At 36.7% G+C, this 44,868-nt stretch carries 48 protein-coding genes; 10 read left to right on the top strand and 38 right to left on the bottom strand.

All coding sequences use genetic code 11. From position 1 onward, the window contains the following. Positions 1 to 396: 396 nt before the first annotated feature. From A2U94_RS12425 to A2U94_RS12380, 10 genes are all read right to left on the bottom strand, one after another. Positions 397 to 711, bottom strand: coding sequence for a hypothetical protein (locus A2U94_RS12425; RefSeq protein ID WP_062687258.1), 315 nt, complete (start codon positions 709 to 711; stop codon positions 397 to 399). Positions 712 to 726: 15 nt separating this feature from the next. Next, entirely contained in the window at positions 727 to 999 is a 273-nt protein-coding gene (locus A2U94_RS12420; protein ID WP_062687259.1) for a colicin E3/pyocin S6 family cytotoxin, read from the bottom strand. A 103-nt stretch (positions 1,000 to 1,102) separates the two neighbouring features. Next, complete coding sequence (locus A2U94_RS12415; protein WP_062687260.1) at positions 1,103 to 2,332, bottom strand: IS110 family RNA-guided transposase; 1,230 nt, start codon at positions 2,330 to 2,332, stop codon at positions 1,103 to 1,105. Between the two features lie 157 nt (positions 2,333 to 2,489). Then, positions 2,490 to 3,266: a recombinase family protein gene (locus A2U94_RS12410; protein ID WP_062687261.1), complete on the bottom strand. Its 777-nt coding sequence runs from the start codon at positions 3,264 to 3,266 to the stop codon at positions 2,490 to 2,492. A 689-nt stretch (positions 3,267 to 3,955) separates the two neighbouring features. Continuing rightward, positions 3,956 to 4,420 (bottom strand): hypothetical protein, encoded by a 465-nt coding sequence (locus A2U94_RS12405; protein ID WP_062687262.1) that lies wholly within the window; start codon positions 4,418 to 4,420, stop codon positions 3,956 to 3,958. Positions 4,421 to 4,422: 2 nt separating this feature from the next. Next, entirely contained in the window at positions 4,423 to 5,334 is a 912-nt protein-coding gene (locus A2U94_RS21830) for a hypothetical protein (protein WP_231882760.1), read from the bottom strand. A 327-nt stretch (positions 5,335 to 5,661) separates the two neighbouring features. After that, positions 5,662 to 6,393, bottom strand: coding sequence for a PoNi-like cognate immunity protein (locus tag A2U94_RS12395; RefSeq protein WP_025910112.1), 732 nt, complete (start codon positions 6,391 to 6,393; stop codon positions 5,662 to 5,664). 17 nt (positions 6,394 to 6,410) lie between these two features. Then, positions 6,411 to 8,588 carry a T7SS effector LXG polymorphic toxin gene (locus A2U94_RS20695; protein ID WP_082823069.1) on the bottom strand — a complete coding sequence of 726 codons (2,178 nt, stop codon included), beginning with the start codon at positions 8,586 to 8,588 and terminating at the stop codon, positions 6,411 to 6,413. 55 nt (positions 8,589 to 8,643) lie between these two features. Beyond that, a complete protein-coding gene (locus A2U94_RS12385) occupies positions 8,644 to 8,907 on the bottom strand; it encodes a DUF5344 family protein (RefSeq protein ID WP_061784862.1) in 264 nt (87 codons plus the stop codon). Positions 8,908 to 8,909: 2 nt separating this feature from the next. Continuing rightward, positions 8,910 to 9,335: a hypothetical protein gene (locus A2U94_RS12380; protein WP_025909576.1), complete on the bottom strand. Its 426-nt coding sequence runs from the start codon at positions 9,333 to 9,335 to the stop codon at positions 8,910 to 8,912. Between the two features lie 218 nt (positions 9,336 to 9,553). Here A2U94_RS12380 and A2U94_RS12375 point away from each other — a divergent pair, with 218 nt between their 5' ends. The 7 genes from A2U94_RS12375 (at position 9,554) to A2U94_RS12345 (ending at position 13,825) form a co-directional block, all read left to right on the top strand. Further along, complete coding sequence (locus tag A2U94_RS12375) at positions 9,554 to 9,976, top strand: Rrf2 family transcriptional regulator (RefSeq protein ID WP_061784864.1); 423 nt, start codon at positions 9,554 to 9,556, stop codon at positions 9,974 to 9,976. Between the two features lie 96 nt (positions 9,977 to 10,072). After that, positions 10,073 to 10,927, top strand: a complete 855-nt coding sequence (locus A2U94_RS12370; protein WP_025909578.1) for an SDR family oxidoreductase — start codon at positions 10,073 to 10,075, stop codon at positions 10,925 to 10,927. Positions 10,928 to 11,510: 583 nt separating this feature from the next. Then, positions 11,511 to 11,756 (top strand): beta/alpha barrel domain-containing protein, encoded by a 246-nt coding sequence (locus A2U94_RS12365; RefSeq protein ID WP_062954576.1) that lies wholly within the window; start codon positions 11,511 to 11,513, stop codon positions 11,754 to 11,756. A 16-nt stretch (positions 11,757 to 11,772) separates the two neighbouring features. Next, the gene (locus A2U94_RS12360; RefSeq protein ID WP_025909580.1) at positions 11,773 to 12,141 is read left to right on the top strand and encodes a spore coat protein; all 369 of its coding nucleotides are present in this window, start codon (positions 11,773 to 11,775) and stop codon (positions 12,139 to 12,141) included. Between the two features lie 18 nt (positions 12,142 to 12,159). Beyond that, positions 12,160 to 13,296 (top strand): zinc-dependent alcohol dehydrogenase, encoded by a 1,137-nt coding sequence (locus A2U94_RS12355; RefSeq protein ID WP_025909581.1) that lies wholly within the window; start codon positions 12,160 to 12,162, stop codon positions 13,294 to 13,296. Between the two features lie 16 nt (positions 13,297 to 13,312). Further along, the gene (locus A2U94_RS12350) at positions 13,313 to 13,507 is read left to right on the top strand and encodes a hypothetical protein (RefSeq protein ID WP_025909582.1); all 195 of its coding nucleotides are present in this window, start codon (positions 13,313 to 13,315) and stop codon (positions 13,505 to 13,507) included. A gap of 18 nt (positions 13,508 to 13,525) precedes the next feature. Continuing rightward, positions 13,526 to 13,825, top strand: a complete 300-nt coding sequence (locus A2U94_RS12345) for a spore coat protein (RefSeq protein ID WP_025909583.1) — start codon at positions 13,526 to 13,528, stop codon at positions 13,823 to 13,825. Positions 13,826 to 14,214: 389 nt separating this feature from the next. On the opposite strand, the gene A2U94_RS12340 is transcribed toward A2U94_RS12345, so the two are convergent. The 7 genes from A2U94_RS12340 to A2U94_RS12310 all read right to left on the bottom strand — a co-directional run bounded on the left by A2U94_RS12340 (position 14,215) and on the right by A2U94_RS12310 (position 21,287). Then, positions 14,215 to 15,537, bottom strand: coding sequence for an O-antigen ligase family protein (locus tag A2U94_RS12340; protein ID WP_062954574.1), 1,323 nt, complete (start codon positions 15,535 to 15,537; stop codon positions 14,215 to 14,217). Positions 15,538 to 15,693: 156 nt separating this feature from the next. After that, complete coding sequence (locus A2U94_RS12335) at positions 15,694 to 16,461, bottom strand: tyrosine-protein phosphatase (RefSeq protein ID WP_062954573.1); 768 nt, start codon at positions 16,459 to 16,461, stop codon at positions 15,694 to 15,696. Between the two features lie 216 nt (positions 16,462 to 16,677). After that, on the bottom strand, positions 16,678 to 17,487 hold the full coding sequence (locus A2U94_RS12330) for an N-acetylmuramoyl-L-alanine amidase family protein (protein WP_062954572.1): 810 nt from the start codon (positions 17,485 to 17,487) through the stop codon (positions 16,678 to 16,680). Then, positions 17,487 to 18,545, bottom strand: a complete 1,059-nt coding sequence (locus A2U94_RS12325; RefSeq protein ID WP_197473398.1) for a YARHG domain-containing protein — start codon at positions 18,543 to 18,545, stop codon at positions 17,487 to 17,489. Before A2U94_RS12325 ends, A2U94_RS12330 begins: the two co-directional genes overlap by 1 nt. Positions 18,546 to 18,775: 230 nt before the next feature. Beyond that, positions 18,776 to 19,501 (bottom strand): CpsB/CapC family capsule biosynthesis tyrosine phosphatase, encoded by a 726-nt coding sequence (locus A2U94_RS12320; RefSeq protein WP_062954569.1) that lies wholly within the window; start codon positions 19,499 to 19,501, stop codon positions 18,776 to 18,778. 112 nt (positions 19,502 to 19,613) lie between these two features. After that, positions 19,614 to 20,381, bottom strand: a complete 768-nt coding sequence (locus A2U94_RS12315) for a tyrosine-protein phosphatase (protein ID WP_062954567.1) — start codon at positions 20,379 to 20,381, stop codon at positions 19,614 to 19,616. A gap of 126 nt (positions 20,382 to 20,507) precedes the next feature. Continuing rightward, complete coding sequence (locus A2U94_RS12310) at positions 20,508 to 21,287, bottom strand: SGNH/GDSL hydrolase family protein (protein ID WP_062954565.1); 780 nt, start codon at positions 21,285 to 21,287, stop codon at positions 20,508 to 20,510. A gap of 185 nt (positions 21,288 to 21,472) precedes the next feature. On the opposite strand from A2U94_RS12310, the gene tagU reads away from it, so the two are divergent. Then, positions 21,473 to 22,414: a polyisoprenyl-teichoic acid--peptidoglycan teichoic acid transferase TagU gene (gene tagU / locus A2U94_RS12305; RefSeq protein WP_062954564.1), complete on the top strand. Its 942-nt coding sequence runs from the start codon at positions 21,473 to 21,475 to the stop codon at positions 22,412 to 22,414. A 108-nt stretch (positions 22,415 to 22,522) separates the two neighbouring features. Here the strand turns inward: tagU and A2U94_RS12300 are convergent, their stop codons facing one another. The 16 genes from A2U94_RS12300 to A2U94_RS12225 all read right to left on the bottom strand — a co-directional run bounded on the left by A2U94_RS12300 (position 22,523) and on the right by A2U94_RS12225 (position 40,579). Beyond that, positions 22,523 to 23,236, bottom strand: coding sequence for a CpsD/CapB family tyrosine-protein kinase (locus tag A2U94_RS12300; RefSeq protein WP_062954562.1), 714 nt, complete (start codon positions 23,234 to 23,236; stop codon positions 22,523 to 22,525). Next, the gene (locus tag A2U94_RS12295; protein WP_062954561.1) at positions 23,226 to 23,978 is read right to left on the bottom strand and encodes a YveK family protein; all 753 of its coding nucleotides are present in this window, start codon (positions 23,976 to 23,978) and stop codon (positions 23,226 to 23,228) included. The genes A2U94_RS12300 and A2U94_RS12295 overlap by 11 nt, the downstream gene beginning before the upstream one ends. A 167-nt stretch (positions 23,979 to 24,145) precedes the next feature. Further along, the gene (locus A2U94_RS12290; protein WP_062954559.1) at positions 24,146 to 25,891 is read right to left on the bottom strand and encodes a phospho-sugar mutase; all 1,746 of its coding nucleotides are present in this window, start codon (positions 25,889 to 25,891) and stop codon (positions 24,146 to 24,148) included. Then, on the bottom strand, positions 25,854 to 26,861 hold the full coding sequence (manA, locus tag A2U94_RS12285; RefSeq protein WP_062954558.1) for a mannose-6-phosphate isomerase, class I: 1,008 nt from the start codon (positions 26,859 to 26,861) through the stop codon (positions 25,854 to 25,856). Before manA ends, A2U94_RS12290 begins: the two co-directional genes overlap by 38 nt. Before the next feature lie 16 nt (positions 26,862 to 26,877). Continuing rightward, positions 26,878 to 27,717 carry an aldose epimerase family protein gene (locus A2U94_RS12280; RefSeq protein ID WP_062954556.1) on the bottom strand — a complete coding sequence of 280 codons (840 nt, stop codon included), beginning with the start codon at positions 27,715 to 27,717 and terminating at the stop codon, positions 26,878 to 26,880. A 59-nt stretch (positions 27,718 to 27,776) separates the two neighbouring features. Then, on the bottom strand, positions 27,777 to 29,156 hold the full coding sequence (locus tag A2U94_RS12275) for a sugar phosphate nucleotidyltransferase (protein ID WP_062954555.1): 1,380 nt from the start codon (positions 29,154 to 29,156) through the stop codon (positions 27,777 to 27,779). A gap of 3 nt (positions 29,157 to 29,159) precedes the next feature. Continuing rightward, positions 29,160 to 30,305 carry a glycosyltransferase family 4 protein gene (locus A2U94_RS12270; protein WP_062954554.1) on the bottom strand — a complete coding sequence of 382 codons (1,146 nt, stop codon included), beginning with the start codon at positions 30,303 to 30,305 and terminating at the stop codon, positions 29,160 to 29,162. Positions 30,306 to 30,322: 17 nt separating this feature from the next. Further along, entirely contained in the window at positions 30,323 to 31,675 is a 1,353-nt protein-coding gene (locus A2U94_RS12265; RefSeq protein WP_062954552.1) for a UDP-glucose dehydrogenase family protein, read from the bottom strand. Positions 31,676 to 31,707: 32 nt separating this feature from the next. Further along, complete coding sequence (locus tag A2U94_RS12260) at positions 31,708 to 32,904, bottom strand: glycosyltransferase family 4 protein (RefSeq protein ID WP_062954551.1); 1,197 nt, start codon at positions 32,902 to 32,904, stop codon at positions 31,708 to 31,710. 45 nt (positions 32,905 to 32,949) lie between these two features. Then, complete coding sequence (locus A2U94_RS12255) at positions 32,950 to 34,425, bottom strand: lipopolysaccharide biosynthesis protein (RefSeq protein ID WP_231882759.1); 1,476 nt, start codon at positions 34,423 to 34,425, stop codon at positions 32,950 to 32,952. A 16-nt stretch (positions 34,426 to 34,441) separates the two neighbouring features. Then, on the bottom strand, positions 34,442 to 35,569 hold the full coding sequence (locus A2U94_RS12250) for a glycosyltransferase (protein WP_062954548.1): 1,128 nt from the start codon (positions 35,567 to 35,569) through the stop codon (positions 34,442 to 34,444). Between the two features lie 41 nt (positions 35,570 to 35,610). Beyond that, positions 35,611 to 36,681 (bottom strand): glycosyltransferase family 4 protein, encoded by a 1,071-nt coding sequence (locus A2U94_RS12245; RefSeq protein ID WP_062954546.1) that lies wholly within the window; start codon positions 36,679 to 36,681, stop codon positions 35,611 to 35,613. 50 nt (positions 36,682 to 36,731) lie between these two features. Further along, positions 36,732 to 37,874 (bottom strand): GumK N-terminal domain-containing glycosyltransferase, encoded by a 1,143-nt coding sequence (locus tag A2U94_RS12240; RefSeq protein ID WP_062954545.1) that lies wholly within the window; start codon positions 37,872 to 37,874, stop codon positions 36,732 to 36,734. Between the two features lie 53 nt (positions 37,875 to 37,927). Beyond that, the gene (locus A2U94_RS12235) at positions 37,928 to 38,614 is read right to left on the bottom strand and encodes a sugar transferase (RefSeq protein WP_061786107.1); all 687 of its coding nucleotides are present in this window, start codon (positions 38,612 to 38,614) and stop codon (positions 37,928 to 37,930) included. A 1-nt stretch (position 38,615) separates the two neighbouring features. Continuing rightward, the gene (gene galU, locus A2U94_RS12230) at positions 38,616 to 39,494 is read right to left on the bottom strand and encodes a UTP--glucose-1-phosphate uridylyltransferase GalU (protein WP_062954543.1); all 879 of its coding nucleotides are present in this window, start codon (positions 39,492 to 39,494) and stop codon (positions 38,616 to 38,618) included. A gap of 314 nt (positions 39,495 to 39,808) precedes the next feature. Beyond that, the gene (locus A2U94_RS12225; RefSeq protein ID WP_062954541.1) at positions 39,809 to 40,579 is read right to left on the bottom strand and encodes a tyrosine-protein phosphatase; all 771 of its coding nucleotides are present in this window, start codon (positions 40,577 to 40,579) and stop codon (positions 39,809 to 39,811) included. Positions 40,580 to 41,086: 507 nt separating this feature from the next. Here A2U94_RS12225 and A2U94_RS12220 point away from each other — a divergent pair. Beyond that, entirely contained in the window at positions 41,087 to 41,533 is a 447-nt protein-coding gene (locus tag A2U94_RS12220; protein ID WP_062954540.1) for a VanZ family protein, read from the top strand. 311 nt (positions 41,534 to 41,844) lie between these two features. Here the strand turns inward: A2U94_RS12220 and A2U94_RS12215 are convergent, their stop codons facing one another. The 5 genes from A2U94_RS12215 to A2U94_RS12195 all read right to left on the bottom strand — a co-directional run bounded on the left by A2U94_RS12215 (position 41,845) and on the right by A2U94_RS12195 (position 44,230). Beyond that, positions 41,845 to 42,306, bottom strand: a complete 462-nt coding sequence (locus A2U94_RS12215) for a competence protein ComK (RefSeq protein WP_062954538.1) — start codon at positions 42,304 to 42,306, stop codon at positions 41,845 to 41,847. Between the two features lie 132 nt (positions 42,307 to 42,438). Next, positions 42,439 to 42,930: a sigma-70 family RNA polymerase sigma factor gene (locus tag A2U94_RS12210; protein WP_062954536.1), complete on the bottom strand. Its 492-nt coding sequence runs from the start codon at positions 42,928 to 42,930 to the stop codon at positions 42,439 to 42,441. A gap of 232 nt (positions 42,931 to 43,162) precedes the next feature. Beyond that, positions 43,163 to 43,411 (bottom strand): hypothetical protein, encoded by a 249-nt coding sequence (locus tag A2U94_RS12205; RefSeq protein WP_062954534.1) that lies wholly within the window; start codon positions 43,409 to 43,411, stop codon positions 43,163 to 43,165. Next, the gene (locus A2U94_RS12200; protein WP_062954532.1) at positions 43,408 to 43,593 is read right to left on the bottom strand and encodes a hypothetical protein; all 186 of its coding nucleotides are present in this window, start codon (positions 43,591 to 43,593) and stop codon (positions 43,408 to 43,410) included. The genes A2U94_RS12205 and A2U94_RS12200 overlap by 4 nt, the downstream gene beginning before the upstream one ends. Before the next feature lie 13 nt (positions 43,594 to 43,606). Then, positions 43,607 to 44,230, bottom strand: a complete 624-nt coding sequence (locus tag A2U94_RS12195) for a hypothetical protein (RefSeq protein WP_062954530.1) — start codon at positions 44,228 to 44,230, stop codon at positions 43,607 to 43,609. A 141-nt stretch (positions 44,231 to 44,371) separates the two neighbouring features. On the opposite strand from A2U94_RS12195, the gene A2U94_RS21165 reads away from it, so the two are divergent. Then, a complete protein-coding gene (locus tag A2U94_RS21165) occupies positions 44,372 to 44,623 on the top strand; it encodes a hypothetical protein (RefSeq protein WP_156482243.1) in 252 nt (83 codons plus the stop codon). Positions 44,624 to 44,868 lie beyond the last annotated feature (245 nt).

Here is a 44,868-nt window from a genome sequence, read left to right as displayed (position 1 = left end):
TGGTTTGGATAATGCGCTCATCTACGCCATTGAAGAAGGAAATTTCAGCCACAGCGGTTTTAATTACACAACTTGGCTCAGCAGTGTATTGGAGAGAATGATTCGAAGAAATTTCAACTGGAATAGGATCGAGTTTGACGGGAACAATGGTTAATTTGTTTGTAGACATAATGGCACCTCCTTTGATTGATACATTTATCGTACCGGAGGTGCCTGATGTTTTATATGCGTTGTTTGATTACGGGCTTACCATTTGCCAATGAAAAACCTTGAAAGGCTAGCTTATCAGCCAATCAAGGTTTAATAATTTCCTTTGCCCTGCTTTAAAGGCTCTCTTTATTTTCTTTCAAACTGCTGATTCAGTTTTTATCACTATCACCAATGAATTAATGGATGTTACTTTACAATACACTCAGGAGTAAAATTTACAAACACAGAGTCTGTACCATCATCCATCATTCTTTTTAATTCTCTCCCTAGTGAATAATTGGAACTTGGTTCTGTTTGTAATACACAAATGATATTTCCACCTTCTCCTCGTGAAAGACAGGTTAATTGTAAGTAGTCAGTATTATCATATATAAATGACACTATATAATCATAGAACTCTTCTTCACAATTATTTATTCCAAAAACCCTAACTATAGTTCCACTCCAAATTTGAGTATCGTCTGAAATTTCCCTTACAGGTATCCAATCACTCTTAAGCATGCCACTACATCCTTTCTATTTAACCTTTAAATTATGACCACCAGAAGCATCGGCAGGTTTAGTAGGCATAAAATCAAAATCAACCTCCCCTTGATGTTTTCCTTTACTATTTGTTTTTTCAAACCTACCATGCTGTGTGTCTACCGAATATAAATCTCCTGTTTTAGGGTCCTTATATACATCTCTACCATTAATCTTACTTAATTTCGAATCTTTTACTAATCCAGCATTTTTAGCAACTTCCTGTGCTTTTGACCTAACAGTTGCAACACGCTCGGCTGGTGGCAACTTGACTATCGATTTTTCAAAATCTTTAGCAGTATTACCCGTACCCTATGTTGTAATCTTAAAAGCTAAAATAAAAAAGTCAGCCATTTACCATACTATTAAATTACTTCTTTTCTTGCTCTATCGGCAATTCGTAGGCTGTTTTATGTTTCATCATGCCATAAACAATGTTCACAAGCCTTCTCATAATGCACACCAATGCTTGTCCCTTTGTTTTGCCTTCTTTCAGCTTACGTTGGTAATAAGCGTGGAACACTGGATTTCGTGGCAATTTACTTCCCTTTGCTACTTGAACTTGCTGTACTGAGAGATTATAAAATAACGCATGCAGCGCCCGATTTCCCTGTTTGCTTTTTTGTTCCTTACCTTTCCCACCGGAGCCAAAGTAAACTGGCGCAATACCCGCAAATCGTGCTAATTTGTTGGCATTAGGAAAGCGTCTTACATCACCTATCTCTGCAATTAATGCCGAAGCTGTCACAAGGTCAATTCCTGGCATGGAGTTTAGTTGAAAGTCTAGTAAACTCATTAACTGTTTTAATTCGCCTTCTACATAGTTCATTTCCTTCTTTTTAAACGTAATGTCTCGAACGATGCTTCTTACTAGAAAGTCGCGTGTTTCTTGATGTTCTTTTGCAGTGCGTCCATCTTCTTTTACTAGCTTTAATATGTCATTAGCCTTTTTCACGGAACATGTATTGTTACTGGCTTCTAATAAAAAAGTGGTCAATTCTTGTAAGGTTATACTCTCTAAACAAGATGGTGACGGATATCGTTTCCAAAATGCCAATGCCGTTTTTCCATCTATTTCTGAGAAAAACTTCTTATAGCTTGGATAGTGGTGGCTCAATTGAATGTGCAGTTGGTTCTTTAAAGCACCTTGAGCTTTCACCAACGCATTTCTTCTAGTGACCAATTGTTGTATGGACCAATATAAATCATGTGGTTTAGCATCTGGTAATTGGTCTAGTTTGTTCACCAATATTCTAGCTACACATTCCGCATCCCAACTGTCACTTTTTTGTGTGGTCATATGGCTTTTTCGTTCAGAGTATGAAAGTGCTGGGTTTACTTCTTTTACAACCTGTCCATGGTCAGTTAAAAACTGTGCTAACGATCGCCCATAGCCTCCAACATCTTCTAAGTCAAATACAGGCGTCAATCCATCATCTATAAGTTTATCAATATCCAGTAAAAAAGTTGAGAAGGCAGATGGTTTATTTTCAAGCTTTATTTCATCCAACTTCTCCTGCCAACAATTAATAATCACTGCCACATGGTGTTGCTTATGCAAGTCTACACCCACATAAATATGTTTCTGCTTTTCATGCATCGTTCATCCTCCTATTCAGTTGTCAATGATTGAATGAAAATGCCGGCAACCTTAGTTCGAGCGTTCACCTATCGGTGCGCATTGGTACGAAAGCCTATCCATTTTCAACCTTACAGAAGAATTTATAAGAAAATGAGTCCCTTTTTTAAGTAACCTTTTAAATTATTGCTTCATGTTTCCCATTTGCTTGTATTTGTCCGTATGTATAGATCCCTTGATAAAAACTTTCTCGGTCTAAAATACGTTTCACTTGTACTTTCGTAAATGCTTTCCCTTGAGTTGTTCGATAACCTTCATCATTTAATGCTTCTGCCAACCTAGACAGTGACCATTTTCTATGTATCTGTTTAAGCTCAAACAACCGTTTCACTACTTCTGCATGATTGTTATGTATCTTTAGTTCCTTTTCACCTTTTTGTTTCATATAGCCAAATGTTACCCTTCCCCCTGCATATCCACCTTCCTTTGCCTTTTTATTTCTCCCTTTTGTTAGTTTTAGGGCTATTTCAAGTCGTTGGTATTGGTCTAATAACTCCATTAATCCATTGACCAAAAAGTCGTTTGGGTCTTTTTTGTGAATGCTGTAAAATGGTTGTTCAATACTCTTAATATCACAGCCATATTTCTTCAACTCTCGTTGTATTAGCACCTTTACAATATCTGACCGCCATAATCGGCTTGTATTGAGCACCACCACATTATCAATTTGGACAGACGAAAGGTGAGCCAACATTTCCTGTAAGCCCACCCTGTCAATTTCTAATGCTTCTTCATTTAGTTTTGCGCCACTAATTCCTTCGTCTCTAAAAATATGAATCAAGTTTAAGCCTTGTTCCTTACAATATGCTTTAATTTCCTCTTCTTGATATTTCAAGCTATATCCATCTCTCGCTTGCCCTTGAGTGGAGACTCGTATATACCCAACAACGTTCAACCTTTCACCCTCCCGTTACGAAAATTAAAATTTATGTAACGCTTTTTAAACGAATAGCGAGTATTATACGGCCCTCTCTAGTAAAAACACAACCCAAATTTTTTAATCCAAAGCAGTAATAGAACGCCCTTTCACGTTATCCATTGTTTATCGCCACGAGCTTTGTCATTCTCGTTAGTTTATTAGCCAATCCATGTCATAACTACCGCTGCCATGTAAAATGTCATCTCGCCTATGTATCGTACTTTTCTTACTATCCAAGTATTAAAACGATACTCCATGACGGTACAACCATCATGAGCTTTCGATTCTCAAACAAATCACATTCTTATTGTCCCACTCATAAATCTTCACTTTTTATTATTCACTATCTTTATGTATCCGTATCGTTACAACCTTTAGCATTACGAGCATTGTCATTGTCTTTAGTTTGTGGGTTTTGCAGTATCATAAGTCCCCACACCATGTAAAATGTCAAATCACCCAATTCTAGTACTTTTCTTATTATTCCTATATAAAATAAAACTCCATGATGGCAGTACCTTCATGGAGTCTCTATTTTCAAACGTATCATTGCTCTTTTTGTCCAACTCAAATATTTTAATTGTATTTTAGTTCACTTGCTTTATGTACCTATACGTAAAAGCCTTTCGTATAACTAGTTTAGGCACTAGAGTGCTCTAAACACGTTACCTTTCCTCTTTGCACAAATGATTGTAATGACCAAATTCAGGAAATACATCCCAGTTTCTTTCAAGGGTATCGCTAGTTTCGCGCTCCTCGACTGAACCGGTCTTTAAATCTCTCTTTTCCATTGCTATATAGCCATCTTCTCGGAAGCCCAAAATCAAGCTACTTACTTCCGTGTCAGTTTCATCATCATATTCCCAATACATGGCTGTTCTTAAAAAAATCTTACCATCACTCATAACTTCAAAATCATAATTTAAATATTTACGAATCAGGTCATCATAAAACCCCACCGAAACCCATTCATTTGTAACATTTACAATATATTTAGGTTTCTCATCCTCTAATAATACCGCCGTATATGGTTCTTGTTTTTGATGGTATGTGTATGCAGTACGGTCATCAAGTATGTTCCAAGGCTTCTTTTTGATGTCCGACCATTCGTCACAATAATAAATTTTCATAGTCAATTATACACCTTCCCCTTAATATCCCTAATAATAATCCTGTTTTTTGTTGCCTCATCAAGAATTGTTTGCGGAATTGGTTTATTTTGAACAGGTATTTCTAATATTAATTCACCTTTAAGTCGCCCTCCTTTGAGAGCGTTAGGATTAAAAGTACCATTTGATATTTTAGAACCCGAAGAATATTTTTTTGTGATTTCATTTAAGTAACTCTTAGCTGTCTTTTCTTGCACTTCACTAAGTTGAGTGAATTTTCTCGATACTATTTCCTTGTTGGGTGCATATGAGTCAACTACGTACTTTTTGCCCCCTACTTCTTTTGCTTCCAACTCTACCTCATTATAAGGGTAACGAGGACGATTTTCCTTATTAAAATTATTACCTGCTTCCCAACGCTCTTTAAGCCAGTCTGGTACAGATTTCTTTTTAGGTGTAACATCATCCGTACCCTTACCACTCTCATCCCTAACCTTCGTCCCAACCCCATTACCACCATCCACACGCTCAATAAACTGATACCCGCCATTCCCCTTCACAGATCCAACACCTGGATACGCTAAACGATTATCCAGCTTATTTAGACCCAAATTCTGCAGAGCTGACTGCGTATGCACATGAATGGCTGCGGCACCTTCATTCAGTTTCTTCGTGGCGGCACCGCTGAGTTGTTCAAGCTTCGTCGTTTTTGCGAGCTTGTCCGCTCCTTTTGTGCCGACTATGCTTATGGCAACGTTAGCGGTTAGGTAGGAAAAGTAGTGGCCTCTGCTTTTTGCATCGCCATTTATAACCTGTTCGTTCCAAGAGTCTTTCATTTCGTTACCGATGGTTTTAGCTACGCCTTTTGGATCATCCCAAACGGCTTGTGCTCCTTCTCCAATGCTTTGTAACGTTCCTTTTGGGTCTTCTATCATATGTACGAGATCATTCCACGTATCGACAACGGCATCTGTCGCTCCGCCAGCGACGCCATCCCAGCTTCGTTTTGTGACGTCTAGCGCGGTTTTTGTTCCTTGCTTGATGTTTTCAATGCTGACTTTCCAGCTTTTTTTGTTTCTTAGTTTATCAAAGGTTTCAGATACTTTACTGCTAGTGTTAAAAAATCTTTATTTTCCCATCAGGACTCACGTTACATTTTCTATGACTCCACTTAGCTAATGCTATTTATGTACTAATCCAGTTAAAAATGATAGACACAAAGAATCCACAGTATAAGCATTTATCACTGTTGATTCTTACTATTATTCTTCTTGATCATGCACCATATCATAAGGGTAGTATGGAGTATCTTTTAAAGCTGAATCATCTAATTTTAAAATCTTTGCGATTGCTCCACTTTCAAAGCTCCAATAACCGCTATAAATACCATGTTTATTTTTATGTGCATCGTACCATGCTTCATCCGAATGCCCACGATACCAATATTTCTTTATATATTCTTCCAATCTTTCTATAGAAATCTCTTTTGAAATTTTACTACCTTCAATCACCTTTTTTAATTTTACATATGGATTTTTTACATAAAATTTACTTTGCTCATAAAAATCTGAGACCTCACCATTTCTAAAAGCAATAAAATAATTAATCAAATAATCATTTAATCCTTCTTTCCTTATCATTGTTACCAGCCTATTAAATTCTTCATCTTCAATATTTAGCATAACTGCTATAGATGTCATCCATAACATACGTATATATCCACTTTCTTTATTCCATACTTTTTCCATGACACCTATTACTTCAGGTAAAAACTCACGAATGTTTTGAGCAGGGAAACCCGCAGAGTACATAGCCCTTAATTTATTAAAGTAATAACCTTGCAACGCTATGTATCCATTCTTTAAACCTTTATCATCTTTTCCCTTTTCTTCAATGACCTTTTTAATTAATAATGAAAATTTTTCTATTCGTCTTTCCTCATAATCAATGAATTCTTCAAAATATATACTAGTTTTAATTTTATCCCGCAGCATAATCTCTCTCCTCCCTTTTATTCTTCCAAAATTTTTTTCACTACCGTCCCATCAGGCATAACCTGTATAACAATCCTTTGAACATTTTCTGGATTGAGCAACATTTCCGTCACAATTTCGTCTGCTTTTTCCTTTGATAAAGTGCTATCTAACCTTTCACTTCCAAAAATCCAATCTTCACTCATCTGCTTTCCATCGTTTGTTTTCCCCAACCTGGACGTATTATACTTAGCCTCTGCTATGACATACTTAGGTGGTGGAGATGCATTTTCATATACACCATCTATCCCTTTAACAATTTTTTGATCCAATGTTAAGACGCGATCATCACTAATTCTTGTATAGGTTTGACTTTCAAAAAAATCATCCATCTTAATTTCACCATAATTTCCTTTGTGCTTTGTAGTTTTTAAGATGACTTCTCCATTTTCTACTGATTCTATGACCGTTCGTTGTTGTATTCTAGCTTCTTCAACTGTTTGAATCATTTCTTCAGCTTTATTGTCTACTTCACCCTTACCACTCTCATCCTTAACCTTCGTCCCAACCCCATTACCACCATCCACACGCTCAATAAACTGATACCCGCCATTCCCCTTCACAGATCCAACACCTGGATACGCTAAACGGTTATCCAGTCCCAAGTTCTGCAGAGCTGACTGCGTACGCACATGAATGGCTGCGGCACCTTCATTGAGTTTCTTCGTGGCGGCACCGCTGAGTTGTTCAAGCTTCGTCGTTTTTGCGAGCTTGTCCGCTCCCTTTGTGCCGACTATGCTCATGGCAACGTTAGCGGTTAGGTAGGAAAAGTAGTGACCTCTGCTTTTTGTATCGCCGTTTATAACCTGTTCATTCCAAGAGTCTTTAATTTCGTTACCGATGGTGTTAGCTACGCCTTTTGGATCATCCCAAACGGCTTTGACTCCTTCACCGATGCTTTCTGCTGTTTCGACTGGATGCTGGACCATATGTACGAGGTCATTCCACGTATCGACAACGGCATCTGTCGCTCCGCCAGCGACGCCATCCCAGCTTCGTTTTGTGACGTCTAGCGCGGTTTTTGTTCCTTGCTTGATGTTTTCAATGCTGACTTTCCAGCTTTCTTTGGACACTTCGATGGCAAGCTTTGTGCTCACTTTCGCTTTTGCGAGACCGGCTGCTGCTTGGGATTGGACATCTGCCCACGTTTCGTGAGCTGTGTGCTTCAGTTCCTTTACGCCGTCTGAAACAGCTTGTACGCCGGTGTTCCAGCTCGTTTTTGTCGCGGTCCAAGCAGCTTCTGTTCCGTGGGTGACTTTGTCAACGCCTGCGTGAAAGCCATCCATTGTCTTATCCCATGCATGTTCAACCCCACTTGTGACGCTTCCCCAAGCCGCACCCCAAAATCCTTTTTCTTCTTTCTTCTTGGCATGTGGGTTTTCGCATACTTCAAGCGTGAAGCTTTCTTGCGCTTGAATGTTCTTTTGATTTTCGTAGGCTTTTCGCTCGGCTTCTTTGGCTTCCACATACGAAACGGCGCGGCTGTTGGCTTCCCCCTGCATGCCATACACTGGGCTTGCTTTATAGGCATCAAGGTCAAAGTAAAGAGGCGTCGCGTTCCCTGCTTGACTTGTGGAACTTGTGACGGCTTGAATGTTTTGGGTGACCATATTATAGAAGAATGACAGCCCTTTGTATTCTTGAACGAGATCCGCGTCTAGCTGATTCACGGCTTGGAGCGTATCCTTTCGCTCTTGTTCTGCTTCTTCTAGGTACTGATTGTACTTAGCACTTGAAAAGACGTTGAGCGGTAAGATATGGTCGATTGTATTAAAAATATCCTGCAGAGCGTTTTGCTGCTGGATAATCATTTCTTTAGCTTGCGTGTTTCCTTGATGAACATTTTGGTCTAGAAACGCTTCCGCTACAAACGTACTTCCTTCAAGCTCTGAAGTTCCCATTTTTGCTTCAATGGTTTCAAAAAAAGCTCGGTTTGTTTCAATTAAGTTCAGCCACTGATTAGCAATGTCTGCGTGGCTTTGATAAAAAGCTTTAATATTGTCTGCGCCTTTTCCTTGAAGATCCTCATCTAAAGCGGCGATTCGCTTAAACGCTTTTTGTAATACTAGTAGTTGCTTTTCCATTTCGTTATATGAACTGATGCGCTCTTTTGCTGTCTCTAGCAGCGCGCTCGCATCATATACAGCGTTTTGCACTCCAAAAAGCTCCTCTCTATTATATACGTTTTCTACCTATCTTTCATCCTACGCCTTATCTGCGCGCCATCATCTCATCCTGCGCTTTCAGCTGTTTGAGGTTGCTTTCCGTATCCGCTATTTGCTTAGTCAAAAGCTGAACATAGTTCGTCATGAGCTGCTGGATTTCCATCTCTTGATTCTTCATCATCTCCGTGATTTCTAAACGATTGTCTCCAACGCTTTTCATTTCCTTTACGACGATGTTATCTTTCGCTGCCTTTAACGCGTTTAGCTCATTCATAACTGATTCATAGTTTAATTTAATCGTTTTTCCCATGCTTACAGCCTCCCTCTGATATGACTAATCTTTCGGTGCAGATCCTCCGCTGCTTCTTCTCCTTTATGTACAAGCGAACTCGCTTCTGTTGCCACGAAGCTCAGTCCGTTTAATAGAAGCTGCTGACTTTCAAGCTTCAGAATTGCCGAATCAATATCCGATAAGTAGTCTTCATATTCATCTTGTAAAATTCGCTTCAGCTCTTCTTTCGCACTTTCACGCTGTTCATCAAATGAAGTCGACCGCTTTCCTTTCCATCCTTCTCCAAGCTCTGGATTGGTTACTAAGCTCATATCGTTCATGGAGAGCGTTCTCTCTGACGTCACTTGCTGCTTGGCGGACTCCAACAACCGAATTTTTTCATTTACTTCCGCTGCTTGATGAGAAATCGTACTTGATAGCCCAGCAATAATCTTTGCGTAATCCACTGATCGCACCTCCGCACAGTATTTTTCCATATTTTATAGTATAAAATAACGAATATTGGTTCTAAATAGGAAGAACTTCTCTTTTTCTACTAATATCTGTGAGTTCAATGGAAATTTTTAGATAAAAGACCTATACATATTCCATTTTTTTCTTTGATCTTTTTATTGACAACTAAAATACATTGTAACTATAATGGTTACAACGGTGGTGATAAGCAATGAAACAAATTAGCAGCCGATTCTCCATGGCCGTTCATACATTAACTCTAATTGCGGTCGCACCCAGTGAATGCACGGGCGACTTTATTGCAGGAAGCGTAAATACAAACCCTGTCGTCGTTCGAAGAATTATGAGCATGTTGAAAAAAGCTGGCTTAATTGACGTACGGGCAGGTGTTGGCGGAGCGTCGCTTTTGAAAGAACCGTCAGAAATTACCCTACTCGATGTTTACAAAGCAGTTGATGTGGTTGAAGATGGACAGTTGTTTAATATTCATGAAAAGCCAAACATCTTATGCCCAGTGGGAAGAACGATTGAAGACTCTCTTTCTGCGGAGCTAAAAGAAGCTCAGGCTGCCATGGAAAAACGATTGAATGAAACGACCATTGGAATGATGATTGAAAAAGCACATGGTAACTAAAGCTCTTTTATGAGCTTTTTTTAAAACACTAGTTGTAACCATTTGAGTTATAACCAGTGTGGTTATATACACTAAATAAAGTGGAGGAATGAACAGATGAAAATGTTAGTTACAGGAGCAACAGGACAATTCGGTTCAATTGTAGTTGAAACTCTTTTACAAACGGTACCCGCAGAAAACCTAGCGGTGAGCGTGCGAAACCCTGAAAAGGCAGCGCACCTAAAAGCACAAGGAGTTGACGTGCGTCACGGTGATTTTGATCAACCCGAAACGCTTGCTGAAGCGTTCGCTGGCATTGATCGTTTACTGCTTGTATCAACAGACGGAGATAATAAAACGCGCATTCGTCAACATCAAGCTGCCGTTGAAGCTGCAAAGCAAGCGGGCGTTTCGTTCATCGCTTACACAAGCCTGGCAAAAGCAGACGAAAGCACTCTTTCTCTTGCAGAAGTGCATCGCGCAACGGAAAAAGCCATTAAGGAATCAGGCATTGCCTATTCTCTTCTTCGCAACAACTGGTACGTGGAAAATGAAGCGGGTACGGTTCAAGGCGTACTTCACGGAGCACCTTGGCTAAATCCAACAGGTGATGCAAAAATCAGCTGGGCGTTACGAAGCGACTATGCTCAGGCAGCAGCTGCTGTTTTAGCTGGAGAGGGTCACGAAAACACCGTATATGAACTAGCAGGCACGCCGCGCACTCAAAAAGAACTTGCCGCTATCGCAAGCAACGTGCTTCAAAAAGACGTGGAAGTCGTAAACGTAGACGATGCTGGGTTTAAGGAAGCGCTAAGCGGAGCTGGGTTACCAGGCTTTGTCGTTGACATGCTTGTTGAGATGCAAGAGCCAATTCGTCAAGGCTCTCTCGATGTAGAAAGCACTGACTTAGAAAAACTGCTCGGTCGCAAAGCACAGCCGCTTGATGTGTTTGTTCAGGCATTGATGAATTAATAGGCACAACAAAAAGAGAACACATACCTTTTATTACAAACGTATTTATCATTAAAATAAAATGATATACAATTGATAAACCAAAAAAAGAATAGATGAACAGGATTAAAGTGTCTGTATTCATCTATTCTTTTTTGTACAACAAAGGATTTTATTGACCACAACACAATGATGATTGTCGCAGTATTATAAAGAAAAGAAGTGGTAACACTAGTGTATAATACTATCAATCTTTTTAGTGTAGGAATCATTACCGCCCCTTTAAAAACTAGAGAACAAGTATATTTATTATAAGAAACACTCCGCTAAACATATTTCAATATAGAAATGATTTCATCACTTTTTATTGATTAATCATTCTTCCTTACCTACTATGTAAGCAAACGTTATAAACTTACTTTCCTTAGACCTCTTACCGAACTATAAGCAGAAAAGATTACTAAAGCAATTATTCCCATCCCTCCTGCTTTATGAACCATATCAAATAATTTACCAATTTTAAAAAAAACCATTCAAGAATGTTCACATCTATTTTTGGAACAATACCATTGACTGTACTAACAAATAAGGAGGTTAGTTAGAAATGGATCATCAAAAATTAGCCAATCATGAATCCCTGGATTTACATGAAGTTATAAATTTTAAAACGCTTTGCATAGCGAAATCTAAGCTAATGCAAGGACTCGTATTTGATGATGATTTAAGAGCCTTAATGAAAAAAGATGTGGAACAATCTATCAAAGCGCTTGAAGAATTACAGGTAGTTTATCAACGCGTACCGTTTGAAGCTCCAGTTCCTCAAAACCGACCAACACCAATAATAAATTAACAAGGAGGCACTTTCATTGAATCAGGACTATCTAGACCCTATAAACGCGTTGCATATGCCAGAGCTAGCGGATACTACATTTGCGATGGATTTACTTCTTCGCTCCAAAGAAGGTGTACGCAATATTGCCACGGCATTAACGGAGACTGCATCGCCTGATGTTAGAACCCTCTTACGAAATCAATTAATGCAAGGTATTGCCATGCACCAAGAAATTACGGAATTAATGATCAATAAAAAATGGTTCCATCCATACGAACTAAGTGAACAGTATAAATTAGATCAACTCTCTGCCAACAATACATTGATGATTGGAAAAATGAATTTATTCCCGCTTGAAAGCAATAGAAAAGGGCTGTTTGACCGAACACCTGATGATCACTAACACTGGAGGCTGTATAGCATGAAGGCAGTAACGTATCAAGGTATTAAAAATATTGTAGTTAAAGAAGTGCCAGACCCAAAGATTGAAAAACGAGATGACATGATCATTAAAGTAACAAGTACAGCTATATGTGGGTCTGATTTACATTTAATTCACGGCATGATTCCTAACCTGCAAGAAAACTATGTTATTGGCCATGAGCCAATGGGAATCGTTGAAGAAGTTGGACCTGATGTGACTAAGGTAAAAAAAGGTGACCGAGTCATTATTCCTTTTAATATCGCATGCGGTGAATGTCTTTACTGTAAAAACCATTTGGAAAGCCAATGTGATAACTCGAATGATAATGGTGATATGGGTGCCTATTTCGGATATTCTGGTAACACGGGTGGCTACCCAGGTGGGCAAGCTGAATATTTAAGGGTGCCATTTGCTAATTTTACTCACTTCAAAATCCCAGAAACCTGTGAAGAACCTGATGAAAAGTTAACGGTGATTGCCGATGCGATGACTACTGGTTATTGGAGCGTTGACAATGCAGGCGTAAAGAATGGTGATACAGTTATTGTTCTTGGCTGTGGTCCCGTTGGTCTTTTCGCTCAAAAATTCTGTTGGCTAAAAGGTGCAAAGCGTGTCATTGCCGTAGATTATGTAGACTATCGCTTGCAACATGCCAAACGTACTAACAAAGTTGAAATTGTTAATTTTGAACACTTTGAAAATCCAGGAATGCATTTGAAAGAAATAACAAAAGGCGGCGCTGATGTTGTTATTGACGCAGTTGGTATGGACGCTAAAATGACTGACTTAGAATTCTTAGCGAGCGGAATGAAACTTCAAGGCGGAGCATTCGGTGCGTTTATTACGGCTTCACAAGCAGTGCGTAAAGGCGGCACAATTCAAGTGACAGGCGTTTACGGTGGCAAATATAATGGATTCCCAATGGGAGATATTTTAAACCGAAACATTAATATTCGAACTGGACAAGCACCTGTGATTCACTATATGCCCTATATGTTTGAATTAGTTTCGACTGGAAAAATCGATCCAGGCGATGTCGTAAGTCATGTCCTTCCACTTAGTGAAGCAAAACGTGGCTATGAGATTTTCGATACGAAAACGGATGATTGTATAAAAGTCGTGTTGAAACCTTGAGAAAGGAGATAAAAAAATGAACTATGGCTTACATGAAGTTCTTGAGCTCCAAGAAATGGCGGCATTTAAGACCACTTGTTTAACGAAATCTAAAACAATGAAAGCATTGGTTAATGATCCTTTATTAAAAGATATTATGCAGCAAGACATTGATGTATCTACGAGACAATTACAAGAATACGCTTCGATTCTTTCCAACGTTAAGCAGTGAATTAGGAGGTGAATGACTATGAATGGAATCATTGAATCTTTAACTGGCATGGACGCACTGTCTGATCAAGTCGTTGCAATGGATTTGCTCATTTCAGCTAAAAGCGGCGTTAGAAATTATGCCATGGCCGTTACGGACGCAGGAACGCCAGAAATTAAAGAAATGCTCACTCTCCATTTAGTGGAAGCTCTTGATATGCATGAACGAATTTCCACATATATGATGGAAAAAGGATGGTACCACGCTTGGGATATGAACGAGCAGGTAAGTTTGAATTTAAACAACATTAATACAGCATTAAAATTACCTACACTATAAAAAATACCGAGGAACAGTTTAGCACTCTCCACTAAACTGTTCCTCAGTATTTTGTGAAAGGAAATACAATTAATACCTCCTGCTGACTTCTGTTTGTTTTACACGATGTAATTTGGAACCTTAAAGACAAGATGCTGTTCTTTTACTAAAAACATATAATCACTTACTTTCCATTTTCAAACGTCACTCTCTTTTTTTCTATGCCCAAAGCTTAAAAATCTTCCCTCTCTTCACCGCTTCCGGCTCTTCCATCTCAAGAGCCATTCCTTGAACTTCTCGCTTTATTTTCATACACGATATGTAGACTCTTTCTCAATAATAATTTTGAGTTGATTACAATTAAATAGAGTTGCAAATTCTCTTTAAAAGTAAACTTTTTTTAATTTTTTCTACTTTACTACCGAATTTTTCTCAAATAAAATTAAGCCTGTTACAAGGAATAGTAATACTAGTATATTGTAATTATGAAAAAAGTAATTATCAAACATTCCTTGAAATCCTACTGTTAGATAGATTCCTAAAATGCTTAAATAAAGTACATTTTTAGTTTTTCTGTATTTTTTGATAGCTATATACAGAATCCCTAGAATTAGCGTCAAGAAACCAACTACTCCTAAAATACCACTCCAAGACCAAACTATAAGCAAATGATTATGCGGAGGGAAATTTTCAAATTGCTTTCCCATTTGATAAGAAATATTTTCCCAGCCACCATACCCTAGACCAATTATAGGATGTATATGAGAGATAGCAAATTGCCATATTATCATTCTGGGATCTTGGCTTATGGCACTAATACTTAATCTATTAACTATATTGTCAAACAAGCCACTATTAATTAATAAAATAATCAAAATAATTGCTGGTACTGTAAAAATAATTATGCTTATCCATGTTTTCTGATTATTGATATTTAGTAGTATTAACACTATGCTTACAAAGATAAATGCGCCTAATCCTGCACGGGAATTTGTACTTAGCAGCGCTAGGAAATATACAATAATTGGAATGTTATAAACCTTACTGATAGTTTTCATTTTTAAAGATACAGACAACCAAAATAATATTCCAAAAAAGACTGCTGCTACATTTGTATTAACAAAAAATGTACCGGCTTTTCTAGGATCTAAAATGTTATTATATCCTTCATTAAAAAGGGTTTGCAGAGCTCCTGGATCTACAAAAAATGGTGCAATGGAACTTTTTAGAAAAGATATCTCTAAATTAGGTATAAATAAGAAGATAATGTTTATTACTCCTACGGGAATACCTAAAATTACAACATGCTTTAATATTTTTTCTGTTGAATATCTACTTGCTAACTGTTGACCAGCTAATAAAATTAAAAATGCTAATATATTATAAACCATTAGCTTTAACCCTAGCTGTATGTTTGGTGAATATATTAATCCGACACCCATACATAAAATATAAATTATAAATAATTTAGTAACTTTTTGGTGTAAATGAACTTGCAAATACTTAACAAAAGATAATGCTCCGACTATACTTAACACTGTAAAAGATAAACTAACATTGAACCCAAAGATAGGAGTAAAAACTAGATATAATGTTAGCCAAGGAATCAGATAACTGAATAGTAATTTTCTATTTATTAGGAAATAAACCCCAATAGCTACTACCGGTAACAGTATAAATAGATGCCAAATTGAAGAGATTACAGCATACAAAATGGCTAGTAAACATAACATGGGTTCTCTCCATGAACTTAAGCGAAAATTATAAAACATGACTTTATACACCCTTCTAATAGTAATAATACTATAATACTATTTTTTCATGTCTTTTTTAAGGTGTATTTTTAATTACTTTAATAAGTGAAGAAAAACATAATACAATTCTACACACTATGCCCAAAGCTTAAAGATCTTCCCTCTCTTCACCGCTTCTGGCTCCTCCATCGCAAGAGCCATTCCTTCAATGACTGCTTCCGCGTTTTCCATAAACGTATAGAGCTGGCCCGTTCCATACTGATCAGAAATAACGTCGTAGGCTTTTGAAAGAGAATAATCCCAATACGTTCGCTCATCTACGCCTGATGCGATAACGTGAGCGAGTCTGTGCTTGATAAAAGTTGAAGCAGATTTGCGCGCTTGCTTTCCGTTAAGTCCCAGAATACTTCCAGCGCTAAGCTGCGTTACAAAGCCTTTTTTCACAAGGTCGTAGAGTTTATCTGGATGCTGTTGAAAGACTGGATGACGTTCAGGTGCTTGTAACATTGGTACAATTCCTTGAAGCTGTAAGTCGTAGAGTAAGCTGTCGAGATTCGCTGGTAGCGTATGATAAGGTAGAGACATTAGTAGATATTTGTCCGTATGGTTCAGTGTAAGAAGCTTTTGTTTTTCATAGTGTTTAAGTAGCTGAGGCGAGGCGGGTACGAGCTGCCCTGGCAAAACGCGAAGCGGAATAAGTGCTTCTTCTAGCCAATCGTTGGCGGCGCTCGCATACAGAACAAGCTCATGGCGCGTCACGTCGGACTCTTCCCAAAACAGCGGAGTTGCGACGACGGAGTGAACGCCTTTTTTCACAAGCGAACGCGCCATATTCGTAAACGTCTGCACATCTCTTGGTCCATTATCAATGTTTGGCAAAATAAAGGTTTGAAGATCAATCATTGAACAATGCCCTCCTCCACAAATTGTCTATCTTTATCATACGATGTTTCACGTCACTTCTCTATGAAATTCGCTCGACAACTTATCCAACAATTATTCGTACAATTACAAGAAATGCGAAAAGCCCTAACAAAATCCACCAAATTCGCTTATGAATTGATACTTAAGAAAATGGACTTAAATAAAAAGAATGGCGAGGAGCCATTCTTTTTATTCCTATTGTAACGCTGCGTATTTTTCCACTCCGGTTGTGACGGCTTGAAGCATCCCTTCTAAGTAAGCCGGATTAGACAGCTTTTGATCTTCAGTTGGGTTTGTCATATACCCCATTTCAAGGAGTACAACTGGAACTATAGACCAATTAAAACCCGTTAAGTCACTTCGATAGCGAATGCCGTTTACTTTCACATCATCCTGCTTTTTCACTTCACTTACAATGTGAATTGCTGCAAGGTTACTTTGTTTAGCAATGGCTTGCTTCTTGCTTGGAACGAGAACCCCAAAGCCGCTGACATTTGGATTCTCGGCTCCGTCTGCGTGAAGCCGAATCACAAGGTCTGCTTTCTTTTCATTCGCCATCTCCGCTCGCTCTTTGTTGCTGATATCCACATCATGAGCTGAGCGCGTCAAATACACTTCAAACCCTTTTTCTGTTAGAAGCTCTTCAAGCAAAAAAGCCGCTTCTAAATTGAGCACATATTCAGGTTTTCTTGTCACGACCCCTGTTGTCCCGCCCGTTACCTTCATTTTCGTTTCGTTTGAATAAGGCGACACGCGCTCATGTATTGTATTCGCTCGCGCTTGATGACCGGGGTCTAAATAAACAATAAACGACTTTTTGGTTGGCTGCTGCGCTTCTTCTTTTTTATCTACGACAGGCAGTTCTTTAGTTTTTAACTCCTTGGCTGGAATTCCTTCATAGCTTTCTTTAACAAGCTCATTATTGCTTTCTCTATCCACTCCAAGCATGAACGCCCAGGCCAGACAGACAAGCACAACAAGCAGTAGTGAATACCAACCTTTCATTACCTCCGTCCCTCTTCTTTCTTTAAAAGAGCAACGTTATACTCTTCGGTTTTACTGAGCTTAATATTGTTTGAGGAAGCGGGATAGTACCAGGACTTCGCATTAAAGTAGTTTTGCAAGTAGTCCGTTTCAAACACATATCCGTAGCGCGCATAGATTTCGTTTCGCGCAATATATAACTCATGCTTACTAAGACCAGCTACCTCAGACACCGACAGCTCGCGACGGTCACTATCGGTAATAACATATTCCGAATAGCTCACAGGAGGCGCCGACGAACTAGAATCATCATAGTACACATATTCTTCATCAAACAAAACTAAGTTATCCTTTGACTCGCCTATTAAAATAGGAATCGAATACCCACACGAACCCGAATAATCGACAAGCACCGAAGAATTCATCGAATACGGATATACGCCTAAACACTCTGTGCCTACGCTAATGTACAGAGACGCATTCACACGCGTTGCCAGCTCGTTGCTCACGCGATATACGTCTTTTCCCCACGCCTTTAGTGCACTCATCTCTCCTTTATCGTAAAGGGTAAAGAAGCGGTTTGCTACGGGCGTTCCAAGACGATCTGCGCTTATATAAAGCGTGCCGTTCACTTTATCATGTTCAATCTCCCAGCTATCAATAGAAAACGCTCCGCTGCTCCCCTTTACGGAAACGTTCGCAAGCTTCTTTTTGTAGTCATTTACAATATTCGTCGGCTTCGGAGCAGTGGGTGCTTTAGGTTCTTCTTTAGGTTCTTCTTCATCTTCAGCTACTTCTTTTACTTCCGGCGTTTCAGCTTCCGGTTTAGTTACGGGCGTAGTTTCATTGGAATTCTGTTGGCTCGTTACGTAATCATAGACAAAGTAACCAGCTCCTCCAAGCACAAGTAGAGTTGCCACTACAACCCATATCTTTAGCCAAGAGTTCGTTGATTTTGACTCTCGAGTTCCTTCTTGATTTCTTTGACGAGTTCCATCTACCATCGTTCCACAACTTGGACAAGCGACCGCATTTTCCGGCAGCTGCTTCCCACATTCTCTACAAAACGATCCCATCATCCCACTCTCCTTCATTACCACACTGTGTGTTTAAAATAGGATATCTTTTACTACGTACGATGACGAATGCTAGTAGTACCGTTAATGTATATGCTGGAAGCTTTTTTATAACCATTTATTTTTTATCATTACATGAAGAGATGAGTAGACATTATGATATGAATAGATGTTACCTTCGACTTCATTAAAAAAAGCACCTTAACAAGATATTAAGATGCTTTTCCTCTCACTTAAAACAATCCCAAAAACTTCGCTTTCTTCACACGTTCAGGAGGCAAGGTCTGTACGCCTTTGCCATCCACAATCGCAACGGCGTTTTCCATCAACATGTCGACCTTGCTGGCACCGTATGCTTTTTCGATTTGCTTATATGCTTTTGGAAGCGAGTATTTTTTATAGTTTGTAAGCGTCACGCCTGATGCAACAACGTGAGCGAGATTACGTTCTAAAAATTCAAAGGCCGCTTGCTTCACTTTTTTCCCATGTATGCCGATAATACTATCAGACGATATTTGCACAAGTGCACCCTGCTTCACCAGCTTATATAATTCTTCTTTATGCTCTAAGAAATAAGGGTGGCGTTCAGGCTCACTGATAATAGGAACAAGTTGATCAAGCTGCAATTCATAAATTAATGACTCCATATATACAGGCTTCTCTTGATGTGAGATATGTAGAAGCATATATTTGTTGTTGTCATTAATCGTTTGGAAGTTACCGCGAGACTCTTGAATAAAACGCTCGCTAATCGGTACTCTCCCTCCTGGCATAACACGGAGCGGGACGACACGCGACTCTAGCATATGGTTCATATCATCCAGATAACCAGGCTCTAATCCTTGTTCATTCGCAATAATGGTATGAATCCCATTTTCCGTTAAAAGCAACGCTGCTTCTTGAAAAGCTTTTGAGGCCCCAAGCTTTTTCGGTACGATATCCGTATATAAATCTATCATCTTTATCTTCTCCTCAGTGACACACTTTATTGAAATAAGTCTATCATAACGTCACTGTGCCACTCAAACGAAAAGAAGATTCATATAGTTTTCATTTTTCAGATGGATGAACTTAAAAGATACCAAGAAACTTTTCTTTTCGAATTCTCTCCGGCTGTTCCTTATAAATACTCTGCCCTGCTATAACCGATTCAGCATTTTCCATTAATAAATAAACGCTTCTTACACCAAAATGTCGTTGGACAACATCGTACGCTTTTGGAAGTGAATACTTCTGGTAGTTAGTCGCATGACATCCTGATGCCATTAAATGAACAAGTCCATGACGCAGAAGTAAATAAGCAAACCTTTTCGCCTGGGCTCCGTTGTATCCCATCAAGCTTTGAGATGAACTCTGCATAACCGCTCCTTTTTTCACCAATTTGTACACTGCATTTGGATTGTTCCTAAAATACGGATGACATTCAGGCTCATTAATAATAGGAATAATCTTTTTCAGCTGCAGCTCATACATCACTTGATCGATATATGTAACAAAATTCGTTCTTGGAAGCTGCAGTAATAAATACGCTCGGTCATCGTTAACAGTTAAAATATCATTGATATCATACGAATGGTGCACCATCGGCTGAAGTAGCGCTCGCTGCCCAGGAACGACATTTAATGGAATTTTTGTTTCTTTTAGAGAACAGTCAGCTACATGAACCCGGTTTAAAATCGTATCCCTCTCGAATCCGAAATCTTCGCCGTCGTAAAACGGACTTGTCATAATCGTCGTTACTCCCTCTGACACGAGCCTTCGACTCATCTTTAAGAACGTTTCGGTGTCAGAGGGACCTTTTTCTACATTAGGCAACAAAAATACATTTAAATCAAGCACTCAACCAGCCCCTATACAGTTTTATAAGCATATAGTACCATTTTATAGCCTGAATCAAGCAATAACAACAACTATAAATCGACATTTTACAACAAAAAAAAGATAGCAGGATCATCCTGCTATCTTTTATGAAGCAACAAAATAGTTAATTAATGCTTCCGACCACGCCTTGTGACCTTTGTCAGTTAGCGTACGTTGGTCCTCTGATAGGTACTCTAAAATCTCTTCACTCGTGTAATCTGGCCATGAACCCCAGTGATCTACGTACTCATATCCGTTCTCTTCAGAGAACACTTCCAATTCTTTTGCTTCCTTCGGATAATTCGTTGCGTTGTAGATTGGCTGTGATGGTTGAAGGATTGTCACAACACCGTCAACCTCTTTTGTAATATGAGACATAATCACACTTAAATTATCAAGCGTGTTTTTAATACCTACTACGCCGTTATCATTTAACAAGAATGGTTCAAACAATAACACATCAGGATCAGCTTTTACGATATCTTCATATGTATTACCACGAACAAACTCAAGAGTATTCATTCCCTCATACTCATATACCGTCACGTCAATTAACGACGAACCATACGTTTTATCAAGCTCCGCTTTTAACAGCATGGGCCAGCTATTTTCATCCTTTGACATTGCTTGAGAACCCACAATCATAAGATTCATTGGCTCTCCTGTTTCAGACGCTTGTGCTAGTTTATCGACAATCGAATCCGGTAAATTAGACGTATATGACTCCCAGCTTCCTCCTGAAACAGCTTTTGACTCGCTACTATCTGACGTACTTTTTTCCTGAGAAGCGGGCGCCGCAGACGTATTGGAGTCCCAGTAGATCTTCCCAGCTACAATCGTTGCAATAAGCACAATGATTGCTAAAATATTCACAAATACTTTCATATTCTAACTCCCTTGCTAATTCTTTCTTGCCTTGCCTTTCCTTTCTATTATAATATAAATTTTGACGAATTTTTATAAAAAATGATTAAATTTGTCATTTTTTTTGGTAAAATAAAAGAATACGTGTGTATTTTGTCACAGAACAAAAGGCGTAATAATAAACAAGAAAAGGAAGATACATTTATATGGAACAAGAACGCAGACGCAGAAAGCGTAAATCCAAAAAAGGATTTAAAATCGCTCTTTCTATCATTCTATTATTGATTATTGGTATTGGAGTTTACGCTTTCTCAGTCTATAGCTCCGTAACGAACACATTAAACAGAACGCATGAACCGTTATCTCGTGAAAAATCAGAAAAGCGTGGCCAGCAAGTCAACCTAGACAGCCGCGATCCAATTTCCGTTTTACTACTAGGTGTGGACCAACGTGGTGCAGACCGTGGTCGTTCAGATTCACTGATTCTCATGACGGTAAACCCAGACAAGCAATCAGTCAAGATGGTCAGCATCCCGCGTGATACAAAAACAGAAATTATCGGAAAAGGAAAAGAAGATAAAATCAACCACGCCTATGCATTCGGCGGTGTCGATATGTCGATTAAAACTGTTGAGAACTTCTTAGATGTACCGATTGATTATTATGTACAGGTTAATATGGAAGGATTTAAAGATTTAGTAGATGCTGTTGGTGGGGTAACGGTGAATAATAACTTAGATTTCACTTACGAAGGTCACCACTTTACAAAAGGAACGCTTGATTTAAATGGAGAAGAAGCCCTAAAGTATTCACGCATGCGCTATGAAGATCCAAGAGGAGATTTTGGACGTCAAGAACGTCAACGTCAAATTATTCAAGCCGTTATTGATGAAGGTGCAAGCATGAAATCTCTTGCGAACTATGGAAGCATTTTAGATGCCATTGGCGATAACGTGAAAACAAACTTAACGTTTGATGAAATGAAAGATGTTCAAGCAAACTATAAAGATGCTCGTCATAGCCTAGAGCAGATTCAACTTGAAGGAACAGGCGGTAAAGCAAGCAACGGAGTTTACTACTATCACGTATCAGAAGAAAATCGCACACAAGTGTCGAATCTATTAAAAGAACATTTGAACCTAAACTAATAGAGTAAGGAAGCTGAACAAAAGTCAGCTTCCTTCTTTATTATACAAATTATACAAAAATACCCACGCCGCTATGTTTGTAAACATAGCGGCGTGGGTATAAATACATTAATTGGCACCGTAATAATAGTAGTAGTTGCTTCCTTCTTCCACTTTACGGTTGTTTAACACAACGCCAAGTAGCTTACTGTTCGCATTAACAAGAACTTCTTTTGCTTTTTGCGCAGCTTCTTTATCCGTTTTGCCACTGCTGACAACAAGAATTGTACCATCAACCTGGTTAGCTAAAATTTGTGAATCCGTTACTGCAAGAGCTGGAGGCGTATCAAAAATCACCATATCAAACTCACGCTTCATTTGAGCTAACACTTCTCCCATATACTTAGAGCCTAAAAGCTCAGACGGGTTTGGTGGAATGGGACCACTCGTTAAGATATGTAAGTTCGGTACCTCACATTCTTGCACAGCTTGCTCCAACGTAGATTGTTTCGTTAATACGTTGGTAAAACCAATGTGGTTCTCTAAGCGGAATGTGTAGTGAGCCGTCGGCTTACGTAAATCCGCATCAATTAACAATACCTTTAAGCCTTGCTGAGCGTAAACGGTTGCCAAGTTCGCAGACGTTGTGGACTTTCCTTCTCCAGGACCTGTTGACGTTAAAAGAATAGACTTAATATTCTCATCTGCATTAGAGAATTGAACGTTTGTACGAATCGTACGATACTGTTCAGCAACAGGGTCTTTCGGACTATTATGAGCGAGTAAACGACGTTTTAGCGTTAATAACTTATCATTCTTTGCATCTTTTGCTTTACGAGCCAAACGTCTCACCTCGCGTTCTTTGTGCACGTCCTATTGGTTCAGTCTGACGAACCGTTGCTTTTGGTACATCTTTAATGTTAGTAATAATACCAATCACAGGAAGTTCAAGAATTTGCTCGATGTCTTGCTCTGTTTTTAACGTGTTATCTAAGTATTCAAGTAGGAAAGCTACTCCGACACCAACCATTAATCCAACAACAATTGCAATCGCAATGTTTAGTAATGGCTGTGGTTTTACAGGAGCGATATCTTTCCCTACTTCTGCTTTTGATAGGATATTCACATTATCCACGTTCATTAACTTTGAAATTTTGCTTTGAAATACTTCAGCCGTCGTATTGGCAATCTTGGCTGCCATATGTGGTGATTCATCTTGAACTGTTAAGTCAACAACTTGAGAATCTTTAGCGCTGCTAACCTGAATTTGTTCTTTTAAATCATCAACGGAGCGATCTAGATTTAGTTCCGCTCGTACCGTATCCAAAATAACAGGACTGGTAATAATTTGATTATAGGTATTGATTAACTGAATGTTTGTTTGCACTTGGTTGTTATTATATAATTGCTCATCAGACTTTGCTTGGTTTACAAGAATTTGCGTTTTTGATTCGTAAATTGGCGTCATTACAAAGAAGCTAACAACGGCACTAATAATAGCCGCAATCATTGTAATTAACGCAATTAACCAAAGACGCTTTTTCAATGTCTGAAACAATTCTTTCAAACTAATTGTTTCTTCCATGATGACCTCCGAATACTTAATAGAATCAAAAATAATACAAATTCTATTATAATAGACATAGATATATTTATCTATATCGTTTTTACAATATTATTAAATATTTGTTGCTATTTGGTGTAGCTGTATAATCCCTCCACCCTTAATATCTCTAGAGATGGAGAAGTATTTCAAGCTTTTATGCCAATTAATTGGTTAACTAAAGACATGACTTCTCCCTGCAAGCTCTCTAACAACTCTTGACTATTTATAAGTGATTGACCTTTTACAGCAAAATAAAACTTCGCTTTTGGCTCCGTTCCAGATGGACGAACCGTAAACCAAGAGCCGTCTTCTAAATGAAACTTCAGCACGTTTGACGTAGGCAACTGAATGCTTTCTACCTTACCATCAAGTAGATTTGTTTTTTCATTAGATTGATAGTCTTCAACCGCTACTACTTTCACTCCAGCTACTTCTTTTGGTGGGTTATCACGAAATGCTGAAAGAATACCTGCAATTTGCTCTGCTCCGTCTTTTCCTTTTAGAGTAAGCGATTCTAATGACTCTTTGTAGAAGCCATACGTTTCAAAAATTTCTAGTAACCCATCATACAATGACTTTCCTTGCGCCTTATAAAAAGCTGCCACTTCAGCAGCAAAAATAGCTGATTGAACGGCATCTTTATCGCGCACAAAGTCACCTATTAAATAGCCGTAGCTTTCTTCATACCCAAACTGGAACGTATGCGACTTTGTTTGCTCAAACTCATTAATCTTTTCACCGATAAATTTAAAGCCTGTTAGCGTATCAATCGTTTCTAAACCAAAGCTAGATGCAATGGCACGACCAATTTCAGACGTAACAACTGTCTTCACAACTACGCCGTTTTCAGGAAGAAGACCTTTTTCTTTCTTTTGTGACAGTAAATAGTGAAGCATCAATGCACCCATCTGGTTACCTGTGAGCACAACGTATTCACCGCTTGAATTTTTAACCGCTACTCCCAAACGATCTGCATCAGGGTCTGTACCCATTAGAAGGTCTGCATCGATTTTTTTCCCGTATTGAATTGCAAGCTCAAACGCTGCGTGTTCTTCGGGGTTTGGTGACTTGACTGTCGAAAAATTAGGATCCGGTAGCTCTTGTTCTTTTACAACCGTTACGTTTGTAAATCCAAAAGCTGCTAAGCCGTCGCGAACTGGCTTATTTGCCGTACCATGTAGCGGTGTAAATACAATCTTTAGCTCACTGCCTACGTTTTCAACAAGCTCACGATTCAGTTGAATCGTTTGTAAGGCTCCAACATATGCTTGATCTATTTCTTCACCAATGTAAGATAACAGGCCTTGTTCAAGAAGTTCTGCTTCTTCTAATATCGGCACCGTTAGTTCATTTTCTACTGCGTTGACGTAAGAAATAATTGTATCCGCTGCTTGGGGTGGAATTTGTCCGCCGTCTTCACCGTATACCTTATAACCGTTATACTCCGGTGGATTATGGCTAGCTGTAATCACAATGCCTGCAAATGCTTGTAAATGACGTACTGCAAACGATAGCTCAGGTGTTGGACGTAGCTCATTAAAGATGTATGTCTTAATTCCGTGCTTTCCTAATACCTTGGCTACTTCTAAAGCAAATTCAGGTGACTTGTGGCGAGAATCATAAGCAACCACGACTCCACGCTTCTTTGCACTTTCACCATTTTCATCAATATAACGAGCAAGTCCTTCTGTTGCTTTACGAACCATATAGATATTTAAGCGGTTTGTGCCTGGTCCAAGCTCTCCGCGCATGCCGCCTGTTCCAAACTCAAGATTTTTGTAGAACGCATCTTCTGCTGCTTTTTCGTTCTCTTTCATTTTATTTAGTAAACCTTTTAACTCACTATCTAATTGCTCAAACGTTAGCCATTTCGTTAGCTGTTCCTGCCACATGCTGCTGTGTGCCTCCTTTATGATTTGGATGAGATGCAATGATAGATAATTGACCTTCTATTTCGAATGTTTCAACTCCATTAGGGAGAAGAAAGTGATCACCTTTTTGTAAAGCAAATTCACCTTCGCTTGTAATTAACGTTCCAATTCCTTCAATTACGCTTCCTAGAGTGAAGGGACCATCTTGAACTAGTTCAGCTCTTGATTCGATATCCCATTTATAGACTGTAAAGTAGTCTTCTTCTACAAACGTTGTAATTGTCGATCCCTTCATTTTAGCCAGAGTTGGCTCTACCTTTGTAGCCGTGTGAGGAACCGTTGTTACTTCAATAGCTTTTTCAATATGAAGTTCACGTAGTTCTCCATTTTGTCCTACGCGGTCGTAGTCATAAACACGATACGTCGTATCTGAGCTTTGCTGTGTTTCAAGAACGAGTGTTCCTTTACAAAGTGCGTGAATTGTTCCGCTTGGTACATAGAAAAAATCACCGGGTTTAATTTTCACACGCTGCAATAAATCATCCCAATGACCTTCATTAATCATTTGAATAAACTCTTCTTTTGACTTAGCGTGATGACCAAAAATCATATCCGCATCCTCATCACAATCAATAATGTACCAACATTCCGTTTTACCAAGTTCACCAAATTCATACTCTTTTGCATACTCATCGTTTGGATGAACCTGTACCGATAAATCATCGTTTGCGTCTAAAATTTTCGTTAAAAGCGGGAATCGATCACTTTCAAAGTGCCCAAACAAATCAGGACGTTCTGACCATAGCTCTCCTAGCGTTTTGCCTTCAAAATCTCCGTATCGTACTATGCTTTGTCCATTTGGGTGCGCAGAAATAGCCCAGCACTCCCCCGTTTGGTTAGATGGAATTTGATAGCCGTATGTATCATTTAGTTGGGTCCCACCCCAAATTCTTTCTTGAAATAATGGCTTTAAAAAAATGGGTTGCTTCACCTATTTACATCTCCTCTTATCTTTCCTTTAATGAAATTGTTAAAAATGTATGTAATATCTCACCAGGCTTTATATATTGAATATCTTCTTTTGTATTTAATGAATTGGGCTTAGCCATCCAAGGTTCTACACAAAGAAATTCTTTTTCTGGCTCAGACCACAACGTCATATAGTTAAATTCTCTACTATACTTTAAAACCAGGGACTGTTTAGGATTAATTGGAAACATAATCTTTGGTTCTTTCGTATCCAATAGAATAAGAGCTTCTTGTGTCTTTGTTAAATCTAAATTACTGTCTATCTCTTTTACTTTATTATCATTTACATCTAAATACTTTTTAGCATCTGTAATCAAAGCAATATCTTTATTGTCGACTTTAAAATATGGATGAAAGCCAGCATAAAAAGGCATCATCTTACCTGAAATATTCTTATAAGACTGATGCATAATAAACTCGCCTTCACATATCTCAAATGTAAATATCAAATGAAAGTGAAACGGATATTGACTATAAGTATCTTCGTTACTTATCAGCTCAAGAGTAATAAATTTATTAGTCTTATCTACATTCTTCACTGTCCAAGGCATATTTCGAGCAAAGCCATGATTTTTCATCGTAAATATTTCATTATCTATCTGATACTGATTATTTTCTAGTCGATCACAGATAGGAAATAAAATGGGGATACCACCACGAACATTACTCGTTTCATCATAAAAAGTTTCCTCGTTGAGGTATAAAATTTCTTGGCCGTGTAAGCCTATACTAGTCACTATTCCACCGCGTTCAGGTGAAATCTTAAACCACGAATTTGTTTTCTCTTCTTGAACTTCATATATAGAAAAATGGGGCATGAATTTCCTTCCTTTATATCAAACAAAAAAGCAGGTACTTTACCTGCTTTTCTACATTATTATGCTCTTTTTACACCTAATACGTTCTCTTCAATTTCTTCCCACGTCATATATAAACGTACAATATCCTCTTCAATTAATTGAGTTCCAGTTTGAACTTCAATAATTTCTAAGTCTGTTGTTGCTCTAATTGCATGCTTTTCTCCAGCTTGAACTTGCAAGACATCTCCAGGCTTTACGGTACGTATTTCATCATTTAGAATAAATTCGCCTTCACCTTTAATGATTGTCCACACCTCGTCACGATAATCATGAAGCTGATAGCTTAAATTCTTCCCAGCAGCTACACCGATACGCTTAGTTAAAACTTCCTTATCTTCTTCAAGCTTTGTATAATCAAGTACTTTATACCATCCCCAACGGCGCTCTTCATACATTGGACGGTTATCAAAAGCTCCGACTAACTCTTTAATTCGAGGGCTTGCTTCCTTATCAGAAACAAGAATTCCATCAGGACTAGCTGCTACAACTAAATTAGAACCACCTAAAACTGTAACAGGGATATCTAACTCATTAATTAAGTGAACATTTTCACTATCTTCACTAATAACACCCTTACCAATTTGCTTAGTGGCCATCTCTTCCGTTAAAGTATTCCACGTTCCAAGATCCTTCCAATACCCATTGTATGGAAGAACCACAATGTTTTGTGTTTTTTCAACCACTTCATAGTCAAAACTAATTTTAGGTAACGTCGCATATTGTTTTAACAATTCTTCATATTGAGTAGGAAGCCCCTTCTCTTCTAGAATTGAAATTACGTATCCTAACTTAAAAGCAAATACACCACAGTTCCAAAGCGCTCCATCTTGAATTAACGCACTTGCTGCTGCTTCAGAAGGCTTTTCAGTAAAGCGCTGAACTGGCAGATAGTCTGTCTCACTTTGGCTTACTGTTGGTACAATATATCCATATTTAGAAGAAGGATACGTTGGAGTTACACCAATTAACGCTAAATCCGCACCACTATCTTGTACCGCTGTCTCTAAGTCTTTAACACGACTGAAAAACGCATCATCAACATATGGATCAACTGGTAAGATAGCAACAACTTCATCTAAGTCTGATTCTTTAACGCTATATACATAAGAAGCCGCTAGTGCAATTGCTGGAAACGTATCACGACGACAAGGTTCAATAATTAAGCCAGCTTGATTATCAAGCTGGCTTTTGATCATGTCCTCTTGTGATTTTCCTGTTGCAATTACAGTTGATTCAGCAAATCCTACGTTACTAATTTGATTCCATACTCGCTGAACCATAGATTGTAAATTTGATTCTTTATCTTCTAATACTTTTAAAAATTGTTTTGAGCGTGAATCATTTGATAATGGCCATAAACGTTTACCTGATCCACCTGATAAAAGTACAAGTTTCATTATTTACACCTCAACTTTTTCTCGAACTATTTTTTTGTTTAGTTTCTTTTCAACAAAATCTCTAAATTCTTCTCTAAATCTCTCTGGAGAGAATCGTAAAGCATTCTCACGACAATCATCTGGAGAAATGAAGTTCTCAATCTCTTCAAAGCGCTTTACACTATTAATAATTGCCTCTGGAGTTTGTTCTTTAAAGAACAGGCCGGTAGCTTCACTTACTTCTCCAAAAGCATTTACTGTTTCTAAAGCTCCACCTTTTCCATAAGCTATAACAGGAGTTCCACAAGCCTGAGCCTCAACAGGTGTAATACCAAAATCTTCTTCGGCTGCAAATACAAAAGCTTTAGCACGCTGCATGTGATCTTTTAGTACTTCAAACGATTGATAGCCTAATAACGTCACGTTTGGTGTTGCGATTGCTTTAATCTTTTCAAAGTCAGGTCCTGTACCGATAACAACTAGCTTTTTATCAGGCATGCTACTAAATGCTTCGACAATAAGATTAATTTTTTTATAAGGAACCATGCGAGATGCCGTTAAATAGAAATCTTCTTTTTTGTCTCCCATAGTAAATGCGGATACATCCACTGGTGGATAAATAGTTTCGGCCTCACGATGATATACTTTCCATATACGCTTTCCAATAAAGTTAGAGTTTGACAAAAAGTAATCTACACCATTAGATGTACGATAATCCCAGTTACGAATGTTATGTAGCATCACTTTTGCTAGCATACCTTTTAAACCTTTATTTAGCCCAGCTTCCTGAAGATATTGGTGTTGCAAGTCCCAAGCATATCGAATTGGAGAATGAACGTAAGAAATATGGAGCTGATCTGGTCCAGTAATGACTCCTTTAGCCACAGCATGAGAACTAGAAATAACAATATCATATTTAGAAACATCCAATTGTTCAATAGCTAAAGGCATAAATGGTAAATAGCTTCGATATTTCTTCTTCGCCATAGGCATTTTTTGAATAAAAGATGTATTAACTTTTTTATTCAAAATAAAATCTCGTTGATTTTCTGGTAGAAAGTCAACGAGACTAAATAAATCTGCGTGAGGATATATTTTTAAGATTTCTTCTAGTACCTTTTCTGCACCCGCATAAGTAACAAGCCAATCTTGTATAATAGCTACTTTCATTTCAAAGGTTCCCTTCTTTACTTTATATAGTCTAAAGGTTGCATCTTTTTAGTCTCATTATTTAATAAATAAGGGCGACCAATTGACTTATAGTTTACCGTTACTTTTCTCATTTCAGATAGTTTAAAGCAGTTACGTCCATCATATACAAAAGGAGATTTCATATGTTTACTAAATAATTCAACATCCATATTTTTAAACTCATCCCACTCAGTAAATATAAAGCACAAATCAGCTTCTTTTAGAGTATCTTCAATAGAATTTCTATAAATAATTTGAGTGTCACTGTATAATTTTCTGAATTTTTCCATTCCTATAGGATCATAAACTTGCACTTCAGCACCTTCATCAATTAATAATTGAATATTGGGCACTGAAGGTGCTTCTCTTAAGTCATCGGTTCCTGGCTTAAAAGTAAGACCTAAAACTGCTACTTTAAGACCTTTAAAGAATGGAAAATCTTCTCTAGCCATTTTAATTAATTTAAACTTCTGCTTTTCATTTACCTCTATGGCTGCTTTTACAGTTCGCAAAATATAACCTTCTTCTTCTGATAACCAATGTAACGCCTTAGTATCCTTTGGAAAACAGGATCCCCCATATCCAATCCCTGCATGTAAAAACTTGTCTCCAATACGATTATCATAGCCCATTGCTGCGGTAACATCCTCAATGTTAGCACCTACTTTTTCGCATAAATTAGCAATATCATTCACAAATGATATTTTTAAAGCTAAAAAATCATTTGAAGCATATTTAACCATTTCTGCACTACGACGATCCATTGTAATGATAGGAATATTAAAAGGTTCATAAACTTGACTTAATTTCTGTTTCGCATATTGACTTTCGGCTCCAATAACAATTCGAGATGCTGAAAGTGTATCACGAACAGCTGTACCTTGGGCAAGGAACTCAGGGTTAGAAACAACTTCTATGTTAACTTTGCTGTTTAAGTGTAATTTTATTAACCTTTCTACCTTATCATTTGTTCCTACTGGAACTGTAGACTTTATTACAACTATGCAATTTCGTTCGACAGTCTCAGCTATTTGACGAGCAACTGTATAAACAAAATTTAAGTTAGCCGATCCGTCTTCATTTTCCGGGGTTCCTACTCCAATAAATATAATATCTGAAGATGCATATGAACTTTTATAATCAGTTGTAAATGTTAACTTTTGTGAAAACAAGTTTTTTGTAATAAGTTCATCTAGGCCTGGTTCGAATATTGGAGAATTCCCTTTGTTTAAAAGCTCAATCTTTTCTTGATCTGTATCTACGCAAGTTACATTATGACCAACTTCAGCTAAACATACTCCTGTTACTAGCCCTACATAACCAGTACCAGCTACTGTTATATTAATCAATTTAAACAACTCCCTAATTTTTTATTAGTTATCTACTCTTTTAACTTATGTATCAAATCACATAGATACAGCTCTGAGCCATAATTATTAACTACTTTTTCCCTAGCTTGTTTTCCTAATAATACACGGTACTCTTTATCGCTTGAAACTCTAAGGATTTGATTTGAAAGATTATCAATTAAATTTTCATTTACATCTACTAGTACTCCACAATCATCAGATAAAATTTCAGGAATTGCACCTACTCTAGTGGAGATTATAGGTTTTCCTACTGCCATCGATTCAACAATAGTTAAACCAAAAGGCTCACTCCAAAGAGATGGCAATATAATAATATCCCCACCGTTTAAGTATTTGGGTAAATGGCTATGTTCAACATAGTTTGTTAATATAACTTTATTTTGAGGCAGTGAATTAAGTTCATTTCTCACTTCTTCTACATAATTGCCTTCGTTGAGTTCACCTATGATAACAAGCTTTAGAAAAGAATTTTTTCTCAATGCTTTTTTAAACGCTTTTATTAACTCTAGAACACCTTTCTCCGGAATTATTCTTCCGTGATATAGTAATATTAGGTCTTCTTGAGTAAACTTATATTTTTTAGACAAAAATGACTCATAAGTTTTATTAGGCTTAAATTGATTAGTATCTATTCTATTTTCTAATGTCCGTATTTTATAGGAATCTTCACTTTCGCATACTTGTAAAATCCTTCTACTTATATAATCACTAACCGAAAGAACTTTATCAAATAGTTGAATAACTTTTACAGAATAAGAATTTTCTACATTTATAGTATCATTATGCAAATGTAAAGCAATATTTTCATTCTTAAGATATTTTCTTAAATAATTTATATATAAAGGCCTGTTTTCAACTATAATCCAATCATATTTTTGTTCCCTAAGCTCTTTCGTTACATTTATTACATATGGATGTGTAAGCGTAAAGTACATGAACTTTTTCAATCTAAATTTCGCCAATATTTTTTCCACTATAGTAAAACTTGTTTCGTATAAAGAATTATACTTGATAAATTTAAAATTTGTATTTTTTACCCCTTTACTACTCATTTCAGCTTTTTTATCATATTTCGAATAGACAGTAATATCAATTGGCTTTGAATAACTTTCGTTATTTTTAATTAGTAAATCCACTAAGGTTTCTACCGCTCCACCCTTTACTGCTGGAACTGGTTTTACTTCATTACATAAAATAGCGATTTTCATATTTTCTCCATCTTATACCATAAAATTTTAATTTTAAAACAAGATTCAAACAGATATTTTCTCCTTATTTTTCACTTTAAATTTTTCACTTTTGTAAAGATCAAAAATCTTTTTTATAGTAGAAGCTTGTAAAATAATTAATATTACAAATATTAATGAATTAGTTAGAGTAAGATAGCTTTGTAAATAAGCATTAGCAATAGCTGTAAAAAATAATATAGTCAATACAATATAATGATTTACAACAGAAAATGACATTCCATTCTTTGATGAAAAATATGTTCGAGCTATAAAAAAGCAAATATATGATACAGAAGTTGCTATTGCTGCACCTAAGGCTCCTAATTTGGGAACTAACAATAGATTAATAATAAAATTTGGAACTACAGCTACTACTCCTACCCATATACTCAAATAAGTTTTCCTAGAAAATACTATCCCTAAACTTGTAGTTTCGCTAACAGTATATATAATCGGTTGTAAACATAAGAAAGCTACTATGTACCTAGCATCTGAATATTCTGGAGACAGTATATAAACAATTAAATCTTTGAATCCTACTATAAACATAAAAATAAGCGACATACATAAGAGTATTCCATCACTAACTAATTTAAAATATTTTATATCTTTTTTTTGATCATACCATCTGTAAGCAGTAGGAGTCCAAAAACTGGTAAAACTCAATTGTATAATACTCAAAACACCTGCAATTTTTAACGTAGCAGTAAAAATACCAATTTCGTAAAAATCACTCCATGCTCTTAAAGCTAATCTGTCTAATGAATTTAAAAGACTCGAGATAGACGTAGCTATTAAAATGGGAAGACCAAACAAAACCATGCGCTTTAATAATTTTTTATTAATAGAAAACTCTTTATATTTAAAAAGAGTTCTATATCTTATTATTAAATAAAGATCTGCTAAAAGTTGACCAATTATAGCAGAATATACAATTGCTAAGAAATCTCTTCTTAAGAGGAATATAAAAATCAAAGTAAATATAAGAATAGATAATTTGGTTAAGATAGTTAATAAAGAATATTCTAATGCTTTTTCTTGCATTCTTAATGAGAGTAGAATAAACCGTTCAACAACCATAACAATAATCATAATTCCAAATAGAATTGTAGCAATTTTGAATTTCTCATCTCCAAACAATAGTAAAGAAATATCACTTAAAAACAATAAGATAACTATAAAAATTAAAAAAGCTAACATCAAAGGAATTAATATAGCGTTTTGAAATAGATGTTTTTTATTTTGTATTGAATGGTACTCCCTAGTATAAGCTTGATCCACACCTAAGTATAGAAAAGTTCCTACAATAGTTTGAAGTAATAAGAATATACTTGCTTTTCCATATTCACTAGGATTAATAAAATGCGTTGTTAAAGGTATTGTGATGAATGTAATCATAGCTCCAATAACCGGTCCAACTGAAAATCCTACAAGTTTTTTAATAAAGTTATTCATTTTATCAATAGAAATACTTCTATCATTCACCTCAAAAAAAATCAATATTTTCTGATAATAATTAAATTGAATATAAATGTTCTAACCATTCATTAATGATATTATCGATTGCAAAGTCCTTTGCTCTTATTAAACTTTTATATTGTAATTCTTTCCTTTTAGATATATCGCTCACTAATTCATTTATATAATACTTAAATTCTTCTATATTATACTTCTTTATTAATACACCAAACTCTCCTTCACGTAATATTTCTTTAGGCCCAAAGTTGTCAAAACTTACTATTGGTAAACCAGATGCCATTGCTTCAGTAATAACTAAACCAAACCCTTCCCATCTGGAAGTAGATATAAATATAGAACCTTCAGCATAAAGGTTTCTTAGCTCATCATGTTGTAAAGGGCCTTTTAAAATAAATTTCTTCTCTAGGTTCTGATTTTTAATAAGTGTTCTAAAACTCTTTTCATCATCTCCTTTACCTACCACAATGATTTTCCATTCACTATTTATTAGTTTTGCAATTTTAATTAAGTAATCTAATCCTTTTTGTTCCATTGATAATCTACCGACAAAAATAATATTCTTGTTATCTAATTTACTCAACTTGGGGTTATTTAAAGTTAGGGGGTTATATATTTTTTTGGAATTAGAATTAATTTTTTTAAAATTAGTTAAATCTGCATTTGTTAAGCATACTACTAAATCTGCTAATTCTAGCCCTTTTTTATAGTCAATAATAAACTCTTTACAATAATTTTCCATATAAACATCATAACTATTATGTTGCCAAGCTACAATTTTAAGTTCTGGAATGTACTCTTTAATGGTAGGAATAACTGCTGTTAAAGTATTCTGACATAAAATTAATACATCATAACTGTTTTTTTGTAAGTGATTTATTAAATCAAATGTTTGTTCTTTATAAATATCTAATATACTAATTGGATTTTTATTAAGTCTATATTTAAAATAGAAAGCTCTCTTTATCAGCTTTCTGCTAAATGTTCTAGGTTTAATATCCTTAGGAATCTTAACCTTATCTTCTACATGATAAAAAAAATCATATTTACCTGAAAAATCAATTAAGGTCACATCTTCACCCTTATCACATAAAGAATTTGCTATTTGTATAGCAACTCTTTCTACACCACCTAGACCGAACCCCATATTTGTAATACAAATTTTCATTATATAGTCTTCCTTTTATTTTAGTAATGTTAGCTCTTTAATTATAATAAACTTTCAATAATCTTTAGGTGTTGTTCAACACTTTTTTCCCAAGTGAATTTCGCAGCTTGTTCCAATCCTTTTTTTGACAACATTTGTAATTTATCTTCATCTTGTAAAGTTTCTTTTATTTTTCCGGCTATATCTTCTACGTCATAAGGATCAAAATATATAGCAGCTTGTTCACAGACTTCAGGTAATGAAGCTGCATGAGAGGTAAGAACTGGTGTACCACATGCCATAGCTTCTAGAGGAGGCAAGCCGAAGCCCTCGTACAAGGATGGAAAAATTAATGCCTTAGCACCTTTTACCCATTCTTTTAACTCTTCGTCGCCAACATATCCTGTAAAAGTTATTTTATTTCCTAATTTCTCGCTAATCTCAGATATACTATCATCACCAGTAATAAAACCTTCTTTCTTTCCAACTATAACTAAATTTTCCTTTATATCAACTTGTAAAGTCTCATAAGCTTTAATCAGGCTTGGTAAATTCTTGTGAGGTTTGACATTCCCTACATATAATATGTAAGGTTTATTAAAATTCTTTTTATCTCTAAATTTAAACCAATCTTCGCTTACCCCATTATATACAACATCTACTTTACAATCAGCCTTTCTTCCTAAGTAGATAAGAGCTCTTGATTTACTAAATTCTGACACTGTAATAACTTTATTCGCTTTTCTAGCTAATATTTTAAACATAAACTTCGAATACAACTTCTTATCAATACCACTTACGAACTGTGGCATATCTAGATGGAAAAAATCATGTACTGTCACTAATATTTTAGTAGAAGATAAAACAGGAATGTTGTAATGAGGTGACCAGAATAAATCATATTCTTTTGTAATTTTTCTATTTAGCTCTATTTGCTCTTTAATACTGTAAATAGAGCATGTACAATGAATTATATCAGTATTAGGAAACATCTCTGATAGTATCTCTTTATCTCCTAATAAAGTGACATTAAAACCTTTTTCCATAGTTATTATACGCGAGAGAATATTTTCTAAATATGTTCCTATACCAGAGCTTCTTATCATTCTAGCATCGACTAATAAATTTTTCATAATATCTTTTATCCTCAATCCATTTTATGATAAAACTTACAAAATTCATTTTAAACTTTATCAATGAATTTAATAATATTTTCAGATTTTGCTTCCCAGCTATAATTTTCAATACCTTCTTTGACTTCTTTCTTTGATAACTCTAGTGAAATGAGTTTCCTAATTTCAGTACTAATATTTTCGTAAAAGAATACATATTTTTCATTTCTGTGCTCTAGCTCTTCAGTTTTTTTTGTGAGCACTGGTAACCCAGTTGTTAAATATTCATATAATTTCATAGGGCTTCTACCTTTATTAGCCTTATGATTTGATAATGGTAACAGTGCTATGTCACTGTGCTGTAAATATGCGGGTAGTTCTTTATATTTTATGGGACCAAGAAAATGAAGGTTTTTTAAATTAGAATATCGCTGTAAAATCTCTTGGTTTTCGATCGGTCCAATTACTATTACATTAATATTTAAATTTTCTTTTGCTAGTTTTACTATGGAATCCAAGTCTAGTCTATCATCGATAGCACCCGCATATACAGCCTTTATACCCTCAAGAGTTTCATAAAATTCCGGTTTCAATTGTGGCTCTGAGAAATGTTTAAAGTCTACACCATTTTCTACTAACATATAAGGTAGACTATTATCAAATGATCTAATATGATCTAATACAGGCTTCGATGTTGCTATGAGTCCATTAGCTTTACTAATAATATTTTTTTCAGCATTAATTATACTTGAATCATTTAACATATCTGCGTATAAATCTGTTGGACGATAAATTATCTTTTCTACATTAAACATTTCTTCGATTCCTACCATAGTAGGTTGATCTATTATTAAATAATCTACATCCAAGCTTCCAAAGAATTTAGCAACAACCTTTTGAATATTCTTCTTTGCCAAGGACATAAATAAATTTTTATTCGTAATACTATATAAATATTTTAATGTGCTCCAAGGTGGTGAGAAAGTGAAAGGGATATAATCTATCAAATTTTCGTTTAGCTGTAAAGCTTTTCCTACCCTTTCTTTTTTTATAATATTTACTTCGTTTTTTTTAAAATAATGCAGTGGTGTAAAAGGTGTGCTGATATGAATTACTTGGTAGCCCTTTTTCGAAAAAGCTTGTGCTAGATGATGAGAGCCGACAACAAAAGGCCCTCCTATAAATGTATGGCTGACAAAAATTATCTTTTTCATCTTTCCTCCAATAATTGAATCTCTATCTTAGATTAAGAAAATGCTCTAAATAATTAGTAAGCACCTTTTCTAGATAATACTAATATAATTGTTTTGAAAATTATTTCACAATCTAATTTCACTCCTCTTTTATCAATATAGTAAAATTCTATGTCTGCCCGTTCTGGATACCCTACTTCACTCCTGCCACAAATTTGCCAGTAGCCAGTAACTCCGGGTTTCACATTAAGAAAATCTTTTAATCTATACTCATACTCCTTCAATTCTTCTTTAATTACTGGACGTGGCCCTACTAAACTCATGTCTCCCTTTAATACATTTATCAATTGTGGCAACTCATCTAAGCTAGTTACCCGCAAAAATTTCCCTACCTTAGTGATACGTGGATCTTCATGAGCTTCTAGCTTATAACTATTTTGAATATATTTCTTATACAATGATTTATCTTTTTTCAATACTTCTTCTGCATTAACAATCATTGAGCGAAATTTATACATTTTGAATTCTTTTCCATATTTTCCTATCCTTTTTTGGGAGAAAAATACCGGACCTTTGTTATTACCAAACAAATATAAAAGACTAATCAATAAAAAAACGGGAAGGGTTATTACTAAAGCAATAACCGCTCCTAAAATATCAACTATTCTCTTTGAAAATAAATAAAAGGCTGTTCGTCCACGTTGTGATCCATGTGTTTTTTCATTTGAAGATAGTTTAGGTTTAGTAGCTGTACTATTCATACTATTTTACACTTTCCTTTTCTAATAAACCCTTTAAAAAATCCATTAAAGGATATTTTAAATCTTCATGTTGCAAAGCAAACTCAAGCGTCGTTTCAATAAACCCTAACTTCTCTCCAACGTCAAAACGTTTACCTTCAAAATCATACGCAAACACACGCTGAATTTCATTTAGCTTCTGAATTGCGTCTGTTAACTGAATTTCTCCGCCTGCACCAATTTCCTGCTGCTCTAAGAACATAAAGATTTCAGGGGTAAATACATAGCGTCCCATAATAGCTAGATTTGATGGTGCTGTGCCTGGAGCTGGCTTTTCTACAAATGTATTAACTTGGTAGCGACGCCCTTCGTTTGAAATTGGATCAACGATTCCATAACGATGCGTTTGATCGTCACCTACTGTTTGAACACCAATAACCGATGACAATGTATTTTCATATTCGTTCATTAATTGGCGTAGTGATGGCGTCTCAGCTTGGACAATATCGTCTCCTAGTAGAACTGCGAATGGCTCGTTACCAATAAAGTTACGCGCACACCACACCGCATGCCCTAAACCTTTTGGTTCTTTTTGACGAATATAATGAATATCAACATTTGATGATTGACGTACTTTTTCAAGTAGTTCAAATTTCTCTTTTTCAATAAGGTTATTTTCAAGCTCTGGCGCATAGTCAAAATGATCTTCAATGGCGCGCTTTCCTTTACCCGTTACGATGATGATGTCTTCAATCCCTGATTCGATTGCCTCTTCGACTATGTATTGGATAGTTGGCTTATCTACGATTGGCAGCATTTCTTTTGGCATTGCTTTTGTAGCTGGTAAAAAACGTGTTCCAAGACCAGCTGCTGGAATAATGGCTTTACGTACTTTTTTCATAGCATTTCCCTCTTTCATTTTGTTTTCTTTTTTGACTGGTACATTAATGTATGTATAAATAAATGCTTATGGAAAAGCTCAACCTATATAAGATCTTTCATAAACATTTATAGTAAATTAGGGCATCTAACCCACCCTCACACCATACTCTTGACAACATTCGTGTCTAAGGTGATGTATTTCGCCACCCACAGTACAGCCGAGTACCTCCGTTGATAATGGTAAGGAGGTATCACCATGTTAAAATTCCTATATCAAAAAGTTATCTTTAAAATAAAAACAACAAACTTATGAGAACCTTCTCACAAGTTTGATTAGAATATCCCAAATAATTTCTTCTTCACTTTCACCTTCTCAGGCGAATCTTTAAAACATGCATTTCCCTTCACAATCGCATCTGCGTTGTCTTGGAACAAATACAGCATGTCCACACCGAACTCTGACTCAATCACGTCATTCGCTTGCTCCATGTAGAAGTTACGCCCTGATACATTATGAGCATCTGAAGCGATGACGTGCGTTAGATTGGCTTCTATTAAGTCTAGTGAGAATTTTTTGATTTTCTTTCCGAATCGTCCCGTTAGGCTACCGGCAGTTACTTGAGTGAGAGCTCCTTTGTTAACAAAGTTATAAAGTAGATCTGGCTCTTCAATTAACCGACTGTTTCGCTCAGGATGAACGATAATTGGCGTTAAGCCTTCTGATTGAATGTCATATAATAAACGTTCTGTATAACGCGGCACTTGGCTAGAAGGAAACTCTACGAAGACGTATTTTGACGTGTCGTTTAGGGTTAGTATTTTACCAGCCTGATAGTCCTCTACTAGCTCTCCATATATACGAGACTCTTGTCCTGGTAAAATAGGTAAAGGTATATTCTCGTCTAGCAGGCGGTTGTTCAGCTGCTGTACAAGTTCTAGAATGTCTTGTTTCTCATTTATGTACTTTCCGTTCTGATGATGGGGCGTTGCCACAATGGTACGAATGCCTTCTGAAACTGCTTGTCTCGCCATTTCAATACTGTCATCAATCGTTTGCGCACCGTCGTCCACTCCAGGTAGTATATGGCAATGTATGTCAATCATTTCTTTACACCTTCAATCCTTCCAAAGTCCCGAAAATCTTTTTTAATGTTATCACAGCGACAAAACAGGTTCAATGAATTATTTTGTCGAAAAATATCGAATACAGATTTTGTGTCACTTCATGTCTTTTTTCGCCCTTAAAATAGGTCTTATGCTTTACTGTTACTGTCGAACTCTACGGCTAAATTATAGTCTATTTAAATAGTCCTAACAACCTGTTTTTACATAAAAATTCCTTTGCTAAAAGAATTATGTAAATGCAAACGGCTTTGTTATAGGGTTTAACAAGATATCTCTCTATTTTTTCTAGGAATCAAAATGACAGCGTTTACATATTTGTAATAGAAGAAAGACGTTTTTAAATAAAAAGAACCACTTCTTTCCGACTTATATAATTAAGTCTTTCGATATAGTTCTATCGGTGTATGAATTCTCACCATTTTTCTTGCATTTACCTGTTGTTTTCCCTACTATAAAAGAATCTGGTAAAGAATAGGACGTAGTTATATGTTGAAACGAGTGTTATTAATTGGTTTACTGTTAGCCATTTCAAATTTTTCACATACGCCGCACTTAAAGGTGACGGACCCAGGCACGTGGCAAAATGAATCGGTATGGGATCACACGGCTACGCTTCAATCCATATTGGACCCAAGCGGTGAGTTTTTCACGCAGTATACATATGCGTTTGATGCAGAGTTTGTTTTGCGAAAGATTGCTCATCTTTCTTTCTTTGGATTGCTAGCTCTGTTAATCTATTGGAACCTACCAAAAATGAAAGGACGCTTTGTCCTTGCGTGGCTCTTGCTTGCAGGATTTGCGTTTATGGATGAAGTTCATCAAGCATTTATCGTAGGGCGCGATGGGCGCATTATTGATGTAATCATTGATTCGATTGGCGGAGCGTTGTTTTTATATTTATATGACCGATTTAAGAAATCAAAAAAAGCGTAGCAAGAGTAATCTTGCTGCGCTTTTTCGTTTAGACAAATACCATTTTCATATTCTGAACAACATCTCTTCCAATCGAGTCATAAATCATCTTTTCTTTCTTCACGTCTTCCAAGCAATAGCAATTTCGTCCGTCTAGCACGATGGAGGTTCTCATAAGCTCAGAATAGCGCTTTCGCTCATGAATTAACTGCTCGTATGGTTCCCTTTATATAATGCATCATGAACTATGCTCATTCCTGTCTAGAAAGCAACTTTACAAAATCTTAGCAATCCGCATCTATCAGCTAACCCTACAACCGAATATGTACCCACTACTTACGAATATCGTGCTGTACGGTTAAAGCCTTTGATAGCTTTTCTTTTAAGCTGTGCCGAGAAAGTGACGTTGGAAGATAAGTTTGATCGTGAAAGTAGATGATCTGTGAAGCTTGTTTCGAAGAAGAAAGCGTCTGAGTAACGTCGATATGGGATAGAAAATACCAGCTGCACAAATGTGATGTTGGAGACTTTGTCGGAATGACAATGAGCTCGTTGGCTTTATCGATGACAAGCGGAGGTTCTTTCGTGAAGCCAAATCGTTTTCTGACGGCGTATAGTGCACCCTCGAAGGTTGTGAGGTGCTGAATGCAAGATTCCATGAGTAGTTCTTTGCACGTTTTCGTGGAATAGTACTCGCCTTTCGCATCTACAATTTTTGTTTGGTACTGAAAGTGTTGAACTGGCTTCAACGCTTTTGTGTCAATGTTTATAACATAGTTTTCGTTTACTTCCATTTCACCAACCCCTTTACTTTTTTACTATTTTATAAAAAAGAGTTGTAAAAATCTAGTATTTTTTACTCAAAATTCATAATTATTAGTTTAATTATAAAAAAGCAGAAAGCTACCGCCTTCTGCTTCTTACTCTTATAAATACGGAAGCGTCTCTTTCAACTTTTTCCTAGCTGCTTTCCCCCAGTTTTTCACCGCTCCTGTCGATACCCCGTACTTATCTGCAAGCTCCTTATAAGAATAGCCTCCTAATAGGTATTCCAGAATATAAATCTTTTCTCTTGGCGTGAGGTGTTGGATCATGTCGTTAATAATGGACGACTGCAGCGCCACGGGAAGCGAATCGTCTGGGTGCATCACCAACAGCGTATCTTCTGTCAGCGCTTCTCGCTCGTCTCGTTTTACGCTTGCTCTTAGCTCCATTAAAATGGTGCCGCGCACGGTGCTGTAAGCATAAGCCGAAAACGAGCCTTTGCTTTCATCAAACTTTTGGTAAGCTTTCCACAACCCAATAAGAGCGAGCTGATAGTATTCTTCTTGTTCTTTATAAATATGATGCTTTTGAATCATCGAGACAATGAGAGGATGAAAGGATTCTGCGATTTTTTCAAACGATACAGATTTCATAGATTTGTCCTTTTGAAAAGCGCGCTTTTTCTTGTATTCCGCCGGTAGGTTTACTTTATCGAAAAGAAGATTTGAAGAACACTGACCTAATTTGACGATAATGGTTAGACACCATTCGTACTTTCCTGGGAAATAGTGAGGTTATTCTACAAGCGTAGTAATGGTAAAGGGTTCTTAAATAAAAACAGCTCCGTGGCGGTTTGCCACGGAGCTTTCCATTCTATGTAACTCATTATCTATAAAAGAATAAATTCTTAATGCCAATTGAAGAAACCGCTGTGGGAACTGCTTCATCCACGTTCTTACTTCGTTCAAGTGAAATAACAAGCGCTAGTTGATCAATCCCTTCACCTTTCATGCTATCTTCGATTAAACTTTTGCAGCTAGCCGCTTCGTGTTTGATGTCATGAAGCATATCATTTAGCTGAGCTTGTACGTCTTGCCTCGTATGCTGAAGGGATGCAGACATCGCATTTTTCATCGCTCGCCTAAGGTTTTTTTTTGTAACATTCTTCTTTGACTTAATAATGCTTCAATTTCATCCGGCTCGAGATTTGTTGTGTCAATGTTGGAGCTGTTTAGTGATGTCACCGAAGGGCTGTTTCTCGTGACAAGATTTTGAAGTAGTTGCGAAGTATGATCTGGCTTTCTAGCAAACTCCATTTATAATTCCCCCTTACTTTGCTGCAATGTAAGCAGCCAGCGTTTCATCTTTTTCTGTCATCATTTTAACTAAATACCTTGTAAAATCCCCCGCTTGTGAAACCTCACCTTGAAGCTTTTCAGCTGACTGTACGGCTTCTTCATACAGTTGGACATCTAAGAATAGTGCATCGCCTTTGTCGTGGGACTGAGCCAATTCTTGAAATATTTCTTCTACGTCACCAGCTGACAATAAATCATATTCACCAAACCCAACCGTATTTACAAACAAGGATTTTGTTTCAAGTGCTGCCTGAGTGGATTGTTGTTCAATGGATTTAACTGCTTGAGTAAAGGCATTCGCAGAGTTGAGTATGTGGTTAGTGAGCTTATTGGCAATGAAGTCTAATAGAAACACCTTTAGTAGAATAACAGAGGCACCCTTATTTGACATATTCGCACCCTCTGCCTGAGCAAGCATGGCCGAAATTAAAGCAGGATTATTATGTAATTTCTCTTCCAGCGTAATAACAGAACCATCCTTATGGAAGCTGTAGCGATTTAAACCATGACTTCCGCCTAGAACGGCTTCTAAAAACAGCTTATAGTTTAAACTAGCATTCTGTGATTGTAAGCCCTCGTTCACGCTACTTGTCATCACTTCATCTGCTTCATCTGCAACATCACCGAGCTGATCTGCTAGAAAGTTTCCTACATCTGAACCAAATTTATCAATTAAGGCTTAATTCAAATGAAATTGATGTTTTAGGCACGTCTCCTAAACTTAGTGAAAAATTTATTGATAAAGAAAAAGAACAGCGATTGCTTAAAGAAGCGGAAGAAGAAGAGAAACAAGTACAATAAAATCAAGAAGAACTCAATCATTAAACAAGCTTTAATGGATGATGATGTGAACAGCTTCATTGAAAGCATTAACTTTGAAGATGTGGTTTATATCAATCTTATGGGGGATATTGTGGTCGAGGATTATGTGCATAGTAACCCACAAAAATATAGCTTTTCTGCACACTTAGCACTTAATTCAACCTGAATTATTCATACCCAAATACAAAATCCCACAGGAAAGGCGATTTATCGGCTTTCCTGTGGGATTCTCTTTTTCACTAAAAAAATGAAAAAAGAATCCATTTCTGTTAAGGTTAAATCGACTAAGAACTAACCAAAAGAAAGGATTCTTCTCATGATTAGATTACCGCAAACAACACTTCATTTCAATCACCAACTCAAATTAACTCACGATGGAGGCGAACTTTCTTCCGATACTGGCCAATTCAT

Origin of the sequence: Bacillus sp. VT 712 (assembly GCF_001614195.1) — a bacterium.
Taxonomy (GTDB): Bacteria; Bacillota; Bacilli; order Bacillales; family Bacillaceae_H; genus Priestia; species Priestia flexa.
This window is presented reverse-complemented; position numbering and strand designations above follow the sequence as displayed.

Coding starts and splice junctions, on each gene's coding strand:
- A2U94_RS12425 (WP_062687258.1), bottom strand. CDS start 711: ATGCTTAAGAGTGATTGGATACCTGTAAGGGAAATTTCAGACGATACT.
- A2U94_RS12415 (WP_062687260.1), bottom strand. CDS start 2,332: ATGCATGAAAAGCAGAAACATATTTATGTGGGTGTAGACTTGCATAAG.
- A2U94_RS12405 (WP_062687262.1), bottom strand. CDS start 4,420: ATGAAAATTTATTATTGTGACGAATGGTCGGACATCAAAAAGAAGCCT.
- A2U94_RS21830 (WP_231882760.1), bottom strand. CDS start 5,334: ATGATAGAAGACCCAAAAGGAACGTTACAAAGCATTGGAGAAGGAGCA.
- A2U94_RS12395 (WP_025910112.1), bottom strand. CDS start 6,393: ATGCTGCGGGATAAAATTAAAACTAGTATATATTTTGAAGAATTCATT.
- A2U94_RS12385 (WP_061784862.1), bottom strand. CDS start 8,907: ATGGGAAAAACGATTAAATTAAACTATGAATCAGTTATGAATGAGCTA.
- A2U94_RS12375 (WP_061784864.1), top strand. CDS start 9,554: ATGAAACAAATTAGCAGCCGATTCTCCATGGCCGTTCATACATTAACT.
- A2U94_RS12370 (WP_025909578.1), top strand. CDS start 10,073: ATGAAAATGTTAGTTACAGGAGCAACAGGACAATTCGGTTCAATTGTA.
- A2U94_RS12365 (WP_062954576.1), top strand. CDS start 11,511: ATGGATCATCAAAAATTAGCCAATCATGAATCCCTGGATTTACATGAA.
- A2U94_RS12355 (WP_025909581.1), top strand. CDS start 12,160: ATGAAGGCAGTAACGTATCAAGGTATTAAAAATATTGTAGTTAAAGAA.
- A2U94_RS12350 (WP_025909582.1), top strand. CDS start 13,313: ATGAACTATGGCTTACATGAAGTTCTTGAGCTCCAAGAAATGGCGGCA.
- A2U94_RS12345 (WP_025909583.1), top strand. CDS start 13,526: ATGAATGGAATCATTGAATCTTTAACTGGCATGGACGCACTGTCTGAT.
- A2U94_RS12340 (WP_062954574.1), bottom strand. CDS start 15,537: ATGTTATGTTTACTAGCCATTTTGTATGCTGTAATCTCTTCAATTTGG.
- A2U94_RS12335 (WP_062954573.1), bottom strand. CDS start 16,461: ATGATTGATCTTCAAACCTTTATTTTGCCAAACATTGATAATGGACCA.
- A2U94_RS12330 (WP_062954572.1), bottom strand. CDS start 17,487: ATGAAAGGTTGGTATTCACTACTGCTTGTTGTGCTTGTCTGTCTGGCC.
- A2U94_RS12325 (WP_197473398.1), bottom strand. CDS start 18,545: ATGATGGGATCGTTTTGTAGAGAATGTGGGAAGCAGCTGCCGGAAAAT.
- A2U94_RS12320 (WP_062954569.1), bottom strand. CDS start 19,501: ATGATAGATTTATATACGGATATCGTACCGAAAAAGCTTGGGGCCTCA.
- A2U94_RS12310 (WP_062954565.1), bottom strand. CDS start 21,287: ATGAAAGTATTTGTGAATATTTTAGCAATCATTGTGCTTATTGCAACG.
- tagU (WP_062954564.1), top strand. CDS start 21,473: ATGGAACAAGAACGCAGACGCAGAAAGCGTAAATCCAAAAAAGGATTT.
- A2U94_RS12295 (WP_062954561.1), bottom strand. CDS start 23,978: ATGGAAGAAACAATTAGTTTGAAAGAATTGTTTCAGACATTGAAAAAG.
- A2U94_RS12290 (WP_062954559.1), bottom strand. CDS start 25,891: ATGTGGCAGGAACAGCTAACGAAATGGCTAACGTTTGAGCAATTAGAT.
- A2U94_RS12280 (WP_062954556.1), bottom strand. CDS start 27,717: ATGCCCCATTTTTCTATATATGAAGTTCAAGAAGAGAAAACAAATTCG.
- A2U94_RS12275 (WP_062954555.1), bottom strand. CDS start 29,156: ATGAAACTTGTACTTTTATCAGGTGGATCAGGTAAACGTTTATGGCCA.
- A2U94_RS12270 (WP_062954554.1), bottom strand. CDS start 30,305: ATGAAAGTAGCTATTATACAAGATTGGCTTGTTACTTATGCGGGTGCA.
- A2U94_RS12260 (WP_062954551.1), bottom strand. CDS start 32,904: ATGAAAATCGCTATTTTATGTAATGAAGTAAAACCAGTTCCAGCAGTA.
- A2U94_RS12250 (WP_062954548.1), bottom strand. CDS start 35,569: ATGAAAATTTGTATTACAAATATGGGGTTCGGTCTAGGTGGTGTAGAA.
- A2U94_RS12245 (WP_062954546.1), bottom strand. CDS start 36,681: ATGAAAAATTTATTAGTCGATGCTAGAATGATAAGAAGCTCTGGTATA.
- A2U94_RS12240 (WP_062954545.1), bottom strand. CDS start 37,874: ATGAAAAAGATAATTTTTGTCAGCCATACATTTATAGGAGGGCCTTTT.
- A2U94_RS12235 (WP_061786107.1), bottom strand. CDS start 38,614: ATGAATAGTACAGCTACTAAACCTAAACTATCTTCAAATGAAAAAACA.
- galU (WP_062954543.1), bottom strand. CDS start 39,494: ATGAAAAAAGTACGTAAAGCCATTATTCCAGCAGCTGGTCTTGGAACA.
- A2U94_RS12225 (WP_062954541.1), bottom strand. CDS start 40,579: ATGATTGACATACATTGCCATATACTACCTGGAGTGGACGACGGTGCG.
- A2U94_RS12220 (WP_062954540.1), top strand. CDS start 41,087: ATGTTGAAACGAGTGTTATTAATTGGTTTACTGTTAGCCATTTCAAAT.
- A2U94_RS12215 (WP_062954538.1), bottom strand. CDS start 42,306: ATGGAAGTAAACGAAAACTATGTTATAAACATTGACACAAAAGCGTTG.
- A2U94_RS12210 (WP_062954536.1), bottom strand. CDS start 42,930: ATGAAATCTGTATCGTTTGAAAAAATCGCAGAATCCTTTCATCCTCTC.
- A2U94_RS12205 (WP_062954534.1), bottom strand. CDS start 43,411: ATGAAAAATGCGATGTCTGCATCCCTTCAGCATACGAGGCAAGACGTA.
- A2U94_RS12200 (WP_062954532.1), bottom strand. CDS start 43,593: ATGGAGTTTGCTAGAAAGCCAGATCATACTTCGCAACTACTTCAAAAT.
- A2U94_RS12195 (WP_062954530.1), bottom strand. CDS start 44,230: ATGACAAGTAGCGTGAACGAGGGCTTACAATCACAGAATGCTAGTTTA.